This is a genomic window from Paraburkholderia sp. LEh10 (assembly GCF_017814945.1).
Classification (GTDB): domain Bacteria; phylum Pseudomonadota; class Gammaproteobacteria; order Burkholderiales; family Burkholderiaceae; genus Paraburkholderia.
Genome location: NZ_JAGIPX010000060.1, coordinates 172 through 49,226, shown reverse-complemented (window position 1 = coordinate 49,226; position 49,055 = coordinate 172). Strand labels below are relative to the sequence as shown.

The window sequence follows — 49,055 nt, the reverse complement described above, 5'->3', positions numbered from 1 at the left end:
TCGTGAATCGGCATGCCGCCGTTATTGAGGATCTCGATCTTGCGCGGATCGACGTCGAGGCAGAAGACGTCGTTGCCAACTTCGGCAAGACATGCGCCCGTGACGAGACCTACGTAACCCGTGCCGATAATGGTGATTTTCATACGCTTTCCGGTAGGTGATGCCGGTTCAATGTTCGATGCTTCAGTGGCGCGCGATGGCGTGGTATCCGCATTCATGCGCGTTCATGCACGTTCATCCGCGTCCTTTATGGGCGCCGCGCATCAGCTCGATGCGGTGATCGGCTCGACGCGGCGCGGCGCATAGGTTTCCCAACCGCTGCAGCCGGGACACTGCCAATAGAAGAGCCGCGCCCGGAAGCCGCAATTCTGGCACGTGTACCGTGGCAGATTTTTGGTGCGCTGGCGAATCAACGTGCGCATCAGTTCCAGTTCGCTGCGGCGCGGCTCTTCGGCCACCGCCTGTTGCGCCTCGAGCAGGCGTGTCATGCCGGCGAGATTCGGCGACTTCTGCATCTGTGTGCGCGCCAGCGCGTGGGCGGCCTCGGGGCCGCGCAACGCCGATACGTACTGATACGCGACGTCCAGTAGATCATTAGACGGATAGCGATCGACCCAGGTCGTCAGCAAATCCGCGCCCTCTTCCTGACGTCCGAGCGCTTCGTATCCCTTCATCACCTTCTCGGCGACGAGGGGCAGATACGCCGCATTCTGCTCCTCGACATGGAACCACTGCTCGATCGCCTTCTCGTGCTGGCCAGCCGCCGCATCGACATCGCCGAACAGAATCGTCGCGCGCACATTCTGCGGATGCGCCTTCAGCGCGAGATCCAGCTGACGCCGTGCTTCGTCGGGGTTCTTCTGCTGCAGCGCTTCCTGCGCGAGTTCGCAATGAAAATGGCCGATTTCCTTGTCGAGCGACTCGGCACCCATCGTTTCGAGCCGGCGCGCGGTGTCGATCGATTTGATCCAGTCTTTCTCGATCTGGTAGATCGTCAAGAGCGCGCGCTGGGCGCCGAGTGCGTAGTCGCCCGTTTGCAGCGCCTTGAACGTCTCTTCCGCGCGGTCCAGCAAACCCGCCTTGAGAAAATCCTGTCCGAGTTCAAACAATGCGTGATCGCGCTCGCTGACAGGCAGGTCCGCCCGGCTCAACAGGTTTTGATGCACGCGAATCGCGCGATCTGTTTCGCCTCGCCGGCGAAACAGGTTGCCGAGCGCGAAGTGCAGTTCGATCGTTTCCGGATCGAGTTTGACGACTTCGATGAAGGCGTCGATCGCCTGGTCCGGTTGCTCGTTCAACAGAAAGTTTAGTCCGCGAAAATACGAACGCGGCAGATTGGCGCTTTCGGAAAGGAGCGCCTTCAGGTCATAACGCGCGGCCACCCAACCGAACGCGAACGCGACGGGTATGACGAGCAGCCACCAGAGGTCTAGATCCATGCGAATGTGCGGAGTGCGAAGGAGGCCGCGCGCTCAACGCACACGGCAAAAAAGCTAGATGAGCGGGGGCATCGGCGGCTCTTCGACGGCGACGGGCGTTTCGCGCGCCACGCGCAGCTCACGCTTGAGGCGGCCGTTTTCCATCCGCAGCCGGAACATCGCCGGCAACGACGATACCAGCCCAGCCAGCAGACCCACCACGAAGAACGCCAGTCCGATCAGAATCAAAGGTGCCTGCCACGAATACCCGGCGAGGAAATTCAGCGTAGCGCTTTGCGTATTGGACAGTGCGAGCACCAGCAACAGCACGAACACCAGCACGCGAATCAGCCAGACGATAAATTTCATGTAGTGATCTCTTGACGGCAGTTGCGGGATGACGCCGGCCAAATGGCGCATCGCGCCACGGTGCTTGCCCACGCCGAAGTGCCCCGTATTGTAAATGAACCCTATCGCGACTGGCACAGGCATGCGGCGGCCGACGCCTTACTGTCGTTTAAGGGCGGGAAAATCGTGTGCGGGTGTGCGCTCGGACGTGGACACTCGAACGGCGCGCTTGAACGGAGCGTTCATACGCACGCCGCCCCTCGCCATTCCACACTGCGGACGAAAAAAAAGCGCCCTGGGGCGCTTTTTCCGGTCATTGCCGTCTGACTGACGTAGCCACCGGCGAGCTTCAACCTGAACTGCGGAATATCCAACAGAGCCGGCTTAAAGATCGTCGTCCGGGGTTTCGGCTTTCAACGGCTCGCCCGCGCGACGATCCACGCGCTCGCGCAGTTCCTTGCCGGGCTTGAAGTGCGGCACATACTTCTCGGGCACCAACACCTTTTCGCCCGACTTCGGGTTGCGCCCGACGCGGGATGGACGGCGGTTCAGGCCGAAGCTGCCGAAGCCGCGAATTTCGATGCGATGGCCGTTCGCCAGAGCGTCCGACATCGCATCGAGCATCGTCTTCACCGCGAAATCCGCATCCTTGAGGACAAGTTGCGGAAATCGCGTAGCCAGCTGGGCGACCAATTCCGATTTGGTCATACTGCAGCAGACCCCTTAAGGCTTACTGGTTCTGGCCGTCGAGCTTGGCCTTCAGCAGCGCGCCCAGGTTGGTCGTGCCGCTTGCTGCCGAGCTGCTGTCAGCTTGCAGGCCGCGCATCGCTTCCTGCTGCTCAGCCGAGTCCTTTGCCTTGATCGACAGGTTGATGCCGCGCGACTTGCGGTCGATGTTGATGATCATCGCATTGACCTTGTCGCCTTCCTTCAGCACGTTGCGAGCGTCTTCCACGCGGTCTTGCGCGATTTCCGAAGCGCGCAGGTAGCCTTCGACGTCAGCCGTCAGCTGAACCACAGCACCCTTCGCGTCAACCGCCTTGACTACGCCGTCAACGATCGAACCCTTGTCGTTCATTGCAACGAAGTTGCTGAACGGGTCGCCTTCGAGCTGCTTGATACCCAGCGAGATGCGCTCCTTCTCGACGTCGATGCCGAGAACGATCGCTTCCACTTCGTCGCCCTTCTTGTACTTGCGAACAGCTTCTTCGCCCGTTTCGCTCCACGACAGGTCCGACAGGTGAACCAGACCGTCGATGCCGCCAGGCAGACCGATGAACACGCCGAAGTCGGTGATCGACTTGATTGCGCCCTGGATCTTGTCGCCCTTCTTGAAGTTGCGGCTGAAGTCGTCCCACGGATTCGGCTTGCACTGCTTCATGCCGAGGCTAATACGGCGGCGGTCTTCGTCGATTTCGAGAACCATGACTTCGACTTCGTCGCCCAGCTGGACAACCTTCGACGGAGCAACGTTCTTGTTCGTCCAGTCCATTTCCGATACGTGGACGAGGCCTTCGATGCCCGACTCGACTTCAACGAACGCACCGTAGTCGGTGATGTTCGTGACCTTGCCGAACAGGCGCGTGCCCGACGGGTAACGGCGCGAGATGCCTTCCCACGGATCGTCGCCCAGTTGCTTGATACCGAGCGAGACGCGGTTCTTTTCCTGGTCGAACTTGAGGATCTTTGCCGTGACTTCCTGGCCAACCGACAGAACTTCGCTCGGATGACGCACGCGACGCCATGCGATGTCCGTAATGTGCAGCAGGCCGTCGATGCCGCCGAGGTCCACGAACGCGCCGTAGTCGGTGATGTTCTTGACCACGCCTTCGACGATCGCGCCTTCCTTCAGCGTTTCGAGCAGCTTTGCGCGCTCTTCGCCTTGCGTCGCCTCGATGACGGCGCGGCGCGACAGCACGACGTTGTTACGCTTGCGGTCCAGCTTGATGACGCGGAATTCCAGCGTCTTGCCTTCGTACGGCGTCGTGTCCTTGACAGGGCGCGTGTCGACCAGCGAGCCCGGCAGGAATGCACGGATGCCATTGACCATGACGGTCATGCCGCCCTTGACCTTGCCCGTGATCGTGCCCGTCACGAGTTCGTTGTTGTCGAGGGCCTTTTCCAGCGACAGCCACGAAGCCAGACGCTTCGCCTTGTCGCGCGACAGGATGGTGTCGCCATAGCCGTTTTCCAGCGCGTCGATCGCGACGGAAACGAAGTCGCCCGCCTGCACTTCTACCTCGCCCGCGTCATTCAGGAACTCTTCGAGCGGGATGTAGGCTTCGGACTTGAGACCAGCGTTGACGACCACGAAGTTGTGGTCGACACGCACGACTTCGGCGGAGATCACTTCGCCAGCGCGCATGTCTTGCTTGGTCAGCGACTCTTCGAACAGAGCCGCAAAAGATTCGGTATTCGGGGTAGAGGTTTGCAGGTCGGACATAAAAATCTGAATTTGCATGGTCTTCGCAGCGTCAGGTGAACCACCACGGTTCAGCACTACGGCAAAGGAGCGAAAGCCATACGGGGTTAAGGGTTAAACAATCGCTTCGCGCCCAATGGCGAAGCACCAGCACAACAACAAAAAACACTTCGATGCGTACTTGCCGCGTTCAGCTTTGCGGAACCAGCGCCCGGTACCACTGCACCACCTGTTCGACCGCCTGGTCGACCGACAATGCTGAGGTGTCGAGAAGCTGCGCATCTGCTGCGGGCTTGAGCGGCGCGGCTGCGCGCTTGCTGTCGCGCTCGTCGCGTTCACGCAAATCCCGGAGCAAGTCATCCATATTAGCAGAAAATCCTTTTTGGATCAATTGCTTATGCCGGCGGGCCGCGCGCGCCTCGACGCTGGCCGTCAAAAACACCTTCAGCATCGCATCCGGGAAGATCACGGTGCCCATGTCGCGGCCGTCCGCGACGAGGCCGGGCAGCTTGCGGAAAGCCCGCTGACGGGCCACCAGCGCGGCTCTGACCGGCGCATGGACGGCGATCGCCGACGCCCGGTTGCCAATTTCCTCGGCGCGAATGTCCGTCGAGACATCGACGCCATCGAGCTGCGCAATGCCCTCGCGAAACGTGATGTGGAGGTCGCCAACCAGTTTTGCAAGCGCGTCGGCATCGTCGGCGGCAATCTTGTAGCGCACGCTCGCGAGCGCGGCGAGCCGGTACAGCGCGCCGCTGTCCAGCAGGTGGAAGCCGAGTTCGGCGGCGACCAGCGCGGCTACCGTGCCTTTGCCGGATGCGGTCGGGCCGTCGATCGTGATGACGGGCGTCTGGTGAAAGGGACGAGTCGGTTTCATCTAGAAAGTCGCCCGTCGAAACGGGCGGCGGATGTTGTCAGTGCGGTCAGGGTTGAGCGAGCGCAAGAAAGCGCTCGAAATAATCGGGGAACGTCTTGCCGACGCATTTCGGGTCGTTGATCCGCACGGGGACGCCGCCGAGGCTCACCAGCGAGAAGCACATCGCCATCCGGTGATCGTCGTACGTGTCGATGGCGGCGTTCGGCGTCAGTCTTTCTGGCGGCGTGACGACGAGGAAATCTTCGCCCTCCTGCACCTTCGCGCCGACCTTGCGCAGTTCCGTCGCCATTGCAGCAATCCGGTCGGTTTCCTTCACCCGCCAGCTCGCGATGTTGCGCAGCGTCGTCGTGCCGTCCGCGAACAGCGCGGCGACGGCGATCGTCATCGCCGCGTCCGGAATCAGGTTGAAGTCCATGTCGATCGGGTCGAGCTTGCCGTGGTCGTTGCCGACGCCGCGCACCTCGATCCAGTCGTCGCCCATCGTCACGTTCGCGCCCATCTTCGTCAGCGCCGTCGCGAAACCGACGTCGCCCTGGATGCTCCCGCGCCCCACGCCTTCGACCCGCAGCGGCCCGCCGCCCAGCGCGCCCGCCGCGAGAAAATACGACGCCGACGACGCATCGCCTTCCACCATGATCCGGCCCGGCGACTGGTAACGCACGCCATTAGGAATGGTGAAACGCTCCCAGCCAAGCCGCTCGACCTTGATGCCGAAGCGCGCCATCAGCGCGATCGTGATCTCGATATATGGCTTCGAGATCAGTTCGCCTGCCACTTCGACAATCGTCTCGCCGCTTTCGGTCTTCACAAGCGGCAGCGTCATCAAGAGTGCCGTCAGAAACTGGCTCGACACGTCGCCGCGCACGCGGATGGGCGCATCGACGGAAATCTGCGCCGGACGGATGCGCAGCGGCGGAAAGCCTTCGTTTTCTTCGTAGTCGATCTTCGCGCCGATCTGCCGCAGCCCGTCGACGAGGTCGCCGATCGGCCGCTCGTGCATGCGCGGGACGCCGTGAATCCGATAGTCGCCGCCGTTCACGGCAAGCGCCGCCGTCAGCGGCCGCACCGCCGTGCCCGCGTTGCCGAGGAACAGATCCGCGCGCGCCGCGGGCAGCGCGCCGCGCGTGCCCGTGACGACGCAGGTGTCGCCGTCGCGCTTGAACTTCACGCCGAGCTTTTCGAGGGCGTCGAGCATCACGCGCGTGTCGTCGGAATCGAGCAGATTCGTGATCGTCGTCTCGCCTTCGGCCAACGCCGCGAGCAATAGCACGCGATTCGAGATGCTCTTCGAGCCAGGCAGACGGACCGTGCCGGACGCACGGGAAAATGGTCCGAGATCGAGGTGTTCCATGTGAATTCCAGTGTCCAGTTATTTCGACGCGTCGTCGTTTGCCGAACGCGCGGGCGACGGCTTCTGCGCCGCCTGTTGCGACGATGCAGCGCGCTCCTGCCACTCGCTGCGCGCCGTGCGCGAGCGCGCGAACACGGCTTCGAGCGTCGCGCCGTCGCTCGCTTCGATGGCCGTGCGCAAACGTGCAAGCACGGCCGTATAGCCGTCGATTTCGTCGAGCAGCGCCGCGCGGTTCGCCACGCACACGTCTCGCCACATTTCGGGGCTCGACGCGGCAATGCGCGTGAAGTCGCGGAAGCCACCCGCCGCGAACGAGAACTTCAGCGCGGCATCGGATGAATTAAGAATCTGCTCGACCAGCGCGAACGACAACACATGCGGCAGATGGCTGACGGACGCGAACACGTGGTCATGCTGCCCGGGGGGCATCGCGTGTACGCTGGCTCCCGTTGCGCGCCACATCGCGGCAACACGCTCGACGTCGGCGGGCGCATTCTCCGGCAGCGCGCACAGCACGACGTTGCGGTTCACGTACAGATCCGGCAGCGCCGCATCGACACCGCTCAGTTCGCGGCCCGCGATCGGATGGCCGGGCACGAACTGGCCGATGCGCTCGCCCAGGGCCGCGCGCGCGGCGTCGACGACGTCCGATTTAGTGCTGCCGGCATCGGTGACGATGGTCGATGAATCGAGAAACGGCGCGATGCGTTCCAGCAACGGTTGGGTCTGTGCGACGGGCGCCGCGAGCAGCACGACGTCGGCGCCTTCGAGCGCGTCGGGCAGCGCGGCGTCATCGGCCAGCGAAACACTTGCGTCGATCACGCCCAGTTCGAGCGCGCGTTGCGTCGATGACGGCGAGCGCCCCACGCCGATCACGCGCCGCTCGCCGCCGACGTCGCCGCGCTCGCGCAGCGCGCGCGCGAGCGACCCGCCGATCAGCCCGACGCCGAAAATCACCAGTTTGTCGAAAGAGAACGCAGCCACGTCAGTCACAGAAAAAACGCGCCTCGCTGTCCGTGAGGCGCGTGGATTGCATTGGAACGCTCAGGCCGTCGCCAGCGTCTTTTCGAGCGCCGCGATGAACGCCTCGTTTTCTTCCGGCAGGCCGATCGTCACGCGCAGCCATTGCGGCAAACCGTAGCTGCCCACCGGACGCACGATCACGCCCTGCTTGAGCAACGCCAGGTTCACGCGGTTGCCTGCGTCGTCTTCATCGCCGACGCGCACCAGCACGAAGTTGCCGTCCGACGGCACGTATTCGAGGCCGAGTTTGTCGAATGCTTGCGTCAGGCGGCGATAGCCTTGTGCATTCAGTTCCGCGCTCTTTTGCAGGAACGGCTTGTCGTTCAGCGCGGCGATCGCGGCCGCTTGCGCGAGCGTGTTCACGTTGAAAGGCTGACGCAGACGGTTCATCAGATCGGTCAATTCCGGCTGCGCGATCGCGAAGCCGACACGCAGACCGGCGAGACCGAACGCCTTCGAGAACGTGCGCGACACCAGCAGATTCGGATAGCGGCGCACCCACGCGATCGAGTCGTAGCGCTTGTCGGCGCTCAGGTATTCCGTGTACGCCTCGTCGAGCACCACGGCGACGTGGCGCGGCACCTTCGACAGGAACGCTTCGATCGCCGGGCCGTCGATGAACGTGCCCGTCGGATTGTTCGGGTTCGCGACGAAGACGAGGCGCGTGTCGTCGCTGATGGCGGCGAGCATCGCGTCGAGATCGTGACCGTACTTGACGGCGGGCAAGACGACTGCGCGCGCGCCGATGCCCTGCGTCGCCAGCGCGTAGACGGCGAACGAGTACTGCGAATAGACGACCGACTGGTTCTTCTCGACGAACGCATGCGCGGCCAGTTCGAGAATGTCGTTGCTGCCGTTGCCGAGCGTGATCCAGTCGGCAGGCACATCGTAGTGCGCGGACAGCGCCGCCTTCAGTTCGAACGCGTTTGCATCCGGATAGCGGCCGAGTTCGCTCGCGGCCTGCGCCATCGCCGTCTTCGCAGATTCCGGCATGCCGAGCGGATTTTCATTCGACGCGAGCTTCACGATCCGCGCTTCGTCCAGCCCGAATTCGCGCGCGACTTCCGAGATCGGCTTGCCAGCCACATAAGGCGCGATCGCGCGAACGTAGGAAGGACCGAACGACGTTGTCATGGGTATCTCCAGATTGCTCTAGCCAGGCGTGCTTGCCTGGAAAACGAAGTCTGCGTATCAGCGCGCGCGCGGATACGAACCGAGTATTTTCAGGAATGCCGCTTTCTGGCCGAGGTCGCCGAGCGCGGCGGCAACGGGCGCATCGTCGCGATGGCCTTCGACGTCGATGTAGAAGTAATACTCCCACGTGCCGACGCGCGCCGGACGCGACTCGAAACGGGTCATCGACACGCCATGCCGCGCGAGCGGCTCCAGCAGCTTGAACATCGCGCCGGGCTCGTTCGCGACCGACACGATCAGCGACGTCTTGTCATAGCCGCTCGCGCCCGTCGGCTGCTTGCCGATCATGACGAAGCGCGTGCGGTTGTGCGGGTCGTCCTGGATCAGCGCGTATGCGACCTGCAGACCGTACTGGGTCGCGGCGCGGTCACCGGCGATGGCTGCGATGGTCGGGTCTTGCGCGGCCATGCGCGCGGCTTCGGCGTTGCTCGACACCGCCTGGCGCTCGACATGCGGCGCGTGTGTCGAGAGCCAGCCCTGGCACTGCGCGAGCGCCTGCGCGTGCGCGCAGACGCGCGTCACGCCCGTCAGGCCGCCGTTGAGCGTCAGCAGATTGTGGTGAATCGGCAATGCGAGCTCGCCGCCAATCAGCAGTTGCGTTTGCAGCAGCAGATCGAGCGTGCGCGACACCGCGCCTTCCGTGGAATTCTCGATGGGAACGACGCCGAACTCCGCGCCGCCTGCTTCGACCGAGCGGAACACTTCGTCGATCGACGCACAGGGCAGCCCTTCGATCGACTGACCGAAGTACTCGTGCATCGCCTGTTCGCTATAGGTTCCGGCCGGGCCGAGGTAGGCGGCCGTCAGATTCTTTTCCAGCGCGCGGCTCGCGGCCATGATTTCGCGCCAGATCGCGCTGATGTGCTCGCCCGCGAGCGGCCCCTGACTCATGTCCTGCAGGCGCGCGATCACCTGCTGTTCGCGCTCCGGCCGAAACACGGGCGCGTTGAAGTGCTTCTTCACCTCGCCGACTTCGAGCGCGATCGCCGCGCGCTGATTCAGGAGCGCGATGAGCTGCGCGTCGATCGCGTCGATACGTTCGCGCAGCGGTTTGAGTTGGGAATTGAGTTCGTCGTCCATGCTTATAGCGGCCGGTTCGGGGCCAGTTCGAAAGAGGATGCGCGCGCCGCGACCGGAAAAAATCACGCGCTGCGCTGTTCGAATTCCCTCATGTACTCGACAAGCGCTTTGACGCCTTCGAGCGGCACCGCGTTGTAAATCGACGCCCGCATGCCGCCGACGGACTTGTGGCCCTTCAGCTGCACCAGCCCGCGCGCTTTCGCGCCGGCCAGGAAATCTTCATTGCGCGACTCGTCGGCGAGGAAGAACGGTACGTTCATCCGCGACCGAGCGTTGCGCTCGACCTTGTTCAGATAGAAGCTCGATGAATCGATGGTGTCGTACAGCAGCTTCGCTTTTTCAACGTTGCGCGCCTCGATCGCCGTCAGACCGCCCTGCTTCTTCAACCACTTGAACACCAGCCCGGCAATATAGATCGCATAGGTGGGAGGCGTGTTGTACATCGAATTGTTCAGCGCGACGGTCTTCCATTCGAACGCCGACGGACAGATGGCCATTGAGCGGTCCAGCAGATCCTCGCGCACGATCACGACCGTCACGCCCGCCATGCCGATATTCTTCTGCGCGCCACCGAACAACACGCCGTATTTGGCGATATCCATCGGGCGCGACAGGATGTGCGACGACGCATCGGCGACGAGCGGTATATCGCCGAGATCGGGGATCTCGAAGGTCTCGACGCCGTGAATCGTCTCGTTCGTGCAGAGGTGCACGTAGGCGGGGTCGTCGGACAGGTTCCACTCGGCGCGCGCGGGAGCATGCGTAAAGCCATCGGCCGTTTCGCCGCTCGCAGCCAGATGCGCCGCGCCGTACTTCTGCGCTTCCTTGAACGACTTTTGCGACCAGGAGCCCGTCACGACGAAGTCCGCGCGCGCCTTGCGGCCCATCAGGTTCATCGGCACGATCGCGTTTTCGCCGAGCCCGCCGCCTTGCAGGAAGAGAATCTGATGGCTGGACGGCACGCGCAGCAGATCACGAAGGTCAATCAGCGCCTCTTCATGGATCGTCATGAACTCTTTGCCGCGATGGCTCATTTCCATCACGCTCATGCCGCTGCCGCGCCAATCGAGCATTTCGTCGGCTGCCTGGCGCAGCACTTCTTCGGGCATGGCCGCCGGACCGGCGGAGAAATTGAAGACGCGCATTATGGAAATCCTGCGTGAGAACCCCGAAAGCTGGCGCGCGGCATGCAAAAGAGCCGGAAACCGCGCCTGAAAGAAAATGGCCGTCTGCGCGCACGCGCAAACGGCCATTATCGCATTGACGCTCAAAACCCGCCAAACCTCTGACGTTCAAGGGAAATCGACAGATTTTCCTCTCATGCCGCGCCGGGCGGACGCTTCGAGCGCCGTTCAGCCTCGTTCGACCTGCTTACTTCGCGGCCGGCTTGACGGAAGCGACTTCCTTGTCGGCCTGGTCGCGCGTCGCCTTGATCGATTGCGGCATGTACTTCTGCATCAGACCGTTCACGACGTCGCGGCCAACCTGGTCTTGCACCTGGATGAACTTGCGGCCCGTCGGGCTCTTGTAGAACGATGTCAGATCCTTGATTTCCTGCGTGCTGTAGTACTTCGCATACGCGTCGTACTGGGCTTGCATCGCGTCCTGCTTGAATGCGTCCGTTGCGAAGACCTGGCCTGCGGAGTCAACCAGCTTCGGCACGGCGTTCTTCTGCAGCGTCGGGACGGAAGCCTGCTTTTGCTTGTCCGTCATCGTCTTGTTTTCCGACAGCGCGTCCGAGAGGATCGCCGGGACGAGTTGCTTCGCTTGCATCTGCGCGCTGTTGCCGATCGCGCCGACCAGCTTCTGTGCGTCGATCGCATCCAGCAGATCCTTGATGGCAGCCTGCTTGGCCGGGTCGGCCGGGGCAGCAGCAGCCGGAGCAGCCGGGGCCGGCTGCTGGTTTTGCAACGCTTGCGCCATCGCGAGCGTCGGCACGAAAGCGGCCAGAACCATCAACTGCTTGAATCGTTTTTGCATCACTACTCCCTAAGAAAAATTAACCTGACTGCTTCACCGCGCAGGCGGCGCATCGGCCCGATGCGCTCAAAAGGCCCGCGCGGTTTTACGCGTTACTTGAGAAGCTTCGGCACGGATCAGGATGCTTCGCCGTTTTCGCCCGCCTCGTCGGCAGGCAGGTCGGCATCGCCGTCCACGTCAGCTTCCGCTTCGGCAATCTGTTGCAGACCGGAAAGCTTGGTGCCTTCATCAAGGCTGATGAGTGTAACACCTTGCGTTGCACGGCCCATTTCTCGAATTTCAGACACGCGTGTGCGGATCAGCACGCCCGTGTTCGTGATCAGCATGATCTGCGCTTCCGGGTCGACGAGCGTCGCGGCGACCACCTTGCCGTTGCGCTCGGATGTCTGGATCGCGATCATGCCCTTCGTGCCGCGGCCGTGGCGCGTGTACTCCGTGATCGGCGTGCGCTTGCCGTAGCCGTTTTCCGTCGCCGTCAGCACCGACTGCTGCTCGTCGCCGGCAACGAGCAGCGCGATCACCTGCTGGCCGTCTTCGAGCTGCATGCCGCGCACGCCTCGCGCTTCGCGGCCCATCGGCCGGACGTCGTTCTCGTCGAAGCGGACCGCCTTGCCCGAGTCCGAGAACAGCATCACGTCATGCTCGCCATCGGTGATGGCCGCGCCGATCAGATAGTCGCCGTCATCCAGTCCGACAGCGATGATGCCCTTCTTCAACGGACGGCTAAATGCTTCGAGCGGCGTCTTCTTGACGGTGCCGAGCGCCGTCGCCATGAAAACGAACTTGTCGGCCGAGAATTCCTTCACGGGCAGCACGACAGTAATTTTTTCGCCTTCCTGCAACGGGAACATATTGACGATTGGACGGCCGCGCGAATTGCGCGAACCCTGCGGCACTTCATAAACCTTCAGCCAGTAGACGCGGCCGCGATTCGAGAAGCACAGGATGTGATCGTGCGTGTTCGCGATAAAGAGCGTGTCGATCCAGTCGTCGTCCTTCATCTGCGTCGCCTGTTTGCCGCGGCCTCCACGCTTTTGGGCGCGATATTCGGACAACGGCTGCGATTTCACGTAACCCGCGTGCGACATCGTCACGACCATGTCCTGCGGCGTGATGAGGTCTTCCGTGTTCAGCTCGGTCGCGTTCATCTCGATCTTCGAGCGGCGCTCGTCGCCGAATTCGCTCTTGATCGAGGTGAGTTCGTCGAAGATGATGGCAGTTATGCGCTCGGGACGCGCGAGGATATCCAGCAGGTCGGCGATCTGGGCCATCACGTCGCGGTACTCGCTGATGATCTTGTCCTGCTCGAGCCCCGTCAGGCGTTGCAGGCGCATCTGGAGAATTTCCTGCGCCTGCGTGTCCGACAGACGATACAGCCCGTCAGCCTGCATGCCGTACGCCGGATTCAGCCCTTCAGGGCGGTACGCCGCGCGGCCGCCCGACGACGCGGCTTCCGATTCCGCGCGCTGCAGCATCTCGCGCACGATCGACGAATCCCACGAGCGGTCCATCAACTCCTGCTTCGCAATGGGCGGCGTCGGCGCGGCCTTGATGATCGCGATGAAGTCGTCGATGTTGGCAAGCGCGACGGCCAGGCCCTCGAGCACGTGACCGCGTTCGCGCGCCTTGCGCAATTCGTATACGGTGCGCCGCGTCAGCACTTCGCGGCGATGCGACAGGAAATGCGACAGCATTTCCTTCAGATTCAGCAGCTTCGGCTGGCCGTCCACCAGCGCGACCATGTTCATGCCGAACGTGTCCTGAAGCTGTGTCGCCTTATAAAGATTGTTGAGAATGACCTCAGGCACTTCGCCGCGCTTCAGCTCAATCACGACACGCATGCCGCTTTTGTCGGATTCGTCGCGAATATCCGAAATGCCTTCGAGCTTTTTCTCATTCACCAGCTCGGCGATCCGCTCGAGCAGCGAACGCTTGTTCACCTGATACGGCAGTTCGTCGACGATGATCGCCATGCGCTGGCCGCGGTCGATCTCTTCGAAGTGCGTCGCGGCGCGCATCACCACGCGGCCACGGCCCGTGCGATAGCCGTCGCGCACACCGGCGACGCCATAGATGATGCCCGCCGTTGGGAAGTCAGGCGCGGGCACGATCTCGATCAGCTCGTCGATCGACGCTTCCGGGTTCTTCAGCAGATGATGGCAGGCGTCGACGATCTCGGTCAGGTTATGCGGCGGGATGTTCGTCGCCATTCCGACGGCGATGCCCGATGAGCCGTTGATCAGCAGATTGGGGATGCGCGCGGGCAGAATGGACGGCTCGTTTTCGCTGCCGTCGTAGTTCGGCTGGAAGTCGACCGTTTCCTTGTCGATATCGGCGAGTAGCTCGTGGCCGATTTTCGCCATACGGATTTCGGTGTAGCGCATGGCCGCGGCGTTGTCGCCGTCGACCGACCCGAAATTGCCTTGTCCGTCGACGAGCATATAGCGCAGCGAGAAGTCCTGCGCCATGCGGACGATCGTGTCGTATACAGCCGAGTCGCCGTGCGGGTGGTACTTACCGATTACGTCGCCGACGATACGCGCCGATTTCTTGTACGCCCGGTTCCAGTCGTTGTTCAGCTCGTGCATCGCATACAGCACGCGCCGGTGCACCGGCTTCAGACCATCTCGGACATCGGGAAGCGCGCGCCCTACGATCACGCTCATTGCGTACTCGATATACGAGCGGCGCATTTCCTCCTCTAGGGAGATTGGTAGAGTCTCTTTGGCGAATTGATCCATTGTCCGTATCGTTTACGCGCGAAGACGATGAGGGAAACGCGTTTTTCACCTCACCGCTTGGGCCTACCCCTGTGTCTAGTTCTTGAGCGTCTGCGAGCGCAGCGCATCACGCGATTCTACCATGCGGTGCATCCGCTCCCGGCGACGTGCGTATACCTATTAGCGGGACGCGCGAAAACGGCACCTGGAAGCACCTCGCGCGTGGCTAGATCAGGCCCGAAAAATGCTCACGCGCAGCCCGCGCCGAACAGCCTCCAGCGGCCTGTTGATGAACTTGACACCCTTTGTTGCGCATGCACCACATTCGACCGGGCGTATGGATAGGGGGCGGTTTTTTTTATCGTCGGAAGGGAACGATATGGCAAAATGCCAACGCACAAAGTTAGACACTGCTCGAAGTCTACACACAGCGTCTTTTGTCCGGCACCGATGTTATACTTCGAGCAATGTATGACTGGTCATCCGTCAACAGGCTCGCAGTAAACCTGCGGTAATCTCAATTTCGAGAGGAGAAATATGAATAAACTTTCAAAGCTCGCGTTCATTGCAGCTACCGCAGTTATGGCTGCATCCGCTTCGGCACAGTCCGTGCCGGCGTCGCGACAAGCCACGAACGACAACTGGGTGAACGGTACCGGCGAATACGTGTGGATGAACGGCACGAACGAGCTTTGCTGGCGCGATGCGTTCTGGACGCCGGCAACGGCTAACGCAAAATGCGATGGCGCACTGGTCGCACAGGCACCGACCCCGCCGGCACCGGCACCGGTCGCTCCGGCAATCACCAGCCAGAAGATCACGTATCAGGCTGACACGCTGTTCGATTTCGACAAGGCAATCCTGAAGCCGGCTGGCAAGGAGAAGCTGGACGATCTGGCATCGAAGATTCAAGGCCTGAACCTGGAAGTCGTTGTGGCCACGGGCTACACCGACCGCATCGGTTCGGACAAGTACAACGACCGTCTGTCGCTGCGCCGTGCACAAGCTGTCAAGGCATACCTGGTCAGCAAGGGCATCGAAGCCAACCGTATCTACACGGAAGGCAAGGGCAAGCGCAACCCGGTTACGACGGGCTGCAACCAGAAGAACCGCAAGCAACTCATCGCCTGCCTCGCACCGGATCGCCGCGTGGAAGTCGAAGTTGTCGGTACTTCGAAGCAGTAAGCTACCGATTACCGCAGTATCCAAGCCCCGCGTTGGCGGGGCTTTTTTTATGCCGCCACCCGGCAGACAGCCAGCGCGAGCAGCGGGACGCGCGAGCGTCCCGACGCGGCCCGTGACCCGGCGCTTTTGCCGCCCCGTGCGCCGCCCTATATACTCAGGGTTTCTCCGATCCAACCTGCCCCCGCCCTCGAGGCCGCATCCGTCATGACCAACGCCGATCCCCACGAACTGCAGAAATTCAGCGATCTCGCGCATCGTTGGTGGGACCCGAATGCCGAATTCAAGCCGTTGCACGAACTAAATCCGGTGCGGCTGAACTGGATCGACGCGCACGCGCATCTGGCAGGCAAGCGCGTGCTCGATATTGGCTGCGGCGGCGGCATTTTGTCGGAATCGATGGCCACCCTGGGCGCCGACGTGAAGGGAATCGATCTTTCGCACGAAGCACTGGGCGTCGCAGACCTTCACAGCCTTGAAAGTGGTGTAACCGTTAATTACGAGGAGATCGCCGCTGAAGCGCTGGCAGCCCGCGAACCCGCCTCGTTCGACGTGGTCACGTGCATGGAGATGCTCGAGCATGTGCCCGATCCGTCGAAGATCGTCGAGGCGTGCAGGACGCTGGTCAAGCCGGGCGGCTGGGTGTTCTTTTCGACCCTCAACCGCAACGTCAAGTCGTATCTGCTTGCCGTGATCGGCGCGGAATACCTCGCGCGCATGCTGCCCAAGGGCACGCATGACTACGCGCGCTTCATCCGTCCATCCGAGCTTGCTGGCTTCGCGCGCGCAGTGGGCCTGCAAACCGTCGATATCAAGGGCATCACGTACAACCCGCTCACGCGCCACTTCGGCCTGTCGGGCGATACCGACGTCAATTACCTGCTCGCGTGCCGCCGCGACGCCTGATCCACTTTCCCGTACCAATGCGTTTGCGTCTACCTCAATGAGCGATCCCACGCCCCTACCACAACGCGAAGACGAAGACGCGTCGATCGGTCTTTGTCAGGGCATTCTGTTCGACCTCGACGGCACGCTCGCCGATACCGCACCCGATCTCGCCGCAGCCGTCAATAAAATGCGTCATGAGCGCGGCCTCGAAATGGTGCCACTGGACCACTTGCGGCCGCTCGCATCAGCGGGCGCGCGCGGGCTGCTGGGCGGCGCGTTCGGCATAGGTCCCGAGCACCACGAGTACGCATCGATGCGCGACGAGTTTCTCGCGAACTACGAAGCCGACCTGTGCATCGAAACGATTCTGTTCCCCGGCATCGGCGACATTCTGGACGACCTGGACGCACGCGGCGTGCGCTGGGGTATCGTGACGAACAAGGTCGCACGCCTGACCGAGCCGCTGGTCGCCCAGCTGGGGCTCGCTACGCGTGCAGGTTGTATCGTGAGCGGCGACACCACGCCGCATTCGAAGCCGCATCCTGCGCCGCTGCTACACGCGGCGAAAGAACTGGCCTTGCTTCCGGAGCGAATCGTTTACGTCGGTGACGATCTGCGCGACGTTCAAGCCGGTTTTGCGGCGGGCATGGTGACCGTCGCGGCCGCGTACGGCTATTGCGGCAACGATATTCCGCCCACCCATTGGCACGCGAAACATGTGGTGAGTTCGCCCGCCGAGTTGCAAACGCTGCTGCGCGACATCAGCTGACGCACCGACGCGCGACGAAGTCCGCGCGGCACGACGACCACATTTGCTCGTGACTCGCGGGAACCGCTATTGTAAAATGACTCGTTGGGCCACATATGTGGCTCATTCCTTCTGCGGGGGCGACCTGGTTTCGACAGGGGTTGCGAAGCGGCTAGGGCATGTCGAGGACCCGTCACCTCGTTAATCAATGGGAAAAACGTAACTGCAAACGACGATACGTTCGCACTGGCAGCCTAAGGCCGCCGTCCTCTGCCTGGCTCACTGACGGGTCAGCGTCGCAAGACCGGTAGCAATACCGACAGAGGTCATATACGTCAGTTAAGCCTTGGTGGCGTCACGACGCCCGGGTCGAAAACCTAGTGAATCGCCGTAGCGCAGCGTGTTCGTCCGCGTCGCTGCGGTTAAATCAAAAGACAGAACTAAACATGTAGAACTGGTCGTGGAGGACTTCTGGACGCGGGTTCGATTCCCGCCGCCTCCACCAATTTATTCCGGCAACCCATTCGGCGTTGCCCCGAAGCCCGCGCCAGCCTCGGCTGCGCGGACTATTGCCTGCTTTTTTGCCTACCTTTTTTGCCTACTTTTGGCAGTGCGCTTTTACAGACGGTCACCTTGTCGATCAACGGGCTGCGTCGTGCCCGATCACGATGCTGCAGCCTCATCAATGCGTGGGTTCGCGCATCATGATCGATTCGCTCCCTGTTTTTAAAACTTCTCTGATACCGGTGCCGCGCGATATCGCGTGAAATGGCCAGAAGCCGTCGTCGCACGCCGGCGGCCTCCTGAATTTACCCAGTACCACTAACGAAAATCGAGAAAGCAGTCATGCAAAACATGGAAGACGTCACAATGGCACGCTTCGGGGACACCACCGATCATGGCGGCAAGATCGTCGAGGCATCGCTTGATCTGACGGATGAAGGCATCCGCGTTGCACTCGATGGCCATCTCGTCGCGTGCCCGCGCTGCGGCGGAAAATATCCGATCATCGCCAGCGGCAGGCGTCGGCACAACGGCCTGCGCGTCGCCTACCTGGGCGATCTCACCACATGCGGCGCGAAGCTCGTGCGCACCTGACGATCGTTCGCGTCACTTCGCCAAAACCAAGCCCGCGACAGCACCACGCCGCGCGGGCCATTTCCCGCCATGAACGAAACAGCGGCTCACGCCGTCGCACGCTCGCGCATGGCTTGCGTGTCACGAATCAAGCTGCAGCTGCACGGCCGCAAATAATCAGGCGAATCACACCATCTGGCCGTCTTGTCGACGCATCGCCGGCGAGTGCGACAAACTCGACAAGCGATTAGACAAGCGGGCGCAGCGCATCACATGGAATAACAAACCGCGCCAGCCGTTTAGTCGATGCGCGCGCATTTAAAGCCGCGCATGCTGATCGATTGCATACACTCCATATACAACTTCAGAACAGGAGCCGCATCATGCGCAAGACCCTTCTTCTCATCGCCGCGCTCGCCCTTCAACAGGCCGCCTTCGCCGCGCCGCCGAAAACCATGGACGGGCATTTCGTCGACGATCAGGGACGCACGCTCTACATCTTCGACAAGGACACGACACCCGGAAAGAGCGCCTGCACGGGAGGCTGTGCAGCCGCCTGGCCCGCAGCCGCAGCCGACGCAAGCGACAAGCCGTCGGGCGACTGGACCATGATCGACGGTGCGGACGGCGCGAAGCAATGGGCGTACAAAGGACACCCGCTGTACCGCTTTGCGAAGGACGAGAAGCCCGGCGACATGAAGGGCGATGGCTTCAAGGACATGTGGCACACGGCCAAGCCATAACCTTCAAAAGCCCCGGGAACCGACGGCGCAGCGCCGCCAGCGCCGCCTAACCGTTACTGATCGTCAGGGCACTTGAGGTTGCAGCCGTTCGGATCGCCGTTGTCGCCGCGCTTGCGCAGCTTCGACGGCTTGTCGCCCTGATACTTCTTCGACGGAGCCGATGCGCCGAACGGCATCTGCGGATGCTCGTTCAGGCGGAATTCGTCGTTCAGAATGCCGCCCGGCACGCCGGGCGAATTCTGCGCGAATGCAACTGACATCGTGGCGAACAAAGCGCCGGCCGTGAGCGCGGCAGCACAAGCGGGTGCGAGATATTTCATGTCGATTGCGCGCGGCGCGGGCGCCACGCCAGTGAGGCAAAGTAACGAAAGCGTAGAGATTAGCGCAAAGCGCCTCGCAGCGCAGCGTCCATGGCTTTACGCGTCGTTACGGCCGCTTACCCCGCCGCCAGCAACAGGCCCTTCAAGCGATGCCCTCGCCCGCCAAGCCAGTCTCCAGTTCGACCAGCTTGCCGCAGTCGGCGGCATCGTAGCCCTCCAGATGCGCGACGCTTTGCCGGAACGCATTGCCGCGCAGCACCGACATCACCGTGGTCAATGGCTCGCGTTCGAGCCGCGCGCGATCGCATGCGAAGTAATAGTCCTCATCGACGATCGGAATGAAGTCGAGCCCGAAATGATGTGCGGCCGGCTCGACGCCGAAACCGACGTCCGCCATGCCGCTCGCGACGAATGCCGCGATCGCCGAATGCGTCAACTCCGTCGACGCATAGCCGTTGACCCGGTCCGGATCGACGCCCACGCGCCGCAGCGCCAGGTCGATCAGCATCCGCGTGCCGGAACCATGCTGCCGGTTGACGAAGCGGATGTCGTCGCGCGCGAGGTCGGCCAGACCGACGACGCCTTTCGGATTGCCCTTCGCGAGAAAGAGCCCCTGCTTGCGCCGCGTCAGATGCACGAGCACGTGACGCTGCGGATCGAGCCACTGTCGATACTTGTCCGCGCACGCCGCGCGAAACTCGCCGCGAGGCATGTGAAAGCCCGCCAGGTCACACTCGCCGCGTGCGAGCGCCGTGATCGCATCGGCGCTGTCGCGATACTTGATGTCGAGCGGCACGTCGCCGGCGACCAGCGCCGTCACCAGCGCCGCCACCGCGTAGCCGTGCGACGCGTGGATGCGCACATCGTCGGCGGGCGGCGCGAGCCAGCGGTTCAGATCGCTGGCGACTTCGCTCGCGAGCGCCTGCATGTTGCCATCCAGACGCTCGCCGCAAAGTCGTTGCGCGCGCAACACCGCCTGCCCGAGATCCGACAGCGCCGAACCGCGCCCGCGCTCTTTCGCGATCAGCGCGCCGCCCAGTTGGGTCTCAATGGCGCGCAGCAAGCCCCACGCATGACGGTAGGACAAACCCTTAAGCGCGGCGGCCTGCGCAATGCTGCCCGTCTGGTCTACGAGAGCGAGTAGCGGCACAGCATCAGTCAGGCTGGACGTTCCGCCGTTGCTGTCCCGCACAATGAGCTGCGCCCGACATTCGATCCGAATCATATATGTAATGAGTGTTCCTATTGCGAAAGCCGTTTCACGGGCCTATCGTTCGCATTGATATATCAATCAAGCAAAGCATAGATGCACGACCTATGAATAACAAGTGCATATATCGACTTTGGAGGAGCCCCACTGTGGATCGATTGAACGCCATTGCGCCAGAGGACCTCGTGCAACGCCATGCACGACCCGGCATGTCGCTGGTTGCTGTACTGCACGCCATTCAGGACGACGTCGGCTTCGTGCCGCCCGCAACCATCGCGCCGCTGGCGCGGACGATGAGCCTGTCGCGCGCGGAAGTTCATGGCGTCATCACCTATTACCACCACTTCCGCCAGTCGCCCGCCGCGCCCGTCACGGTGCAGCTATGCCGCGCGGAAGCGTGCCGCAGCATGGGCACGGAGGCGCTTGCGAAGCATATCGAGGCGCGCACGGGTTGCCGCTTCGACGCGCACAAGCACCAGAATCACGATGGGCATGACCACCACGCGTGCGCCGGCGCAGTCGGCCTCGAATCCGTGTATTGCCTCGGTCAGTGCGCTCTGTCGCCCGCGATGATGATCAACGGCGAGTTGCACGCCAAGGTCACGCCGCAGAAGTTCGACGCGCTGTTCGCAGCGGCGATGAAACGTGTGGAGGAAACGGTATGACGCGCATCTACGTCCCCCGCGATTCGTCGGCGCTGGCGCTCGGCGCCGACGCGCTCGCCACCGCCATCGCCGATGAAGCGAAAGCACGCGGCATCGATGTCGAACTCGTTCGCAACGGCTCACGCGGCCTGCTGTATCTCGAACCGCTCGTCGAAGTTCAGACGCCCGCAGGCCGCGTCGGCTATGCGAATGTCGAAGCCGAAGATGTCGCCTCGCTGTTCGACGCCGGTTTCACGGAAGGCAAGACACATGCGAAACATGTCGGCCTCGTCGAAGAGATTGCGTATCTGAAGAAGCAGCAGCGCCTGACGTTTGCGCGCATCGGCATCACTGATCCTCTTTCGACGGACGACTATGTCGCGAATGGCGGCATCGTCGGCCTGTACAACGCGCTCGCGATGAGCGGCGACGCGGCCATCGAAGCGCTCGTCGAGTCCGGCCTGCGCGGGCGCGGCGGCGCGGCGTTCCCGGCGGGCATCAAATGGCGCACGGTGCGCGCGGCGAAGGCCGATCAGAAGTACATCGTGTGCAATGCGGACGAAGGCGACTCGGGCACGTTCTCCGACCGCCTCGTGATGGAAAGCGATCCGTTCGTGCTGATCGAAGGGATGATCATCGCGGGCATCGTGACGGGTGCAACCGCCGGCCACATCTATGTGCGCAGCGAGTATCCGCATTCGATCGCGACACTCGAAGAAGCCATCGTCAAGGCGCGCGCGGCCGGCTGGCTCGGCGACAGCGTGCTCGGCTCGCAGCACCGCTTCGAGCTGTTCGTCGCGAAGGGCGCGGGCGCTTACGTGTGCGGCGAGGAAACGGCGCTGCTCGAATCGCTCGAAGGCAAGCGCGGCATCGTGCGCGCCAAGCCGCCGCTGCCTGCGCTCGAGGGCCTGTTCGGCAAGCCGACCGTGATCAACAACGTGATCACGCTTGCCACCGTGCCCATCATCTTCGCGAAGGGCGCGGCGTACTACAAGGATTTCGGCATGGGCCGCTCGCGTGGCACGCTGCCGTTCCAGATCGCGGGCAACGTGAAGCGCGGCGGCCTCGTCGAACTCGCGTTCGGCTGCACGCTGCGCGAGCTGATGTTCGACTACGGCGGCGGCACGGCGAGTGGCCGCCCGGCGCGCGCGGTGCAGGTGGGCGGCCCGCTCGGCACCTATCTGCCCGAGAGCCAATGGGACATCCCGCTCGACTATGAGGAATACGCGAAGGTCGGCGCCGTCGTCGGTCACGGCGGCCTCGTGATTCACGACGATACGTCGAACCTCGCCGAACTCGCTCAATACGCGATGCACTTCTGTGCGCTCGAATCGTGCGGCAAATGCACGCCATGCCGTATCGGCTCGACGCGCGGCGTCGAAGTGATCCAGCGCATCCGCAACGGCGACACGTCGACGAAGCAGGTGCAACTGCTGCGCGACCTGTGCGACACGATGGTGTCCGGTTCACTGTGCGCGATGGGCGGTATGACGCCGTTCCCGGTCGTGTCCGCGCTCGACCATTTCCCCGAAGACTTCGGTCTCGACACCGCGACGCCCAAAGCGGCAGCCTGACCACGGAGCCCAACATGTCCGATCCGATCACTTTCAAATCCGGCGGCTGCGGCTCCGGCAACTGTGCCTGCAAGGCAGGCGCGCTGCGCAACGAGCGCGGCCCGTTCGACGATACCGACTACGGCACGCCGCTGCGCCATTCCGACGTGGACGTGACGCTCGAAATCGACGGCCAGTCGATCACGGTGCCCGCGGGCACGTCGGTGATGCGCGCCGCCGCGGAAGCGGGCGTCAACATTCCGAAGCTGTGCGCGACCGACTCACTCGAGCCTTTCGGCTCGTGCCGTCTGTGTCTCGTCGAAATCGAGGGACGGCGCGGCTATCCCGCATCGTGCACGACACCCGTCGAAGCAGGCATGAAGGTGCGCACGCAAACGGATCGTCTGCAAGGCCTGCGGCGCAACGTGATGGAGCTGTACATCTCCGATCACCCGCTCGACTGCCTCACCTGCCCCGCCAACGGCAACTGCGAGCTGCAGGACATGGCGGGCGTGACGGGCCTGCGCGAAGTGCGCTACGGCTTCGATGGCGCGAATCACCTGAAGGACCAGAAGGACGAGTCGAATCCGTACTTCACGTACGACCCCTCCAAGTGCATCGTCTGCAACCGCTGCGTGCGCGCGTGTGAAGAGACGCAAGGCACGTTCGCGCTGACGATCAGCGGGCGAGGCTTCGAGTCGCGTGTCGCGGCAAGCGAAAGCCAGCCGTTCATGGAATCGGAATGCGTGTCGTGCGGTGCATGCGTCGCCGCGTGCCCGACCGCGACGCTGACGGAAAAGAGCATCGTGATGCTGGGCCAGGCCGAGCATTCCGTCGTGACGACCTGCGCGTACTGCGGCGTCGGCTGCTCGTTCAAGGCCGAGATGAAGGGCAACACTGTCGTGCGGATGGTGCCGCACAAGAACGGCGAGGCGAACGAAGGCCACGCGTGCGTGAAAGGCCGCTTCGCATGGGGCTACGCGACGCACAAGGACCGCATCAAGAAGCCGATGATCCGCGCGAAGATCACGGACCCGTGGCGCGAAGTCAGCTGGGAAGAAGCACTGAGCTACGCGGCGTCGGAGTTCCGCCGCATCCAGGACAAGTACGGCCGCGACTCGATCGGCGGCATCACGTCGTCGCGCTGCACGAACGAAGAGACGTATCTGGTGCAGAAGCTCGTGCGCGCCGCGTTCGGCAACAACAACGTCGACACCTGTGCGCGCGTGTGCCACTCGCCGACGGGCTACGGCCTGAAGACGACGCTCGGCGAATCGGCGGGCACGCAGACGTTCGCATCCGTCGACAAGTCCGATGTCATCATCGTGATCGGCGCGAATCCCACGGACGGCCATCCTGTGTTCGGGTCGCGGCTGAAGCGGCGCGTGCGTCAGGGCGCGAAGCTGATCGTCGTCGATCCGCGCCGCATCGATATCGTCGATACGGCACACGTGAAGGCCACGCATCATCTGCAACTGCGTCCGGGCACCAACGTCGCGCTGGTCACGTCGCTCGCCCACGTGATCGTCACGGAAGGGTTGCTCAACGAGAAGTTCATCGCCGAGCGCTGCGAGACGCGCGCGTTCCAGCACTGGCGCGATTTCGTCGCGCTGCCGGAGAACTCGCCGGAGACGATGGAAAACATCACGGGCGTGCCCGCGCAGCAGGTGCGCGAAACGGCGCGCATCTACGCGACGGGCGGCAACGCGGCGATCTACTACGGCCTCGGCGTCACCGAGCACGCGCAAGGCTCGACGACCGTGATGGGCATTGCGAACCTCGCGATGGCGACGGGCAACATCGGCCGCGAAGGCGTCGGCGTAAATCCGCTGCGCGGCCAGAACAACGTGCAGGGCTCGTGCGACATGGGCTCGTTCCCGCACGAACTGCCCGGCTATCGCCATATCAGCGACACCGTCACGCGCACGCTCTTCGAAGGCGAATGGGGCGTGACGCTGCAGCCGGAACCGGGCCTGCGCATTCCGAACATGTTCGATGCCGCGCTGCACGGCAGCTTCAAGGGCCTGTACTGCCAGGGCGAAGACATCGTGCAGTCCGACCCGAACACGCAGCATGTGGGCGCGGCGCTGTCGTCGATGGAATGCATCGTCGTGCAGGACATTTTCCTGAACGAAACTGCGAAGTACGCGCACGTGCTGCTGCCGGGCTCGACGTTCCTCGAAAAGGACGGCACGTTCACCAACGCCGAGCGCCGTATTTCGCGCGTGCGAAAGGTGATGCCTCCCCTCGCCGGCTACTCGGACTGGGAAGTGACGATCCTGCTCGCCCGCGCGCTCGGCTACGAGATGGACTACACGCATCCGTCGCAGATCATGGACGAGATCGCACGCCTCACGCCGACCTTCCATGGCGTGTCGTACGAGAAGCTCGACAAACTGGGCAGCATCCAGTGGCCATGCAACGAGCACGCGCCGGAAGGCACGCCGACGATGCACATCGACGAGTTCGTGCGCGGCAAGGGCAAGTTCGTGATCACGAAGTACGTTGCGTCGCCGGAAAAGGTCAACCAGAAATTCCCGCTGATCCTGACGACGGGCCGCATCCTGTCGCAGTACAACGTCGGCGCGCAGACGCGCCGCACCGAGAACTCGCGCTGGCACGACGAGGACCGGCTGGAGATCCATCCGCACGACGCCGAGGACCGCGGCATCAGGGACAACGACTGGGTCGGCATCGAATCGCGCGCGGGCTACACCGTGCTGCGCGCGAAAATGTCGGACCGGATGCAGCCGGGCGTCGTCTATACGACGTTCCACTTCCCCGAATCGGGCGCGAACGTGATTACGACGGACAGTTCCGACTGGGCAACCAACTGCCCCGAGTACAAGGTGACGGCCGTGCAGGTGATGCCCGTCGAGCAGCCATCGCAATGGCAAAAGGAGTACTCGCGCTTCAACAGCGAACAGCTCGAGCATCTGAGCAAGCGCGAGTTGACTACCACATCGGGCAAGTGAGGCGACGCAATGGACGTGCACAACCTGGTCGACATGGCGAACCGCATCGGCGATTTCTTCGAGTCGATGCCGGATCGCGACGAAGCGATCGATAACATCGCGGATCACATCCGCCGCTTCTGGGAGCCGCGCATGCGCCGCGCGATTCTGGCGACGCTCCACGCGAAGCCCGAAGGTGCGGAGCTCGAACTGCACGAGATGGTTCGCGAAGCGCTCATCCGGCATCGCGAAGATCTGACGCCGAAGGAAGCCGTCACGACGTAGCGCGCTTCGCTCACGCAACAGCAAAAGCAACAGCACCTGGCGTTCGCATCGGCTCCGATGCGAACGCTTTTTTTATGCGCGTTTCACTGCGGCGCAGGTTCGGTCAGCGCGCGTCTCGCGAACCACGTTTCGCAATGCCGCAGCAGTCCGTTCAGATCGGAGCCCGGCCGGCCGCGCGCGCACACATAGCCGTCGGGACGCACGAGGTAGAACGCAGGCCGCGTGCGCCCGAACGATTCGCTGAGCGACGGGCCGCCGTCTTCGCCGTCCGCATCCGATATGCGCCACACGCGCACCGCGCCCGGCAGCAGGTCTTCGACTGCCGCGACGAAGCGGTCGAGATCGGCGGCGCGCACGGGCTTGCGATGCAGCGAGAGCAGCTTGCCGTTCTTCGTTGCCGCGTCTTCGGGCGTATCGACGAGCAGAAACAGCGAAAAGAACGCCGGGTCGTGCAGGTCGAAAATGCAACCGACGCCGGGCGCGCGCCCCAACGGTCCATCGACGACATGCACGAGCGCATCCGGCGCGCGCTCGCCCGCCCGCGGTCCGCCGTCGAGCACACGCTCGAGCGTCAACGGACTGCGCCGGTATTGGACGGAGAGTTCGCTGACAGTGAGTCGCGCCGCGTCGCGCAGCGGGCCGAACGCGGCCAGCGCGGGTATCACGCGCTCGCGCAGCAGCTTGAGCGGCCCGTGATCCGCTTCCGCCATGTGCGTGGCAAAGCTCGTCTGCCGCAGCACGTCGCGCTCGATCGGATGACGTTCGAGGTGGTACGTGTCGAGCAGCCGGTCGGGTGCATCGCCTTTCAGAACGCGCGCGAGTTTCCAGCCGAGATTGAACGCTTCCTGGATGCCCGTGTTCATCCCCTGCGCGCCTGCGGGGCTGTGTACGTGCGCGGCATCGCCCGCAAGAAAGACCCGCTGCGCGCGCAAGTGCTCGACCATCCGGCTATTTAGATGAAAGTAGCTCGACCATGACAGGTCGGTCAGCGCAACGGGATGATATATGCGGCTCTTCGCGATCTGGCGGCATTCGTCGAGGGTGGGCGCAGGGATCGACGCAAGCGGCGCCGGGTTGCCGTTTACTGGCTCGTCCGGCGGCATCGTCGGGTGATCTGCAATCAGCCGATGCCGGCCCTTGCCCAGCGGAAACAGCGCCGCGAGCCCGGCGCCCGACGCGAAGATATGAAACTCATCGTCGGACCAGCCCGTGTCGGCCTCCATGTCGGCGAGCAGAAAGGTTTGCTCGAACGTCTTGCCCGCAAAGCTCAGCCCGAGCCGATGGCGGATCGCACTGTGCGCGCCGTCGGCGGCGATCATGTACGAAGGGTGCAGCGTCTCGACGTGGCCGTCCGCGCGATGCAGCGTCGCGTTGATGCCCGCCGAGCCTTGCGCGAACATCGTCAGTTCGACACCGCGCTCCACCTCCACGCCGTAAGTCGCGAGATGTTCCGTCAGCAGGCGCTCAGTGATGGATTGATCGAGAAACAGCAGATACGGATAGCGCGTTTGCAGCGGATCGAAATCGAGCCGCGCAAGACGCTGGCCGTTCGAATAGATATTCGCGGCGTGCGCGCGATGACCGAGTTCGAGAAACGGTTCGACGAGGCGATGCTGCTCCAGCAGTTCGAGCGTGCGCGCCTGAATGCCTATCGCGCGCGAATGCGGATCCGGTTTCGGCGCCTTGTCGATGAGGCGCACAGGCACCTGCGCGCGCGCAAGACTCATGGCCGCCGCCAGCCCCGTCGGCCCCGCGCCGACGATCAGCACGGGCGGCACGTCGAAGGAAGCATCCGTCATGCAGACCTCCGCTGTCGGACATCCTCGCTAGTGTACGCCGAGCATCCCGCACGCTGCCGTCCAGCCGACGACGCGCCGCATCAAAGCGCCCTCCTTCGTCTCTACGGCGCGGCGCGACTCAGTGCGCGTGCGGCGCACGATCGAGCGAGCAGCGATGATGCGTCGTGCCGATATCCACCTGCACCGTCGTGTGATGCATGTCGAAGTCCGTGCGCAACGTGCCGACGATGCCGTCGATCACCTTGTCGCCCGGATGGCCGTCCGGAATCACGAGATGCACGGACAGCGCATTGCCCGTCGTCGAGAGAGCCCAGACGTGCAGGTCGTGCACGTCGGTGACGCCCGGCTGCGAGGCGAGAAAGTCGCGGATCTTCTGCACGTCGACGCCGGGCGGCACGGCATCGAGCGCGAGGCTCACCGAGTCGCGCAGCAGGCCCCACGTGCCGTAGACGATCACCGCGACCACGACGATGCTCATCACCGGGTCGAGCCATGTCCAGCCCGTGAAGAGAATCGCAAGACCGCTGAGCGCGACAGCGGCGGACACGCCTGCGTCGGCGAGCATGTGCAGGAACGCGCCGCGGATGTTCAGGTCGTCCTGCTGGCCGCGCATGAAAAGCCATGCCGAGAAGCCGTTCACGAACATGCCGACGACGGCGACGATGAACACGTCGAGGCCTGCGACGGGCGCAGGATGAATCAGACGCCCGACGGCCTCCGCGACGATCACGCCGCACGCGAACAGCAGCAGGCCCGCGTTGAGCAGGCTCGCGAGAATCGACGAGCTGCCCAGACCGAACGTATAGCGCGCCGAGGGCCGGCGCGTCGCGAGCCACATCGCGCCCCACGCGAGCAGCAAGCCGAGCACGTCGGACAGGTTGTGGCCGGCGTCCGCGAGCAGCGCCGTCGAGTTGGCGAGCACGCCGTAGACCGTCTGCACGACGACGATCGCCACGTTCAACGCGACGGCGAGTGCGAACGCGCGGCCGTGTCCCGCTGCGGGCGCGTGGTGGTGGTGATGGTGGCCGGCATGGCCGTGACCGTGATGATGGCCATGCGCGTGCGCCCCCTCGCGGCCGCCTTCATGCGCGTGGCCGCTGTCGTGCGCCGCATGATCGTGCGCTTTGTCGTGGGCTTTGTCGTGGGCTTTGTCGTGCGTGTTGTCGTGCGCTTTGTCGTGGGCTTTGTCGTGCACTTCGTCGTGCGCTTCGTGGCTGCATGCTTGTGAATGCGAATGCGAATGCGCGTGGCCGTCGGGTTTCGGCGGGTGCTGTGCCGGCGATGCGTCGGTGGTGCGAGCCGTGTATTTCATGCGTGATCCTGCGCGAGTTCGACGGCGGCGTCGCCCGTGGGTTCGGCGACATGCTCGAGCATGTCCGTCAGCATGCCGCTGATGTGCTGATCAGCGGCGACGTAGAAGACCTGCTTGCCCTGCCGCTCCGCGCGTACGATGCGCGCCGCCCGCAACAGCCGCAGATGATGGCTCACGAGCGAAGGCGACAGATTCAGCGCCCCGGCAATCGCACCCACCGCGCGCCGTTCGTCGACACAGGCGAGCACGATGCGCAGGCGCGTCGGATCGCCCAGCAGACGGAACAGATCAGCAATCTGGACGACCCGCTCGTCCGAATTGAGGGAAAGAACGGTTGACATTTTCTGGCGGGCCTATGCACCCGACATATGAACAAGTGTTCATATGTTATTGAGCAACACTGACCGCGTCAAGTCGGGATGGGTCCGCCGAGTGTGGGAAAATGCGCGTTTTCCCGCATAACACCACGCCTGCGTCATGCAACCAGTTTTCGACCGCGCTTATAGCGCGCATCGCGACGGCCGGCTCGACGACGCCGAGCGCGGCTATCGCGCGACGCTCGAAGTCGATCCCGTTCACGTCGACGCGCTGCATCTGCTCGGCGTGCTGCGCCACCAGCAAGGCCAGCACGAAGAGGCGGCCAACCTCGTGCGCCGCGCCGCCGACCTGCGCCCGCAGGACGCCGGTCTGCAATTGAACCTCGGCAACGCGCTGAAGGCGCTCGGCCGGCTCGACCAGGCCATCGAGCGCTTTCGCAATGCGCTGACGCTCGCACCGGCGTTTCCGATGGCGCACTACAACCTCGGCAACGCGTATGCGCTCGCCGGCCGCCACGAAGACGCCGTCGACGCATTCCAGAAGTCGTTGCGGCTGCAGCCGATGGACGCGTCCTCGCATGTGAATCTCGGCAATGCGCTGCACGCGCTTGGACGACATCGCGACGCCATCGCGTCGTTCAGGCGCGCGCTCGAATTGCGCCCCGGCCATGCGGGCGCGCACAACAATCTCGGCATGGCGCTCAATGCGCTCGGTTCGGCCGACGATGCGATCGCGCATTTCCGCGCCGCGCTCAAGGCTGAACCGCGCTTCGCCGCCGCGCGGTTCAATCTCGGCAATACACTCGACGCGACGGGCCGGCATCACGAAGCTGTCGCCGCGTTCGAAGCCGTTCTCGCGCGCGAGCCGAATCTGCCGCCCGCCCTGTTCGGCCTCGGCAACGCGCTCGCCGCGCTCGGCCGTCATGCAGAGGCGCGACCGCGCTTCGAGCGCGCCGTCGGACTCGACCCGAAGTTCGCGCTCGCCTGGCTGAACCTCGGCGCGGCGCACCACGCGCTCGGCGCGCACGACGCCGCGTTGCGCGCGTTCGATCAGGCGCTGCGTTTGCGGCCCGATCTGGCCGTCGCGCACATGAATCGTGCGGTGACTCTGCTGACGCTCGGCGATTTCAAGCGCGGCCTGCCCGAATACGAATGGCGGCTGGAAAACACGGCGCCGGCGCCCCACGCGGCGGCGCTGCCGCGCTGGAACGGCGAGCCGATCGCCGACCGCACTCTCTTCGTGCATGCCGAACAGGGTTTCGGCGACACGCTCCAGTTCGTGCGCTTCGTCGAACTGGCGGCGCAGCGCGCGGCGCGCGTCGTGCTCGAAGTGCAACCTGCCCTCGTCTCGGTGCTCGCGTCCGCGGCGAAGCAGTGGCGTGTCACGCTGATCGCGCAGGGCGCGCCACGGCCGCGCGCCGACTTGCAGTGCCCGTTGCTGAGCCTGCCGTACGCGCTTGGTACCGACCTCGAATCGATCCCATCGCGCACGCCTTATCTGAACGCGCCCGCTGCATCCCGGCGCGAGTGGCGCGGCTCGCTCGGCGGCCATGCGAAACGCAAGATCGGGCTCGCGTGGTCGGGACGCACGCAGCGTCAGGAAAACCGCTCGCTGACGCTGGCCGCGCTCGAACCGCTGTTCGCACTCGACGATATCGACTGGATCGTGCTGCAACCCGCGCTCCGCGACGACGAGCGCGCCGCCCTCGACACCCATCCGGGCGCGAAGAACATTCATCGCTTCGACGAGCGCATCCACGACTTCGCCGACACGGCCGCGATCATCGAGCGCCTCGACGGCGTGGTGTCGATCGACACGTCGATTGCGCACCTCACCGGTGCGCTGAACAGGCCGCTGTGGCTGATGCTCCCGTTTGCCGCCGACTGGCGTTGGTTCACCCGCGATGCAAGCAGTCCGTGGTATCCGTCGGCGTGCCTCGTGCGGCAGCCGCGGCCGGGTGCGTGGGCAGAGGTCGTCGAAGAAGTTGCGTCGGCGTTGCGCAGCTGATCGGGCTCCGCTCGCGCGCCCTTCGCTGGCAGGTCAGATGGAAAACCCCCGCGCGCGGGGAACGCATCGCTGGGGGTTTTTCAATCGTGCCGCAGCGTATGAAACGCCTATGCCGTCCGGTACTGGTTGCGCGCTTGCTCGGTGCGGTACAGCACGAGCGTCGCGATCAGGCCGCAGACGGCGGCCACGCTCTTCCACAGGCCGGGCGCCGCCTTGTTGCCCGTCGAGTGGATCAGGTACGTCGCGATCCCGGGCGTGAAGCCGCCGACCGTCGTCGCGAGACTGTAGGCGAGCGAGAAGCCGGCCGTGCGCACGTCGGACGGCATCACTTCCGTCAACGCGACGACCATGCCGCCGTTGTAGCAGCCATACAGGAACGACTGCCAGTTCGACCATCAGCAGGCGCGCGAACGACGGATCGGCGACGAGCCATCGGGAGCGCAGCACATCGCGAACGATATCAGGGTAAACGTGCAATTTCACTTACAGCGTGCGCGTCCAGAGATAATAACTTACTGCAATTGACGCGCATTTAATACAAATTGCTTACAAACGCGCCCATTCAAGAAAATTCTTCTTACGTCGTTTTTCGCGGCCGGACCGTGCCAGGTGACGCCGGACGACATGCGCCGTATCGTGATTTCCTGGCCGCCCGTTGACGGCCGCCCCCATTTGCTGCTGTTTGCCCGGTGCCGTCGCAATTGTCCGATTCCGCTTCACCCTCCACACTTTCGTCCCTCGCGCTGCGCCCCGCAACCGAGGCCGACGCCGAACTGATCGCCGCCATCCATAGCGCGAGCTGGCAGGCGACCTATCGTGGGCTGCTCCCCGATGCGTTTCTCGACGGCCAGGTCGTGCAAGAGCGCGCGTCGTACTGGCGTGCGCGGATGTCGGCGCCGGGGGCCGATCGGCGGATCGTTCTGATCGCCGAGCGCGCGGGCGAGCCGGTCGGTTTCGTTTGCGTCGAGCGTCAGCCGGATTCGCCGTGGGGTGTGCTGCTCGACAACCTGCACGCGCTGCCCGCGCACCAAGGCACCGGCGCGGGCAAGCTGCTGATGCGCGCCGCGCTCGACTGGGCGCGCGCGCACGGCGAAGCGCAGCTGTATCTATACGTGCTGGAAGGCAACACAGCGGCGATCGCGTTCTACGAGCGTCAAGGCTGGCAATTCTCGGGCGCGGAGCCTGATCATATGGGCGGTGTCGATATCACTGCGTTAAGGTATGTGTATCGTTTGGATCGCGCGCCAACCCATTGTTATACCTGAGTATTTCGGATTCTTCTGATAGTTGGACCGGCAATCGCCTGCCACCATACCGCGTCCGAAAGCCTCGATCAGACCCCGAGCACGCAGCTTGTTAACGTCTGTCTGTTGTCTGCCGCTCCGAGGCCAAAAACCGCGCACAACAACGAGGCGAAGACGTGTCGACACCACCACTCACATTAGTTGCCGGCGAAATCAGGATGCCGCGCCTTCGCCCTCTCGAGCTCGTTTCGCGCTCACTCGGGCGCGAATGGTCACTGGTGCCTCCCAACGTGAGCCTTCGCGTCGAACTGAAGGCGCTCTACGCCGCGGTGATGCGCACCTTCTGCATGAGCGCCACAGCCATCCGCTCGATGTGCCGTTGGGACCCGCAAAGTCTTCGCGAACAACCGCTCGCCGCAGCTGCCCCTGCCCCTGCCCCCAGGTTCGAACGCGAGGCTTTTGGGCTCGATCTGCGTCAGCCCGTGCGTCCGTTCGAGCGCAGGCATCGTCAATGGAACACGATCGCGGGCGGCGCTTGCGCGATCGGCGGCGCAGCCGCGATCGCGTGGCTGGTCGCGAATCATTCGCGAGAGCCTGCCTCGCCGACGCTCGCCGCCGCCCCCGAAGCCACGCTCAGTTCCCGTGCGCAGCTTCCCGTCGCGGGGGGCGCGGCCGGGCAGCACAGCCGTTCCGGCAGCGTCGAACGCGCGGCGGATGCGCCGCCAGCGTGGAATAGAGCGCGCGGCGATCTCGCGGCCCGCACGCCGGACCACGCAGTGCCGGCCGATACGTCGTGGCGTACGGCCGGGCGCGGCACGTCTGCGGCAAACACTTCTCGCAGTCTTACTGAGCGCACGCCGGGCAACGGTGCGCGCGCTATCGACACATACGCAAGTGTCTCGCCGAGAAACGCGAGGCCGTCGGACATCGGGGGTCTCGCACCACACGGCCGCGAATCGCGATCGACGAAGCGCGAGCGCGACGCATCCTCGAACGCTGGCGTGCGCCATGCCCGGCATGCGGCCGTCCGGCTGCCGGAAATCGCGCCGCTTCACGCAGTACGCACATCGTCCGATGCGCCGTACGACACACCGCTCGCTTCGCTGCATCGCTCGCGCCCCTTGCCGTCGGCCGCTGGCGCGTACTCGCCGCTTATGCCTTCGGCGCGCGTCGACAGCGACTACGACTCCATCTCGACGTCAGCGGGCACGCACGTGCACGACACCGCGCCCGGCAGGACCAATCGCGGCCGTGTCGACACCGACAGTACCGAGTGGATGAACCACATGTCGCAACGCCGCATCACTGAAATTCCAGAGCGCTTCTCAAAGTAAGCTCGCGGACGATGCGTCGGGGGCAAGTTCCGGGCGCGAGCCGTCCACCACAATTGAACTGCTCGTTCGCGGCAACGCACGACCCAACCCTGTGACCGGATACTCCGCGCCCCGGCGCAAAACAAAAGGGCCGAGCCCTGCGCAACGCGCGACTCAGCCCTCAACCACCCAGCCAATCCCTGCTCGAGTTGGCGAGCCCTCACAGCGAGAGGCAGCCGCTTCACACTCCCGCGCAGCCAACGCCGTCAACGATTCCCCGGCAATCCTGCTTCCGCCTGACGCTGCAACAGCAAAACCTGCTGCTGCAACACGCGCAGTTGCGACTGGGCCTTTTCCTTCTCTTCGCGCAACGCGACGGCTTCGTCCTGCTGCTGGCGCTGATAATCGGCGACCTTCGCTTCCTGCGTGCGCGCCACTTCGATATCCGCCTGCAACCGCTGCGCGCGAGCCTGCGACTCGCCGATCACTCGTTCGATCGATGCCTTCTGCGCCTGCAACTGCGCCCTGCGGATCTCGACTTCCGCAAGCTGAGCCGTCTGCCGCGCGAAGCCGGCGTAGACGGCTTCGGCGCGCGCCTCGTCAGAAGTCCTGATGACGCGCCAGAAATGCTTGTCCTGAAACAGCGCGACGTAGTACGTCATGTTCGGCGCATAAAAAAACAACGACGCGCCATAGCCGCCGTTATACGTGGTGCGCAATTCGGTGAGCCCGCCGTCGTGGATCAGTTGCATCAGATCGGCGACATCGCCCTGCACGTTGCCGCTCGCGTCGGCATTCGTGTTGACGCCGAGCATCTTGCCCGCATCGTCGACGGAGTCGGCATCGCTTTGCGCGTCCGTCGCATCGGCCCGAGCCCCGTTCGGCGCACCCGCACGCGCGACGCCAGGCCCCGTCATGTTGCCCGCCGCCAATGCGACGCCGCCATGCATGAGCGCGCAAGCAAACGCGAGCAACATCATGCGGCGCAGATCCAAGGGGTACTTCATACGTCGATACTCCATGCGTATTCAGAAACAGCCTTGGATTATCGCGCGGATTGCGTCCTTTCTGACGCGCTGTGACAGGACTTTAAATCGAGATGAGCGGACAACTAAGCAAATCTATGCGCAATCGCAAAACATCGTAAAACGTGCGCCATTCCATTGATTTAGCCATCGCTGCAAGCGCATAAGCCCGACGCAAAAAAACGCGGGCGGACATTCGCATGCCCGCCCGCGCATCGATGAGAAGAGCGCAGTCAGAACCGAGTTTCGCGAGCGACCCGCAAGAACATATCGAGCAACGGCGTGCAGTCGAGCAGTTCGGGACCACCCGCGCGGTGGAACTCAGGGTGCCACTGCACGCCCATCACGAACGGCGCACGCCGATAGCGCACGGCCTCGATGATGCCGTCCGTCGCCGACACCGCCTCGATATTCAGGTCGCGTCCGAGCTGGTTCACCGCCTGATGGTGGATCGAATTGACGATCGCCTCGCGCCGTCCCGGGAACATGTTGACGAGCGTCGAGCCTTCGGGGAAATGAACCGCGTGGCGGTGCTGATCGTAGTGCTCGTTGACGTGCACGCCCGCCGTCGGCACATCGGACGCGATGTCCTGGTATAGCGTGCCGCCGAACGCGACATTGATCAGCTGGCACCCGCGGCACACGCCCAGCACCGGCTTGCCCGATTCGATGAACTCGTGCAGCAGTTCAAGCTCGTACATGTCACGCACGCGGTCGCCGGGCCATTCGGGGCGCGTCGCCACTTCGGCGTACGTCTGCGGCGACACGTCGGCGCCGCCTTGCAGCAGCAGGCCGTCCAGATGCTTCGCGTAATCGCGCAGGCGGATGTTGCTCGGATGCAGCATCCCCTGGTGGCCGACCGTCGGAATCATGAAGACGAGCACGTCACGCGACATCACCCAGTGCGCGATCGACTCCTCCAGATATTGCAGCGTCTTGCCGCGCAGTCCCTTGGCGCCCGGCTCAGGGTGAAAGATCCGCGCCGACACGCCGATGCGCAATGTGCGCTGCGTGATCCTGCGGCCCGCACGGTCGAAGATTTGGCGCGCGCGCGCCGCGACGATGCGTCCGAACACCGACCAGGCCGAGTCGTTCTGCTTCAGATACGCAGGGGGCCCAGGCGGGATCGCGTTAGCGGGCGGCGGATTGTACGCGCTGAAATCCGGCGCCGAACCGAATCCGGGCGGCGGAGCGCCACTCTTTTTGGCGGTGGCGCCGAGCGTGCCGTCCGGCTCGCCGCCGACGGGCGCCGCCGATCCAGTGCCCGCCGCGCCCGCCTCGTCGATCGCCGGACTGGCCGCCGTCGCCGCCGCGCGTTCAGCGTTCGATACGATCGACTGCACGCGCGCCGCTGCTTCCTGGCGCGCCGTCGCCTGGGCGGCACTCGCGCGCGCCTGTTCCGCCTCGCGGCGCTGCGCAGCGGCGGCGGCATTCTCGGGCGTCACATTGGAGGCGCTTTCGGGGGAATCGGTCGAGACCGCTTCCTTGGCGGGAGTGGGAGTCGGAGCCGGCCCCGTCACACCAGGCTGGCCCGAAGAGGGGGCGCCGGGTACACCGGCACTACCGGAGTTGTTCTCGCTCATGACTGTAGGTCAAACGCGTCTTCGCGCGTGAACGATTAGACATATCTCATTATCCGCCTCGGGCACCGATGCGGCAAACCGGCACACAATTCGTCACATCGAGACACAACATGCAACCTTACGCAATCGCGTCCCAGTTGGAACGGCTTGCCCCGTTCGCAAGTCAACGCGCCGCATCACGGATCGGGCTGTTCGTCGAAGGTTTCGCGCAGCGCGATCTGCATCGTCGCGTGAATCCGCACGCACCATCGCCACAGCACCGTCAGCAGCAGCGCTGCGACGAGCAGCACGCCGATCAGCAGGCCCGTCGGCGGCAGAATCGCGCTCGACAGCGCCGCCACGAGCAGAAACACGCCCAGCATCGACACGACGGGCACGAGGTCTGAGATCGCGTAGCGGATCGCGCGCGTGAATCGCCCCGCCTTCGCGGGCTGGACGCTGATTTCGGCGAGCAGCAGCGCGAGCGACTTCGTCTTGCGGTAGACGGCGACGAGGAACGGCATCGAAAGAATCAGCGCCGCGCTCCACAGCACGACGCGCCGGATCGGCTCGGACGGCAGCCATGTTTCGATCAATCCGCTGCCAAAACGCGTCACATAAGGCGCCCCATACGACGCGCCCAGAAAGATCGCTGCGACGATGGCCAGATTCACCGCGATCTGCAGGATGATCCGGCGCGTCAGACCGAACACCGTCGGCTCGCCCGACGCCGGCCTCAGGCTGCCGAGCCACTGCCCGTACATGCCGAACACGTTGGCGACGGTGCGTGGCATCGCGTGGCCGAGGCGGCGCGTGAGCGGGTCGGCGGCGCGGATCAGATACGGCGTGAAGAGCGTCGTCAACGCGGAGACGGCAACGGCGATCGGATAGAGAAACGCGCTCGTCACTTTCAGCGTGAGGCCGAGCGACGCGATGATGAACGAGAACTCGCCGATCTGCGACACCGTCATGCCGACGCGCATCGCCGTGCGCCCGTCCTTGCCCGCGAGGAAAGTGCCGAGGCCGCACGAGACGATTTTGCCGAGGATCACGGCGACCGTGATGACGGCGATCGGCCACGCGTAGTCGACCAGCACGGCGGGGTTGAGCATCAGACCGATGGTCACGAAGAAGATCGCGGAGAACGCGTCGCGCAGCGGCGCAATCAGGTGCTCGATCCGATGCAGATGGCGCGACTCGGCCATGATCGCGCCGATCAGGAACGCGCCGAGCGCAATGCTGTAGTCGAGCTTGACGACCAGCAGGCAGAACGCGAAGCAGAAGCCCAGCACGGCCACGAGCAGCATTTCGTCGCTCTGCGATTTCGCGACGTAGTTGAGCGCGCGCGGCACGACGAGAATGCCGACCACCAGCGACACCGTCATGAAGAGCAACAGCTTGCCGAGCGTGACCAACGCGACGCCCGCCGACAGCTCGCCCGTCTGTGCGATCCCCGACAGCAGCACGAGCATCGCGATCGCGAGAATGTCCTCGACGATCAGAATCCCGAACACCAGTTGCGCGAAGCTCTCGCGCTTCAAGCCCAGCTCGGAGAGCGCCTTGACGATGATCGTCGTCGACGAGATCGCGAGAATCGCGCCGAGGAACAGCGAATCCATCGGGCTCCAGCCGAATGCGCTGCCGATTTCGTAGCCGATCCACAACATCAGCACGATCTCCGACAGCGCGGCCACGACAGCCGTCGCGCCGACCTTGAACAGCTTGCGCAGGCTGAACTCGAGCCCGAGCGAGAACATCAGGAACACGACGCCGAGTTCGCCGAGGGTCTGGATGGTCTGCTCGTCGTGGATCAGCTGAAACGGCGGTGTGTACGGGCCGATGATCACGCCCGCCGCGATATAGCCGAGCACCACCGGCTGTTTCAGGCGATGGAACAGCACAGTGACGACGCCCGCGAGCGCCATCACGACTGCCAGATCCTGAATGAAGCCGATTCCGTGGTGCATGGCGCGTATCCTTACAAAATCAATACAGAAATCGCGATGTTACCGCACGAACGGTTGCGAACGGTTTAGCGTGCAGGACGAAAGCTCAAAACGCGCGACGCCGCATCCGACTCGCGCCGATCCCAGCCAAAGCGTCACAATACGAACTCTCGATCATCGCCACAGTCCCGGACTCGCCGCATACACGCCATGACCACCGCCACCTCCGCCGATTTCCCGGCTTTCGCGCCGCTCGCCCAGCTTGCCGCCGATCTCGCCGCCGGCCGCACGACGAGCCGCGCGCTCGTCGAAGCCGCGCTTGAACGCATCGCCGATCCCGCCGGCCAAGGCGCGGCCGTCTTCACCCAGGTCGACGCCGGCAACGCCCGCGCCACGGCGGACGCGCATGACCGCCTGCGCGCCGCCGGCACCGTGCTATCGCCGCTCGCGGGCATTCCCGTCTCGGTGAAGGACCTGTTCGACATCGAAGGACAGGTGTCGCGCGCAGGCTCGAAAGTGCTGGCGAACGCGGCTCCCGCGGCGGCTGACGCGGCCGCCGTCGCGCGCCTGAAGCGCGCGGGCGCCGTGATCGTCGGGCGCACGAACATGAGCGAGTTCGCGTTCTCCGGCCTCGGCCTCAATCCGCATTACGGCAATCCGCTCTCGCCGTGGCGGCGCGGCGCGAAAGGCGACGAGCGGGTGTCGGGCGGTTCGTCGTCGGGCGCGGCGGCGTCGGTGGCGGACGGCATGGCCGCTGTCGCGCTCGGCAGCGACACGGGCGGCTCCCTGCGCATTCCCGCCGCGCTGTGCGGCCTGACGGGCTTCAAGCCGACCGCCGACCGCGTGCCGAAGCAAGGCGGCGTGCCGCTTTCACCGACGCTCGACGCATTTGGCCCGATCGGTGTGAGCGTCGCGTGCTGCGCGCTGGTCGACCGGATTCTCGCCGGGCTGGAGCCCGTCGTCCCCGCCGCGCGGCCGCTCGAAGGCGTGCGCCTCGGCGTGCTGACGCATTACGTGACGGACGGCATCGAGCCCGAAGTCGCGCAAGCGTACGATGCCGCGCTCAAGCATCTCGAAGCCGCGGGCGCGATCGTCAGCGACGTGCGCTTTGCGCCGCTCGACCGCCTCGCGGACATCAACCGCTTCGGCTTTGCGCCGATCGAGGCGTACGCGTGGCACCGGCCGCTGCTCGCGGCGCATCGTGACGCGTACGATCCGCGTGTGCTCACGCGCATCCTGAAAGGCCAGCCAGCGACGGCCGCCGACTATCTCGACCTGCTCGCCGATCGCAACGCCGTGCTGACGGAAGCGCGCGCGCTGTGGCAGCGCTTCGATGCCCTCGTCTCGCCGACCGTGCCGATCGTGCCGCCGCGCGTCGCCGATCTCGTCGATGACGACGACGCGTTTTTCCGCGCCAACGGGCTCGTGCTGCGCAATCCCAGCGCGTTCAACTTCCTCGATGCGTGCGCGCTGTCGGTGCCCTGCCACCCGCGCGGCGGCGCGCCCGTCGGGCTGATGCTGGCTGCCGCGCCGCATGCCGACGACGCGTTGCTGGGAATCGGCCGGGCCGTCGAAGCGGTATTGAATACGATCCGGTGATGCGCGCAGCAACGGGCGCGTGTCGGGATCCGCTTGCAGCGCGCGCTTGCCGGGCGCCGGCATGCGCTGCCGGGTTCGGCTAGAATCGCCCCACCCTTTTCGGAACTTCCACCGCTTGAAGGATCATGAATTTCGATAATGCCCTATTGCGCCGCGAGCGCAGTCTGCTGGTTCTGCTCTGTCTGGTCTGCCTTGCGCTCGTCGGCGGCGCGCTTTATCTGCAGTTCGTCGAGCATCAGGACCCGTGCCCGCTTTGCATCATCCAGCGCTATTTCTATCTGCTGATCGCGATCTTCGCGTTTCTCGGCGCGCGGATGCGAGGCTGGACGGGCGTCAGGCTGCTTGAAGTGCTGGCGCTGCTGTCGGCTCTCGCCGGGCTTCTGACGGCCGCTCGGCACGTGTACGTGCAGTCGCATCCCAACTTCAGCTGCGGGTTCGATGCGTTGCAACCGATCGTCGACGGCCTGCCGCCCGCTCACTGGCTGCCGAGCGTCTTCAAGGTCGCGGGCCTGTGCGAAACGCTGTATCCGCCGATTCTCGGGATTTCCCTGCCGGGCTGGTCGCTGATCGGCTTCGTCGTCACTTTTCTTGCGCTCGCGATCGGCCTCTGGCGCAATCGCCGGGCGCGCTGAATCCAGCTTGGCTGCGCCGGGTTCATCAGTGTCGTCACTGGCCCGGCGCGCACAGCCGCATACATCGCGGTTTTCCGCATACGGGCGCACCGCCCAACCGTCGGCGTAAACACCTGGCCGCATCCGGCCGTTCTCCACGCCCAGCCCGAAACGCCTTCGCGCGCCCCGCGCACCTCGTCGAAGCCACACGCTGCAAGCCTTCGTGCCCCTCGTGCAGTCGCGCCGCACCATTGCACCCGCGCCTTTGACGCCATCATGAACGCTCCCGAATAACCCCCATTCGCGCGGGAAAATATTTTTGGGACAAAGTGGTGTTATGTTCGATCATGGATGGCGATCTACGTGCGCGAGGCCGGCTACGGCGCGACCCAATGCGTAACGCGCGCCTGGTCCGCAATGTCTTCAGGATTCGCCGTGACAACGCAAACCATCCGTTTCTATCACCAGGGGGCCGTCCGCGAGGTCGGCGACGCGCCCGCTTCGCGCACCGTGCTGCAGCATCTGCGCGAGGATCGGCATTGCACGGGAACCAAGGAAGGTTGCGCGGAAGGCGATTGCGGCGCCTGCACGGTCGTCGTCGGCGAGCTGGATGGGCGCGGCGCGCTCGTGCTGAAGGCCGTCAATGCGTGCATCCAATTCCTGCCGACGCTCGACGGCAAGGCGCTCTTCACCGTCGAAGACCTGCGCGCCGCGGATGGCGCGCTGCACCCCGTCCAGCAAGCGCTCGTGGACTGCCACGGCTCGCAGTGCGGCTTCTGCACACCCGGCTTCGCGATGTCGATGTGGGCGCTCTACGAAAATCAGCCTGCGGGCGCGGGCCTGCTCACTCGCGACGAGATCAATAGCGCGCTGTCCGGCAATCTGTGCCGCTGCACCGGCTATCGGCCGATCGTCGAAGCGTCGCAGAAGATGTTCGACGAGCAGCAGTATCCGCGTGTCACGCTCGACCGCGCAGCCATCGTCGAAGCGCTTCGGTCGATCCAGCGCAACCACACCTTCGAATACCGCGCTCCCTACACACGCGGCGCCGCCTTCGGCTCACCCGCTTTCTTTGCGCCCGTGACGCTCGACGCTTTCGCCGCGCTGCGCGCGCAGCATCCGCATGCGCGGCTGCTTGCGGGCAGCACCGATGTCGGCCTGTGGGTCACGAAGCAGTTCCGCGATCTGGGCGACATCCTGTACATCGGCAATGTTGCCGAACTGAAGACGATCGAACGCGATGCGCAGACGCTGACGATCGGCGCGGCGGTAACACTGGAAGATGCATACGCCGCGCTCACCGCCGACTTCCCCGAACTTGCTGAACTCTGGACGCGCTTCGCGTCGCTGCCGATCCGCAACGCGGGCACGCTCGGCGGCAACGTCGCGAACGGCTCGCCGATCGGCGATTCGATGCCCGCGTTGATCGCGCTCGACGCGCTCGTCGTGCTGCAGCGCGAGCGCAAGACGCGCACGCTGCCGCTCGATGCGTTCTACGTCGGCTACCAGAAGACCGCGCTCGAACCCGGCGAGTTCGTCGCGGCGATCCGCGTGCCGCGTCCTGCGCCGGACCTGCGCTTTCGCACGTACAAGGTCTCGAAGCGCTACGACCAGGATATCTCGGCCGTGTGCGCTGCTTTCGCACTGCGCATCGCCGAAGACGGCGCGATCGCCGACGCGCGCGTCGCGTTCGGCGGCATGGCCGCGACGCCGAAGCGCGCGCAGCACGCGGAAGCCGCGCTCCAGGGCGCACGGTGGGACGCGGACACGGCGCGACGCGCAATGGACGCGCTCGCAGCCGACTATCAGCCGCTCACCGACATGCGTGCGTCGAGCACGTACCGGCTGAAGGTCGCGCGCAATCTGCTGTGGCGCTTCCATCTGGAAACGCGCGACGCCGATCCGCTCGCGCTCTGCGACGTCAACGCATTCGCATTCGAAGCAGGCGCGGGCCAAACCACGAGCGCGCAGGAGCAGACGTCATGAACAGGCAGACCGATGCGTTCATCCAACATGCGGCGCCCGCCAAAGTTTCCGCGGGCGACACGGCGATCGGCGTGCCGCTGCCGCACGAATCGGCGACGCTGCACGTGAGTGGCGAGGCCACCTACACCGACGACATCCCCGAACTCCAGCAGACGCTGCACGCGGCGCTCGGTTTGTCGCGGCATGCGCATGCGCGCATCGTGTCGCTCGATCTGGACGCCGTGCGTGCCGCGCCCGGCGTCGTCGCCGTGTTGACGGCCGACGACATCCCCGGTGAAAACAACTGCGGCCCCGTGCTGCACGACGACCCCATTCTCGCCGACGGCGAGGTGCTCTATCTCGGCCAGCCTGTCTTCATCGTGGTTGCGCAAACCCATGAGCTCGCGCGGCGCGCGGCGGCCCTCGCGAAGAGCGACGACGTCGTGCGCTACGAGCCGCTGGAAGCCGTGCTGACAGCCAGCGAAGCGAAAGCGAAGAAGCAGTACGTTTTGCCGCCGCTGCATCTGAAGCGCGGCGCGCCTGCCGACAGGATCGCGAATGCGCCGCACCGGATCTCGGGCACGTTCGAAGTCGGCGGGCAGGAGCAGTTCTATCTGGAAGGCCAGGTCGCGTATGCCGTGCCGAAGGAAATGGACGGCATGCTCGTCTATAGCTCGACGCAGCATCCGAGTGAAATGCAGCACGTCGTCGCGCATATGTTCGGCTGGCCCACGCATAGCGTCCTCTGCGAATGCCGGCGGATGGGCGGCGGCTTCGGCGGCAAGGAATCGCAGTCGGCGCTCTTTGCCTGCGCGGCGTCGCTGGCCGCGCACCGGCTGCGCCGCCCGGTCAAGCTGCGCGCCGACCGCGACGACGACTTCATGATCACGGGCAAGCGGCACGACGCGATCTACGAATATGAAGCGGGCTTCGACGACGACGGCCGCATTCTCGGCACGCGCGTCGAGATCGCGCTGCGCGCGGGGTTTTCGGCGGACCTGTCGGGTGCCGTCGCGACGCGCGCCGTTTGCCACTTCGACAACGCGTACTACCTGTCGGACGTCGAGATCGTCGCGCTGCCGTGCAAGACGAACACACAGTCGAACACCGCGTTTCGCGGCTTCGGCGGGCCGCAGGGCGCGCTGGTGATGGAAGTGATGATGGACGGCATCGCGCGTGAGCTTAAGCGCGATCCCGTCGACGTGCGGCGCGCGAATTTCTATGGGATCGGCGAGCGCAACGTCACGCCGTACGGACAGAGCGTCGAAGACAACGTGATCGCGCCGCTGACGGAAGAGCTGCTCGGATCGAGCGACTATCACGCGCGGCGTGCGGCCATCGCCGCGTTCAACGCGAAGAGCTCCGTGCTCAAGCGCGGCATCGCGTATTCGCCCGTCAAGTTCGGCATCTCGTTCAACGTGCCATTCCTGAACCAGGCGGGCGCGCTCGTGCATGTCTACAAGGACGGCTCCGTGCTCGTGAATCACGGCGGCACCGAAATGGGCCAGGGGCTGAACACGAAAGTCGCGCAGGTCGTTGCGAACGCATTCGGCCTGCCGCTTTCCCGCGTGCGCGTGACGGCCACCGATACGTCGAAAGTGGCGAACACGTCGGCGACAGCGGCGTCGACGGGCAGCGACCTGAACGGCAAGGCCGCCGAAGCCGCCGCGCAGACGATCCGCGAGCGCCTCGCCGCGCTCGCCGCGAAGGAGCTCGGCGGCAAGGCCGAGGACGTGAAGTTCGCGAACGGCCTCGTGCATTCGGAAGGCGCGTCGATGCCGTTCGCGCAACTGGTCGGCGCAGCGTATCTCGCGCGCATCCAGTTGTGGTCCGACGGCTTCTATGCAACGCCGAAAGTGCATTGGGACGCGAAGACGCTGACGGGTCATCCGTTCTACTACTTCGCGTATGGCGCGGCCGTCTCCGAAGTCGTGATCGACACGCTGACGGGCGAATGGAAGCTGGTGCGCGCCGATGCGCTGCACGACGCCGGCCAGTCGATCAACCCGGCCATCGATCTCGGCCAGGTGGAAGGCGCGTTCATCCAGGGCATGGGCTGGCTCACGACGGAAGAGCTCTGGTGGAATCGCGATGGCCGCCTGATGACGCACGCGCCGTCGACGTACAAGATCCCCGCCGTCAGCGACACGCCCGCCGCGTTCAACGTGAAGCTGTTCCGCAACGACAACGCGGAGCCGACCGTGTTCCGCTCGAAGGCCGTCGGCGAGCCGCCGCTGTTGCTGCCGTTTTCGGTGTTTCTCGCGATCCGCGATGCCGTCGCGGCCACCGCGCCCGATGCCCCGCATGCGCCCGCGTTGCGCGCGCCCGCGACGCCCGAAGCGATTCTCGACGCGATCGATGCGTTAAAGCCTGCTTCGCCGCCCGCTGCAACGATAGCGGCAGCGGCCAGTCCAACCGCATCGGAAGCGGCTGGCGCAAGCACGACCGCGTAGCGATAGAAGCCTCAAATGAGCGCTGCGCGACACGACCGCGCAGCGCGGAAGATCAACCGGCCGCGCGGCAACCCCGCGCGGCCTCGTAGGGAGAACTGCCGGATGCAAGCCTGGCTCACCGATCTGCAGCAACTGCTCGCGCACGGCGACGCCGTCGTGCTCGTGACGGTCGCCCGCGCCGAAGGCTCGGCGCCACGCGATGCCGGCACGAAGATGATCGTCACGCGCGACTGCGCACGTCACACGATCGGCGGCGGGCATCTCGAATGGAAAGCGATCGAAAGCGCGCGCCAGGTGCTGCGCGACGGCATGCGCGCGCCGAACATGCGGCGGCTGGAACGCTTCGCGCTCGGGCCGAGTCTCGGCCAGTGCTGCGGCGGCGCTGTCGTACTCGCGTTTGAGCGGCTCGATGTCGGCGATCTCGGCTGGGTCACGTCGCTTGCGAAGCGGCTTGCAGCGGGCCAATCGGTGGTGCGTAGCGTATCATTCGGGCCCGCGCCCGATGCGGTGATGCTGTCCGACCCGGAGCCGGGCGTCGAGGCCGCCGACTGTCTGCTGTGGGACGGCGCGGGTTTCGACGACAGCAGCGCGCTGCTCACCGAAACCATTGCGCCGCGCGATTTTCCCGTCGTGCTGTTCGGCGCGGGGCATGTGGGCGCGGCGCTCGTGCGCGTGCTCGCGACGCTGCCCTGCCACGTGCACTGGGTCGACGAGCGTGACGCACAGTTCCCGCCGCCTGAAACACTGGGCGCGGCGAACGTGACGATCGACGCGAACGACGCGCCCGACGAAGCCATCGACAAGGCCGCGCCGCACACGTACTTCATCGTGATGACGCACAACCATGCGCGCGACCTCGATCTCGCCGAGCGCATCCTGCGGCGCGGCGACTTCGCGTTCTTCGGCATGATCGGCTCGCACACGAAGCGCAAGCAGTTCGAGCACCGGCTCGCCGCGCGCGGCTTCGATCCGGCGCAGGTCGCGCGGATGAAATGCCCGCTCGGCGTGGACGGCATCGTCGACAAGTCGCCGGAGATCATCGCGATTTCGGCGGCGGCGCAACTGCTGCAGGCCGTCGAGGCCAACGCGGCGCACAGCGCGCAAATGGTCTGACACGGCCACGGCTCGCATCACGAAGCATTGAGGGACGCCTGACAGCCATCGGGCGTTGCAGCTATTCATCGATAACTCGAATCATCGACCGACCATGACGACAACCACCCTTTCCCCGCTAGCACACAAGACGAACCGCGCGCCGAAGGCGGAGCTGCATATTCATATCGAAGGCTCGCTCGAACCGGAGCTGATCTTCAAGCTCGCCGAACGCAACGGCGTGAAGCTGGCGTACGACTCGATCGAAGCGCTGCGTGCCGCGTACGCGTTCACCGATCTGCAGTCGTTCCTCGACATCTACTACGCGGGCGCGAGTGTGCTGCTGAACGAAGAGGACTTCTATGACATGACGATGGCCTATGTCGAGCGCGCGCTCGCGGACAACGTCGTGCACACGGAAATCTTCTTCGATCCGCAGACGCACACGGAACGCGGCGTGCCGATTGCGACCGTGGTCGCGGGCATCGAGCGCGCGCTCGCGCAAGCGGAACAGCGCGGCCTCACGAGCAAGCTGATTCTGTGCTTCCTGCGCCATCTGTCCGAAGACGATGCGCTCGCAACATTCGAAGCCGCGCTGCCTTTGTTTGATCAATACAAACATCGGCTGATCGGCGTCGGCCTCGATTCGTCGGAGCGCGGCCATCCGCCTTCGAAGTTCGAGCGCGTGTTCGCGAAGGCCCGTGAAAAAGGCCTCAAGCTCGTCGCGCACGCGGGCGAGGAAGGCCCGCCGTCGTACATCTACGAAGCGCTCGATCTGCTCAAGGTGGACCGCGTCGATCATGGCGTGCGCAGCATCGAAGACCCGGCGCTCGTCGCGCGTCTCGCGGATTCGCGCGTCGCGCTCACCGTCTGCCCGCTGTCGAACCTGAAGCTGTGCGTGTTCGACGACCTGACCAAACATACGCTGAAGGCGCTGCTCGACGAGGGCGTCGCCGTCACCGTGAATTCGGACGATCCCGCCTACTTCGGCGGCTACGTCAACGCAAACTACCTCGCGACGATCGAAGCCCTCAAGCTCGACGACGACGAGGTGTACACGATCATCCGCAACAGCTTCGAGGCGTCGTTCGTGACGCCCGCGGAGCGCGACGCGATGATCGCAAAACTCGATGCGCACTGGCGCGCATCAGCTTGATCACTAAAGTACGGAGACGGTTTCACTCATGACTCAAACGGCTTATCGCGCGCAACTGCTGACGTTCAACGGCGATCCTGCGCAATCGTCCCATGCCGCGGTCTTCAACGAAGACGGCCTTCTGATCGTCGAAGACGGACATGTCGTCGCGGCGGGCGCATATGCGAGCGTCGCTGCGCAGCTCGCGCCCGGCGCGCAAGTGGTCGAGATGCGCGACAAGCTGATCGTCCCCGGTTTCATCGATACGCACATTCACTTCCCGCAGACGGACATGATCGCGTCGCCCGCGCCCGGTCTGTTGCCGTGGCTCGACACGTACACGTTCCCGACCGAGCGCGGCTTCAGCGATCCTGCCGTCGCGCAGGACACCGCGCGCTTTTTCATCGACGAACTGCTCGCATGCGGCACGACGACGGCGCTCGTCTACTGCACGGTGCACAAGCAATCGGCGGATGCGTTGTTCACAGAAGCGCAACGGCGCAACGTGCGGATGATCGGCGGCAAGGTGCTGATGGACCGCAACTGCCCCGAGTTCCTGCGGGACACCGCGCAATCGGGCTATGACGATAGCGCCGAGCTGATCGCGCGCTGGCACAACAAGGGACGTCAGTTGTACGCGCTCACGCCGCGTTTCGCGCCGACTTCGACGCAAGCCCAACTCGAAGCGACGGGCGCGCTCGCGAAGCTGCATCCTGACGTGTTCATCCAGAGCCACGTCGCGGAGAATCGCGACGAAGTGAAGTGGGTGGCGAGCCTTTTCCCCGGACACCGCAGCTATCTGGACATCTACGATCACTTTGGATTGCTGCGTCCGCGCGCGGTGTACGGGCACTGCATCCACCTCGACGCCGAAGACCGCCGCCGCATGGCCGAAACGCGCACGGTCGCGTCGCACTGCCCGACGTCGAACCTGTTCCTCGGCAGCGGGCTATTCGATTTCGACAAGGCCGCCGAATCGGGCATGCCTGTCGCGCTCGCCACCGATGTCGGCGGCGGGACATCGTTCTCGATGCTGCAAACGATGAACGAAGCGCACAAGGTCGCGCGACTCGGCGGCCATCATCTGACGGCGACGCGCATGTTCTGGCTCGCGACGGCGGGCGCGGCGCAAGCGCTCGATCTCGGCGAGAAGATCGGCACGCTCGAGCCGAAGTCGGAAGCGGATTTCATCGTGCTTGATCCGAAGGCTACGCCATTGCTTGCACGAAGGACCGAGCGTACGGGGACGCTTGAGGAGTTGCTGTTTGCGTTTGCGCTGCTCGGGGATGACCGGGCCGTGTTTGAGACGTATGCGATGGGGCAATGTGTGCATCGGAGGGATGACGATGCGCGTCGGCACGTGACGGGGAAGGCTCGCATCGCGGCGTGAGTTGGTTTTGTTTTGCCGCTGCGCGGGCAGTCGCGATGCGGTTTGTTTTGCCTTTGCGCGGGCATCCGCGATGCGGTTCGCTTTGCCCTGCGCGGGCATCCGCGATGCGGTTCGCTTTGCCTGCGCGGGCATCCGCGATGCGGTTCGCTTTGCCCTGCGGGCATCCGCGATGCGGTTCGCTTTGCCCTGCGCGGGCATCCGCGATGCGGTTCGCTTTGCCCTGCGCGGGCATCCGCGATGCGGTTCGCTTTGCCCTGCGCGGGCATC

41 protein-coding genes, 1 other RNA gene and 1 pseudogene are annotated in these 49,055 nt (G+C 64.4%); 21 read left to right on the top strand and 22 right to left on the bottom strand.

The genetic code is table 11. The features are described 5' to 3' along the window. The 13 genes from J8I87_RS34180 to gyrA all read right to left on the bottom strand — a co-directional run. On the bottom strand, positions 1 to 143 hold a 143-nt coding region (locus J8I87_RS34180; RefSeq protein WP_280923127.1), incomplete at its 3' end, for a 2-dehydropantoate 2-reductase N-terminal domain-containing protein. A gap of 120 nt (positions 144 to 263) precedes the next feature. Beyond that, entirely contained in the window at positions 264 to 1,439 is a 1,176-nt protein-coding gene (gene lapB / locus J8I87_RS34175; protein ID WP_209936683.1) for a lipopolysaccharide assembly protein LapB, read from the bottom strand. 54 nt (positions 1,440 to 1,493) lie between these two features. Then, positions 1,494 to 1,787 (bottom strand): lipopolysaccharide assembly LapA domain-containing protein, encoded by a 294-nt coding sequence (locus J8I87_RS34170; protein WP_087738089.1) that lies wholly within the window; start codon positions 1,785 to 1,787, stop codon positions 1,494 to 1,496. Between the two features lie 363 nt (positions 1,788 to 2,150). Beyond that, positions 2,151 to 2,474: an integration host factor subunit beta gene (locus J8I87_RS34165; protein ID WP_209936681.1), complete on the bottom strand. Its 324-nt coding sequence runs from the start codon at positions 2,472 to 2,474 to the stop codon at positions 2,151 to 2,153. A gap of 22 nt (positions 2,475 to 2,496) precedes the next feature. Further along, positions 2,497 to 4,227, bottom strand: a complete 1,731-nt coding sequence (gene rpsA / locus J8I87_RS34160) for a 30S ribosomal protein S1 (RefSeq protein WP_209936679.1) — start codon at positions 4,225 to 4,227, stop codon at positions 2,497 to 2,499. A gap of 151 nt (positions 4,228 to 4,378) precedes the next feature. Next, a complete protein-coding gene (gene cmk / locus J8I87_RS34155) occupies positions 4,379 to 5,065 on the bottom strand; it encodes a (d)CMP kinase (protein WP_209936677.1) in 687 nt (228 codons plus the stop codon). A gap of 46 nt (positions 5,066 to 5,111) precedes the next feature. Next, on the bottom strand, positions 5,112 to 6,416 hold the full coding sequence (gene aroA, locus J8I87_RS34150; protein ID WP_209936675.1) for a 3-phosphoshikimate 1-carboxyvinyltransferase: 1,305 nt from the start codon (positions 6,414 to 6,416) through the stop codon (positions 5,112 to 5,114). Positions 6,417 to 6,434: 18 nt separating this feature from the next. Next, positions 6,435 to 7,409 (bottom strand): prephenate dehydrogenase, encoded by a 975-nt coding sequence (locus tag J8I87_RS34145; protein ID WP_209936672.1) that lies wholly within the window; start codon positions 7,407 to 7,409, stop codon positions 6,435 to 6,437. A 51-nt stretch (positions 7,410 to 7,460) separates the two neighbouring features. Then, complete coding sequence (hisC, locus tag J8I87_RS34140) at positions 7,461 to 8,573, bottom strand: histidinol-phosphate transaminase (protein WP_209936671.1); 1,113 nt, start codon at positions 8,571 to 8,573, stop codon at positions 7,461 to 7,463. A 57-nt stretch (positions 8,574 to 8,630) separates the two neighbouring features. Beyond that, complete coding sequence (gene pheA, locus J8I87_RS34135) at positions 8,631 to 9,713, bottom strand: prephenate dehydratase (protein WP_209936670.1); 1,083 nt, start codon at positions 9,711 to 9,713, stop codon at positions 8,631 to 8,633. Positions 9,714 to 9,775: 62 nt separating this feature from the next. Further along, a complete protein-coding gene (gene serC, locus J8I87_RS34130; RefSeq protein ID WP_209936669.1) occupies positions 9,776 to 10,858 on the bottom strand; it encodes a 3-phosphoserine/phosphohydroxythreonine transaminase in 1,083 nt (360 codons plus the stop codon). A 226-nt stretch (positions 10,859 to 11,084) separates the two neighbouring features. Next, on the bottom strand, positions 11,085 to 11,693 hold the full coding sequence (locus J8I87_RS34125; RefSeq protein WP_209936667.1) for a DUF2059 domain-containing protein: 609 nt from the start codon (positions 11,691 to 11,693) through the stop codon (positions 11,085 to 11,087). Positions 11,694 to 11,809: 116 nt separating this feature from the next. Then, positions 11,810 to 14,434 carry a DNA gyrase subunit A gene (gene gyrA / locus J8I87_RS34120; RefSeq protein ID WP_209936666.1) on the bottom strand — a complete coding sequence of 875 codons (2,625 nt, stop codon included), beginning with the start codon at positions 14,432 to 14,434 and terminating at the stop codon, positions 11,810 to 11,812. 516 nt (positions 14,435 to 14,950) lie between these two features. Between gyrA and ompA the strand changes: the two genes are divergently transcribed. The 6 genes from ompA to J8I87_RS34090 all read left to right on the top strand — a co-directional run bounded on the left by ompA (position 14,951) and on the right by J8I87_RS34090 (position 19,051). After that, complete coding sequence (gene ompA, locus J8I87_RS34115) at positions 14,951 to 15,598, top strand: outer membrane protein OmpA (protein WP_012400146.1); 648 nt, start codon at positions 14,951 to 14,953, stop codon at positions 15,596 to 15,598. Positions 15,599 to 15,802: 204 nt separating this feature from the next. Continuing rightward, entirely contained in the window at positions 15,803 to 16,501 is a 699-nt protein-coding gene (gene ubiG / locus J8I87_RS34110) for a bifunctional 2-polyprenyl-6-hydroxyphenol methylase/3-demethylubiquinol 3-O-methyltransferase UbiG (RefSeq protein ID WP_209936665.1), read from the top strand. 37 nt (positions 16,502 to 16,538) lie between these two features. Continuing rightward, entirely contained in the window at positions 16,539 to 17,252 is a 714-nt protein-coding gene (locus J8I87_RS34105; protein WP_209936663.1) for an HAD-IA family hydrolase, read from the top strand. A 115-nt stretch (positions 17,253 to 17,367) separates the two neighbouring features. After that, positions 17,368 to 17,736, top strand: a transfer-messenger RNA (tmRNA) gene (gene ssrA / locus J8I87_RS34100). A gap of 350 nt (positions 17,737 to 18,086) precedes the next feature. Beyond that, the gene (locus tag J8I87_RS34095; RefSeq protein WP_409518860.1) at positions 18,087 to 18,329 is read left to right on the top strand and encodes a PAAR domain-containing protein; all 243 of its coding nucleotides are present in this window, start codon (positions 18,087 to 18,089) and stop codon (positions 18,327 to 18,329) included. Positions 18,330 to 18,691: 362 nt separating this feature from the next. Then, positions 18,692 to 19,051, top strand: coding sequence for a hypothetical protein (locus tag J8I87_RS34090; protein WP_209936661.1), 360 nt, complete (start codon positions 18,692 to 18,694; stop codon positions 19,049 to 19,051). 53 nt (positions 19,052 to 19,104) lie between these two features. Here J8I87_RS34090 and J8I87_RS34085 read toward each other — a convergent pair whose 3' ends face one another. Both J8I87_RS34085 and J8I87_RS34080 read right to left on the bottom strand, forming a co-directional pair. Beyond that, complete coding sequence (locus J8I87_RS34085) at positions 19,105 to 19,371, bottom strand: hypothetical protein (protein WP_209936660.1); 267 nt, start codon at positions 19,369 to 19,371, stop codon at positions 19,105 to 19,107. A 142-nt stretch (positions 19,372 to 19,513) separates the two neighbouring features. Next, a complete protein-coding gene (locus tag J8I87_RS34080) occupies positions 19,514 to 20,596 on the bottom strand; it encodes a substrate-binding domain-containing protein (RefSeq protein WP_209936659.1) in 1,083 nt (360 codons plus the stop codon). Between the two features lie 134 nt (positions 20,597 to 20,730). Between J8I87_RS34080 and J8I87_RS34075 the strand changes: the two genes are divergently transcribed. The 4 genes from J8I87_RS34075 to J8I87_RS34060 are packed head-to-tail and all read left to right on the top strand — an operon-like array spanning position 20,731 to position 26,017. After that, a complete protein-coding gene (locus J8I87_RS34075; RefSeq protein WP_209936657.1) occupies positions 20,731 to 21,246 on the top strand; it encodes an NAD(P)H-dependent oxidoreductase subunit E in 516 nt (171 codons plus the stop codon). Continuing rightward, positions 21,243 to 22,799 carry a formate dehydrogenase beta subunit gene (locus J8I87_RS34070; protein WP_209936656.1) on the top strand — a complete coding sequence of 519 codons (1,557 nt, stop codon included), beginning with the start codon at positions 21,243 to 21,245 and terminating at the stop codon, positions 22,797 to 22,799. Before J8I87_RS34075 ends, J8I87_RS34070 begins: the two co-directional genes overlap by 4 nt. A 14-nt stretch (positions 22,800 to 22,813) precedes the next feature. Further along, positions 22,814 to 25,753 carry a formate dehydrogenase subunit alpha gene (gene fdhF / locus J8I87_RS34065; RefSeq protein WP_209936655.1) on the top strand — a complete coding sequence of 980 codons (2,940 nt, stop codon included), beginning with the start codon at positions 22,814 to 22,816 and terminating at the stop codon, positions 25,751 to 25,753. Positions 25,754 to 25,762: 9 nt separating this feature from the next. After that, on the top strand, positions 25,763 to 26,017 hold the full coding sequence (locus tag J8I87_RS34060) for a formate dehydrogenase subunit delta (protein ID WP_209936654.1): 255 nt from the start codon (positions 25,763 to 25,765) through the stop codon (positions 26,015 to 26,017). A gap of 83 nt (positions 26,018 to 26,100) precedes the next feature. On the opposite strand, the gene J8I87_RS34055 is transcribed toward J8I87_RS34060, so the two are convergent. From J8I87_RS34055 to J8I87_RS34045, 3 genes are all read right to left on the bottom strand, one after another. Continuing rightward, positions 26,101 to 27,816 (bottom strand): FAD-dependent monooxygenase, encoded by a 1,716-nt coding sequence (locus tag J8I87_RS34055; protein WP_209936653.1) that lies wholly within the window; start codon positions 27,814 to 27,816, stop codon positions 26,101 to 26,103. 118 nt (positions 27,817 to 27,934) lie between these two features. Next, positions 27,935 to 29,128: a cation diffusion facilitator family transporter gene (locus J8I87_RS34050; RefSeq protein WP_245254362.1), complete on the bottom strand. Its 1,194-nt coding sequence runs from the start codon at positions 29,126 to 29,128 to the stop codon at positions 27,935 to 27,937. Beyond that, complete coding sequence (locus J8I87_RS34045) at positions 29,125 to 29,469, bottom strand: helix-turn-helix transcriptional regulator (protein ID WP_209936652.1); 345 nt, start codon at positions 29,467 to 29,469, stop codon at positions 29,125 to 29,127. The genes J8I87_RS34050 and J8I87_RS34045 overlap by 4 nt, the downstream gene beginning before the upstream one ends. 136 nt (positions 29,470 to 29,605) lie before the next feature. Between J8I87_RS34045 and J8I87_RS34040 the strand changes: the two genes are divergently transcribed. Continuing rightward, positions 29,606 to 31,453: a tetratricopeptide repeat protein gene (locus tag J8I87_RS34040; protein ID WP_209936650.1), complete on the top strand. Its 1,848-nt coding sequence runs from the start codon at positions 29,606 to 29,608 to the stop codon at positions 31,451 to 31,453. A gap of 107 nt (positions 31,454 to 31,560) precedes the next feature. Here the strand turns inward: J8I87_RS34040 and J8I87_RS34035 are convergent. Further along, positions 31,561 to 31,888: pseudogene (locus J8I87_RS34035) on the bottom strand (MFS transporter); the annotation flags it as partial. Positions 31,889 to 32,154: 266 nt separating this feature from the next. Here J8I87_RS34035 and J8I87_RS34030 point away from each other — a divergent pair. Both J8I87_RS34030 and J8I87_RS34025 read left to right on the top strand, forming a co-directional pair. Beyond that, positions 32,155 to 32,718: a GNAT family N-acetyltransferase gene (locus J8I87_RS34030; protein ID WP_209936649.1), complete on the top strand. Its 564-nt coding sequence runs from the start codon at positions 32,155 to 32,157 to the stop codon at positions 32,716 to 32,718. A 269-nt stretch (positions 32,719 to 32,987) separates the two neighbouring features. Then, entirely contained in the window at positions 32,988 to 34,031 is a 1,044-nt protein-coding gene (locus tag J8I87_RS34025) for a hypothetical protein (protein WP_313067579.1), read from the top strand. Positions 34,032 to 34,276: 245 nt separating this feature from the next. On the opposite strand, the gene J8I87_RS34020 is transcribed toward J8I87_RS34025, so the two are convergent. The 3 genes from J8I87_RS34020 to J8I87_RS34010 all read right to left on the bottom strand — a co-directional run bounded on the left by J8I87_RS34020 (position 34,277) and on the right by J8I87_RS34010 (position 38,564). After that, positions 34,277 to 35,017, bottom strand: a complete 741-nt coding sequence (locus J8I87_RS34020) for a DUF2968 domain-containing protein (RefSeq protein WP_209936647.1) — start codon at positions 35,015 to 35,017, stop codon at positions 34,277 to 34,279. Positions 35,018 to 35,268: 251 nt separating this feature from the next. After that, positions 35,269 to 36,618 (bottom strand): gamma-glutamyl-gamma-aminobutyrate hydrolase family protein, encoded by a 1,350-nt coding sequence (locus J8I87_RS34015; protein ID WP_209936646.1) that lies wholly within the window; start codon positions 36,616 to 36,618, stop codon positions 35,269 to 35,271. Between the two features lie 176 nt (positions 36,619 to 36,794). Beyond that, positions 36,795 to 38,564, bottom strand: coding sequence for a cation:proton antiporter (locus J8I87_RS34010; protein ID WP_209936645.1), 1,770 nt, complete (start codon positions 38,562 to 38,564; stop codon positions 36,795 to 36,797). Positions 38,565 to 38,753: 189 nt separating this feature from the next. Here J8I87_RS34010 and J8I87_RS34005 point away from each other — a divergent pair, with 189 nt between their 5' ends. The 8 genes from J8I87_RS34005 to J8I87_RS33970 form a co-directional block, all read left to right on the top strand. After that, the gene (locus J8I87_RS34005) at positions 38,754 to 40,142 is read left to right on the top strand and encodes an amidase (RefSeq protein WP_209936643.1); all 1,389 of its coding nucleotides are present in this window, start codon (positions 38,754 to 38,756) and stop codon (positions 40,140 to 40,142) included. A 125-nt stretch (positions 40,143 to 40,267) separates the two neighbouring features. Then, positions 40,268 to 40,774, top strand: a complete 507-nt coding sequence (locus J8I87_RS34000) for a disulfide bond formation protein B (protein ID WP_209936642.1) — start codon at positions 40,268 to 40,270, stop codon at positions 40,772 to 40,774. 414 nt (positions 40,775 to 41,188) lie between these two features. Continuing rightward, entirely contained in the window at positions 41,189 to 42,739 is a 1,551-nt protein-coding gene (gene xdhA, locus J8I87_RS33995; RefSeq protein WP_209936641.1) for a xanthine dehydrogenase small subunit, read from the top strand. Next, entirely contained in the window at positions 42,736 to 45,171 is a 2,436-nt protein-coding gene (xdhB, locus tag J8I87_RS33990) for a xanthine dehydrogenase molybdopterin binding subunit (protein ID WP_209936640.1), read from the top strand. The genes xdhA and xdhB overlap by 4 nt, the downstream gene beginning before the upstream one ends. 102 nt (positions 45,172 to 45,273) lie before the next feature. Then, entirely contained in the window at positions 45,274 to 46,284 is a 1,011-nt protein-coding gene (xdhC, locus tag J8I87_RS33985; protein ID WP_209936639.1) for a xanthine dehydrogenase accessory protein XdhC, read from the top strand. A 94-nt stretch (positions 46,285 to 46,378) separates the two neighbouring features. Next, a complete protein-coding gene (locus J8I87_RS33980) occupies positions 46,379 to 47,419 on the top strand; it encodes an adenosine deaminase (RefSeq protein WP_209936638.1) in 1,041 nt (346 codons plus the stop codon). A 28-nt stretch (positions 47,420 to 47,447) separates the two neighbouring features. Then, positions 47,448 to 48,788, top strand: a complete 1,341-nt coding sequence (gene guaD / locus J8I87_RS33975) for a guanine deaminase (RefSeq protein ID WP_209936636.1) — start codon at positions 47,448 to 47,450, stop codon at positions 48,786 to 48,788. Positions 48,789 to 48,858: 70 nt separating this feature from the next. Then, a partial coding sequence (locus J8I87_RS33970; RefSeq protein ID WP_209936635.1) for a hypothetical protein occupies positions 48,859 to 49,055 on the top strand: 197 nt, incomplete at its 3' end.

Bases quoted from the DNA above. Each gene is read 5' to 3' on its own strand.
- J8I87_RS33980 (WP_209936638.1), top strand. From the start codon at position 46,379: ATGACGACAACCACCCTTTCCCCGCTAGCACACAAGACGAACCGCGCG.
- J8I87_RS34080 (WP_209936659.1), bottom strand. From the start codon at position 20,596: ATGATTCGGATCGAATGTCGGGCGCAGCTCATTGTGCGGGACAGCAAC.
- J8I87_RS34015 (WP_209936646.1), bottom strand. From the start codon at position 36,618: ATGAGCGAGAACAACTCCGGTAGTGCCGGTGTACCCGGCGCCCCCTCT.
- J8I87_RS34090 (WP_209936661.1), top strand. From the start codon at position 18,692: ATGCGCAAGACCCTTCTTCTCATCGCCGCGCTCGCCCTTCAACAGGCC.
- J8I87_RS34045 (WP_209936652.1), bottom strand. From the start codon at position 29,469: ATGTCAACCGTTCTTTCCCTCAATTCGGACGAGCGGGTCGTCCAGATT.
- xdhC (WP_209936639.1), top strand. From the start codon at position 45,274: ATGCAAGCCTGGCTCACCGATCTGCAGCAACTGCTCGCGCACGGCGAC.
- aroA (WP_209936675.1), bottom strand. From the start codon at position 6,416: ATGGAACACCTCGATCTCGGACCATTTTCCCGTGCGTCCGGCACGGTC.
- J8I87_RS34020 (WP_209936647.1), bottom strand. From the start codon at position 35,017: ATGAAGTACCCCTTGGATCTGCGCCGCATGATGTTGCTCGCGTTTGCT.
- J8I87_RS34060 (WP_209936654.1), top strand. From the start codon at position 25,763: ATGGACGTGCACAACCTGGTCGACATGGCGAACCGCATCGGCGATTTC.
- J8I87_RS34165 (WP_209936681.1), bottom strand. From the start codon at position 2,474: ATGACCAAATCGGAATTGGTCGCCCAGCTGGCTACGCGATTTCCGCAA.
- J8I87_RS34105 (WP_209936663.1), top strand. From the start codon at position 16,539: ATGAGCGATCCCACGCCCCTACCACAACGCGAAGACGAAGACGCGTCG.
- ubiG (WP_209936665.1), top strand. From the start codon at position 15,803: ATGACCAACGCCGATCCCCACGAACTGCAGAAATTCAGCGATCTCGCG.
- rpsA (WP_209936679.1), bottom strand. From the start codon at position 4,227: ATGCAAATTCAGATTTTTATGTCCGACCTGCAAACCTCTACCCCGAAT.
- J8I87_RS34040 (WP_209936650.1), top strand. From the start codon at position 29,606: ATGCAACCAGTTTTCGACCGCGCTTATAGCGCGCATCGCGACGGCCGG.
- J8I87_RS34050 (WP_245254362.1), bottom strand. From the start codon at position 29,128: ATGAAATACACGGCTCGCACCACCGACGCATCGCCGGCACAGCACCCG.
- J8I87_RS34170 (WP_087738089.1), bottom strand. From the start codon at position 1,787: ATGAAATTTATCGTCTGGCTGATTCGCGTGCTGGTGTTCGTGCTGTTG.
- J8I87_RS34085 (WP_209936660.1), bottom strand. From the start codon at position 19,371: ATGAAATATCTCGCACCCGCTTGTGCTGCCGCGCTCACGGCCGGCGCT.
- J8I87_RS34000 (WP_209936642.1), top strand. From the start codon at position 40,268: ATGAATTTCGATAATGCCCTATTGCGCCGCGAGCGCAGTCTGCTGGTT.
- J8I87_RS34010 (WP_209936645.1), bottom strand. From the start codon at position 38,564: ATGCACCACGGAATCGGCTTCATTCAGGATCTGGCAGTCGTGATGGCG.
- J8I87_RS34125 (WP_209936667.1), bottom strand. From the start codon at position 11,693: ATGCAAAAACGATTCAAGCAGTTGATGGTTCTGGCCGCTTTCGTGCCG.
- cmk (WP_209936677.1), bottom strand. From the start codon at position 5,065: ATGAAACCGACTCGTCCCTTTCACCAGACGCCCGTCATCACGATCGAC.
- xdhB (WP_209936640.1), top strand. From the start codon at position 42,736: ATGAACAGGCAGACCGATGCGTTCATCCAACATGCGGCGCCCGCCAAA.
- J8I87_RS34095 (WP_409518860.1), top strand. From the start codon at position 18,087: ATGGAAGACGTCACAATGGCACGCTTCGGGGACACCACCGATCATGGC.
- J8I87_RS34055 (WP_209936653.1), bottom strand. From the start codon at position 27,816: ATGACGGATGCTTCCTTCGACGTGCCGCCCGTGCTGATCGTCGGCGCG.
- lapB (WP_209936683.1), bottom strand. From the start codon at position 1,439: ATGGATCTAGACCTCTGGTGGCTGCTCGTCATACCCGTCGCGTTCGCG.
- pheA (WP_209936670.1), bottom strand. From the start codon at position 9,713: ATGGACGACGAACTCAATTCCCAACTCAAACCGCTGCGCGAACGTATC.
- guaD (WP_209936636.1), top strand. From the start codon at position 47,448: ATGACTCAAACGGCTTATCGCGCGCAACTGCTGACGTTCAACGGCGAT.
- fdhF (WP_209936655.1), top strand. From the start codon at position 22,814: ATGTCCGATCCGATCACTTTCAAATCCGGCGGCTGCGGCTCCGGCAAC.
- hisC (WP_209936671.1), bottom strand. From the start codon at position 8,573: ATGACAACGTCGTTCGGTCCTTCCTACGTTCGCGCGATCGCGCCTTAT.
- J8I87_RS34070 (WP_209936656.1), top strand. From the start codon at position 21,243: ATGACGCGCATCTACGTCCCCCGCGATTCGTCGGCGCTGGCGCTCGGC.
- gyrA (WP_209936666.1), bottom strand. From the start codon at position 14,434: ATGGATCAATTCGCCAAAGAGACTCTACCAATCTCCCTAGAGGAGGAA.
- serC (WP_209936669.1), bottom strand. From the start codon at position 10,858: ATGCGCGTCTTCAATTTCTCCGCCGGTCCGGCGGCCATGCCCGAAGAA.
- ompA (WP_012400146.1), top strand. From the start codon at position 14,951: ATGAATAAACTTTCAAAGCTCGCGTTCATTGCAGCTACCGCAGTTATG.
- J8I87_RS34005 (WP_209936643.1), top strand. From the start codon at position 38,754: ATGACCACCGCCACCTCCGCCGATTTCCCGGCTTTCGCGCCGCTCGCC.